This is a genomic window from Xanthomonas sp. fls2-241-TYG-148, assembly GCF_030208815.1.
Taxonomy (GTDB): Bacteria; Pseudomonadota; Gammaproteobacteria; order Xanthomonadales; family Xanthomonadaceae; genus Xanthomonas; species Xanthomonas campestris.
This window is the reverse complement of record NZ_JARVTE010000012.1, coordinates 1-55983: the sequence shown is the minus strand read 5'-3', so window position 1 is coordinate 55983 and position 55983 is coordinate 1. Positions and strand designations below refer to the sequence as shown.

At 66.4% G+C, this 55983-nt stretch carries 55 protein-coding genes and 3 other RNA genes (1 of these 58 only partly in view); 23 read left to right on the top strand and 35 right to left on the bottom strand.

The annotated features are described in order from the left end of the window. The 3 genes from QRM60_RS13005 to QRM60_RS12995 all read left to right on the top strand — a co-directional run. Positions 1-114: the 3' portion of an alpha/beta hydrolase gene (locus QRM60_RS13005; protein WP_042596365.1), read on the top strand. It extends 606 nt beyond the left edge of the window; only the last 114 of its 720 coding nucleotides appear in the window; its start codon lies beyond the left edge, outside the window; its stop codon occupies positions 112-114. 114 nt (positions 115-228) lie between these two features. Then, positions 229-660 carry a nuclear transport factor 2 family protein gene (locus QRM60_RS13000; protein WP_042596364.1) on the top strand — a complete coding sequence of 144 codons (432 nt, stop codon included), beginning with the start codon at positions 229-231 and terminating at the stop codon, positions 658-660. Positions 661-708: 48 nt separating this feature from the next. Further along, positions 709-1803 carry a transporter gene (locus QRM60_RS12995; RefSeq protein WP_080870031.1) on the top strand — a complete coding sequence of 365 codons (1095 nt, stop codon included), beginning with the start codon at positions 709-711 and terminating at the stop codon, positions 1801-1803. A gap of 175 nt (positions 1804-1978) precedes the next feature. Here the strand turns inward: QRM60_RS12995 and QRM60_RS12990 are convergent, their stop codons facing one another. Then, positions 1979-2653 (bottom strand): GntR family transcriptional regulator, encoded by a 675-nt coding sequence (locus QRM60_RS12990; RefSeq protein ID WP_042596361.1) that lies wholly within the window; start codon positions 2651-2653, stop codon positions 1979-1981. A 236-nt stretch (positions 2654-2889) separates the two neighbouring features. Here QRM60_RS12990 and QRM60_RS12985 point away from each other — a divergent pair, with 236 nt between their 5' ends. From QRM60_RS12985 to QRM60_RS12975, 3 genes are all read left to right on the top strand, one after another. Next, positions 2890-3789 (top strand): gallate dioxygenase, encoded by a 900-nt coding sequence (locus QRM60_RS12985; protein WP_011036040.1) that lies wholly within the window; start codon positions 2890-2892, stop codon positions 3787-3789. A gap of 9 nt (positions 3790-3798) precedes the next feature. Beyond that, a complete protein-coding gene (locus QRM60_RS12980) occupies positions 3799-4158 on the top strand; it encodes a protocatechuate 4,5-dioxygenase subunit alpha (protein WP_011036041.1) in 360 nt (119 codons plus the stop codon). Between the two features lie 72 nt (positions 4159-4230). Next, entirely contained in the window at positions 4231-5232 is a 1002-nt protein-coding gene (locus QRM60_RS12975) for a LysR substrate-binding domain-containing protein (RefSeq protein ID WP_285446347.1), read from the top strand. Positions 5233-5543: 311 nt separating this feature from the next. Here the strand turns inward: QRM60_RS12975 and QRM60_RS12970 are convergent, their stop codons facing one another. The 7 genes from QRM60_RS12970 to QRM60_RS12940 all read right to left on the bottom strand — a co-directional run bounded on the left by QRM60_RS12970 (position 5544) and on the right by QRM60_RS12940 (position 12605). After that, a complete protein-coding gene (locus QRM60_RS12970; RefSeq protein ID WP_285446346.1) occupies positions 5544-7022 on the bottom strand; it encodes an AMP-binding protein in 1479 nt (492 codons plus the stop codon). Positions 7023-7236: 214 nt separating this feature from the next. Continuing rightward, positions 7237-8706, bottom strand: a complete 1470-nt coding sequence (locus tag QRM60_RS12965) for an aldehyde dehydrogenase (protein WP_103699467.1) — start codon at positions 8704-8706, stop codon at positions 7237-7239. An 86-nt stretch (positions 8707-8792) separates the two neighbouring features. Then, on the bottom strand, positions 8793-9620 hold the full coding sequence (locus QRM60_RS12960; protein ID WP_076039506.1) for a p-hydroxycinnamoyl CoA hydratase/lyase: 828 nt from the start codon (positions 9618-9620) through the stop codon (positions 8793-8795). Between the two features lie 33 nt (positions 9621-9653). Beyond that, entirely contained in the window at positions 9654-10124 is a 471-nt protein-coding gene (locus QRM60_RS12955; RefSeq protein ID WP_042596357.1) for a MarR family transcriptional regulator, read from the bottom strand. Positions 10125-10268: 144 nt separating this feature from the next. Then, positions 10269-10664, bottom strand: coding sequence for an EF-hand domain-containing protein (locus tag QRM60_RS12950; protein WP_285446345.1), 396 nt, complete (start codon positions 10662-10664; stop codon positions 10269-10271). A gap of 234 nt (positions 10665-10898) precedes the next feature. Continuing rightward, entirely contained in the window at positions 10899-11621 is a 723-nt protein-coding gene (locus QRM60_RS12945) for a hypothetical protein (protein ID WP_040941735.1), read from the bottom strand. 81 nt (positions 11622-11702) lie between these two features. Next, positions 11703-12605: an SMP-30/gluconolactonase/LRE family protein gene (locus QRM60_RS12940; RefSeq protein WP_285446344.1), complete on the bottom strand. Its 903-nt coding sequence runs from the start codon at positions 12603-12605 to the stop codon at positions 11703-11705. A 124-nt stretch (positions 12606-12729) separates the two neighbouring features. Between QRM60_RS12940 and QRM60_RS12935 the strand changes: the two genes are divergently transcribed. Further along, positions 12730-13839 carry a Gfo/Idh/MocA family oxidoreductase gene (locus QRM60_RS12935; protein ID WP_285446343.1) on the top strand — a complete coding sequence of 370 codons (1110 nt, stop codon included), beginning with the start codon at positions 12730-12732 and terminating at the stop codon, positions 13837-13839. Positions 13840-14108: 269 nt separating this feature from the next. Here the strand turns inward: QRM60_RS12935 and rlmM are convergent, their stop codons facing one another. The 7 genes from rlmM to QRM60_RS12900 form a co-directional block, all read right to left on the bottom strand. Next, positions 14109-15152, bottom strand: a complete 1044-nt coding sequence (gene rlmM, locus QRM60_RS12930) for a 23S rRNA (cytidine(2498)-2'-O)-methyltransferase RlmM (protein ID WP_011036052.1) — start codon at positions 15150-15152, stop codon at positions 14109-14111. 21 nt (positions 15153-15173) lie between these two features. Beyond that, positions 15174-15734, bottom strand: a complete 561-nt coding sequence (locus QRM60_RS12925) for a nucleoside deaminase (protein ID WP_011036053.1) — start codon at positions 15732-15734, stop codon at positions 15174-15176. Next, on the bottom strand, positions 15734-16132 hold the full coding sequence (locus tag QRM60_RS12920; RefSeq protein WP_042596354.1) for a hypothetical protein: 399 nt from the start codon (positions 16130-16132) through the stop codon (positions 15734-15736). The genes QRM60_RS12925 and QRM60_RS12920 overlap by 1 nt, the downstream gene beginning before the upstream one ends. A 72-nt stretch (positions 16133-16204) precedes the next feature. Continuing rightward, positions 16205-16567, bottom strand: a complete 363-nt coding sequence (locus QRM60_RS12915) for an STN domain-containing protein (RefSeq protein ID WP_238595354.1) — start codon at positions 16565-16567, stop codon at positions 16205-16207. Positions 16568-16625: 58 nt separating this feature from the next. Next, the gene (locus QRM60_RS12910) at positions 16626-17555 is read right to left on the bottom strand and encodes a DMT family transporter (protein WP_115555460.1); all 930 of its coding nucleotides are present in this window, start codon (positions 17553-17555) and stop codon (positions 16626-16628) included. Between the two features lie 125 nt (positions 17556-17680). After that, a complete protein-coding gene (locus QRM60_RS12905) occupies positions 17681-18421 on the bottom strand; it encodes an AraC family transcriptional regulator (RefSeq protein ID WP_115555461.1) in 741 nt (246 codons plus the stop codon). A gap of 43 nt (positions 18422-18464) precedes the next feature. Next, positions 18465-20204: a glutamine--tRNA ligase/YqeY domain fusion protein gene (locus QRM60_RS12900; protein ID WP_285446342.1), complete on the bottom strand. Its 1740-nt coding sequence runs from the start codon at positions 20202-20204 to the stop codon at positions 18465-18467. 229 nt (positions 20205-20433) lie between these two features. Between QRM60_RS12900 and QRM60_RS12895 the strand changes: the two genes are divergently transcribed. Together QRM60_RS12895 and QRM60_RS12890 are read left to right on the top strand one after the other, a co-directional pair. Continuing rightward, the gene (locus tag QRM60_RS12895) at positions 20434-21075 is read left to right on the top strand and encodes a glutathione S-transferase family protein (protein ID WP_103699476.1); all 642 of its coding nucleotides are present in this window, start codon (positions 20434-20436) and stop codon (positions 21073-21075) included. 2 nt (positions 21076-21077) lie between these two features. Then, entirely contained in the window at positions 21078-21308 is a 231-nt protein-coding gene (locus QRM60_RS12890; RefSeq protein ID WP_012439155.1) for a DUF2007 domain-containing protein, read from the top strand. Positions 21309-21440: 132 nt separating this feature from the next. Here the strand turns inward: QRM60_RS12890 and QRM60_RS12885 are convergent, their stop codons facing one another. From QRM60_RS12885 to QRM60_RS12875, 3 genes are read right to left on the bottom strand one after another with little or no spacing between them, the layout of a single operon-like run. Beyond that, positions 21441-21905: a response regulator gene (locus QRM60_RS12885; protein ID WP_011036060.1), complete on the bottom strand. Its 465-nt coding sequence runs from the start codon at positions 21903-21905 to the stop codon at positions 21441-21443. Then, positions 21902-23812 carry an ATP-binding protein gene (locus QRM60_RS12880; protein ID WP_043921622.1) on the bottom strand — a complete coding sequence of 637 codons (1911 nt, stop codon included), beginning with the start codon at positions 23810-23812 and terminating at the stop codon, positions 21902-21904. The genes QRM60_RS12885 and QRM60_RS12880 overlap by 4 nt, the downstream gene beginning before the upstream one ends. After that, positions 23809-24516, bottom strand: a complete 708-nt coding sequence (locus QRM60_RS12875; RefSeq protein WP_115555462.1) for a response regulator transcription factor — start codon at positions 24514-24516, stop codon at positions 23809-23811. The genes QRM60_RS12880 and QRM60_RS12875 overlap by 4 nt, the downstream gene beginning before the upstream one ends. A gap of 124 nt (positions 24517-24640) precedes the next feature. Here QRM60_RS12875 and QRM60_RS12870 point away from each other — a divergent pair, with 124 nt between their 5' ends. Further along, on the top strand, positions 24641-25165 hold the full coding sequence (locus QRM60_RS12870) for a calcium/calmodulin-dependent protein kinase type II (protein WP_076056430.1): 525 nt from the start codon (positions 24641-24643) through the stop codon (positions 25163-25165). Positions 25166-25248: 83 nt separating this feature from the next. Beyond that, on the top strand, positions 25249-25899 hold the full coding sequence (gene msrA, locus QRM60_RS12865) for a peptide-methionine (S)-S-oxide reductase MsrA (RefSeq protein WP_042596344.1): 651 nt from the start codon (positions 25249-25251) through the stop codon (positions 25897-25899). A 526-nt stretch (positions 25900-26425) separates the two neighbouring features. Here the strand turns inward: msrA and QRM60_RS12860 are convergent. The 6 genes from QRM60_RS12860 to ahpC all read right to left on the bottom strand — a co-directional run bounded on the left by QRM60_RS12860 (position 26426) and on the right by ahpC (position 32337). Beyond that, complete coding sequence (locus QRM60_RS12860; RefSeq protein WP_011036065.1) at positions 26426-26995, bottom strand: type 1 glutamine amidotransferase family protein; 570 nt, start codon at positions 26993-26995, stop codon at positions 26426-26428. Positions 26996-27271: 276 nt separating this feature from the next. Beyond that, entirely contained in the window at positions 27272-28240 is a 969-nt protein-coding gene (locus QRM60_RS12855; protein WP_076056428.1) for a transaldolase, read from the bottom strand. A gap of 62 nt (positions 28241-28302) precedes the next feature. Further along, a complete protein-coding gene (gene rnk, locus QRM60_RS12850) occupies positions 28303-28734 on the bottom strand; it encodes a nucleoside diphosphate kinase regulator (RefSeq protein ID WP_115555463.1) in 432 nt (143 codons plus the stop codon). Positions 28735-28962: 228 nt separating this feature from the next. After that, entirely contained in the window at positions 28963-29904 is a 942-nt protein-coding gene (locus QRM60_RS12845) for a LysR substrate-binding domain-containing protein (protein ID WP_011036068.1), read from the bottom strand. A gap of 90 nt (positions 29905-29994) precedes the next feature. Then, the gene (gene ahpF / locus QRM60_RS12840; RefSeq protein WP_285446341.1) at positions 29995-31584 is read right to left on the bottom strand and encodes an alkyl hydroperoxide reductase subunit F; all 1590 of its coding nucleotides are present in this window, start codon (positions 31582-31584) and stop codon (positions 29995-29997) included. A gap of 189 nt (positions 31585-31773) precedes the next feature. Beyond that, positions 31774-32337 (bottom strand): alkyl hydroperoxide reductase subunit C, encoded by a 564-nt coding sequence (gene ahpC / locus QRM60_RS12835; RefSeq protein ID WP_011036070.1) that lies wholly within the window; start codon positions 32335-32337, stop codon positions 31774-31776. 199 nt (positions 32338-32536) lie between these two features. On the opposite strand from ahpC, the gene prmC reads away from it, so the two are divergent. Further along, positions 32537-33388 carry a peptide chain release factor N(5)-glutamine methyltransferase gene (gene prmC / locus QRM60_RS12830; protein WP_285446340.1) on the top strand — a complete coding sequence of 284 codons (852 nt, stop codon included), beginning with the start codon at positions 32537-32539 and terminating at the stop codon, positions 33386-33388. 174 nt (positions 33389-33562) lie between these two features. Continuing rightward, positions 33563-34504, top strand: a complete 942-nt coding sequence (gene pip, locus QRM60_RS12825; protein ID WP_285446339.1) for a prolyl aminopeptidase — start codon at positions 33563-33565, stop codon at positions 34502-34504. Positions 34505-34747: 243 nt separating this feature from the next. On the opposite strand, the gene QRM60_RS12820 is transcribed toward pip, so the two are convergent. Genes QRM60_RS12820 through QRM60_RS12805 form a run of 4 tightly spaced genes read right to left on the bottom strand, consistent with a single transcriptional unit; the run spans position 34748 to position 37638 of the window. Continuing rightward, positions 34748-35539, bottom strand: a complete 792-nt coding sequence (locus QRM60_RS12820) for an N-formylglutamate amidohydrolase (protein WP_285446338.1) — start codon at positions 35537-35539, stop codon at positions 34748-34750. Beyond that, positions 35520-36071 (bottom strand): NUDIX hydrolase, encoded by a 552-nt coding sequence (locus QRM60_RS12815; RefSeq protein WP_012439149.1) that lies wholly within the window; start codon positions 36069-36071, stop codon positions 35520-35522. The genes QRM60_RS12820 and QRM60_RS12815 overlap by 20 nt, the downstream gene beginning before the upstream one ends. Beyond that, positions 36068-37066 carry a 5'-3' exonuclease H3TH domain-containing protein gene (locus tag QRM60_RS12810; RefSeq protein ID WP_103699488.1) on the bottom strand — a complete coding sequence of 333 codons (999 nt, stop codon included), beginning with the start codon at positions 37064-37066 and terminating at the stop codon, positions 36068-36070. Before QRM60_RS12810 ends, QRM60_RS12815 begins: the two co-directional genes overlap by 4 nt. Beyond that, complete coding sequence (locus QRM60_RS12805; RefSeq protein ID WP_042596330.1) at positions 37063-37638, bottom strand: nitroreductase; 576 nt, start codon at positions 37636-37638, stop codon at positions 37063-37065. The genes QRM60_RS12810 and QRM60_RS12805 overlap by 4 nt, the downstream gene beginning before the upstream one ends. A gap of 130 nt (positions 37639-37768) precedes the next feature. Between QRM60_RS12805 and QRM60_RS12800 the strand changes: the two genes are divergently transcribed. The 4 genes from QRM60_RS12800 to QRM60_RS12785 all read left to right on the top strand — a co-directional run bounded on the left by QRM60_RS12800 (position 37769) and on the right by QRM60_RS12785 (position 42831). Then, positions 37769-39982, top strand: coding sequence for a DUF1631 domain-containing protein (locus tag QRM60_RS12800; protein ID WP_285446337.1), 2214 nt, complete (start codon positions 37769-37771; stop codon positions 39980-39982). Positions 39983-40204: 222 nt separating this feature from the next. Continuing rightward, positions 40205-42553, top strand: coding sequence for a DUF1631 domain-containing protein (locus tag QRM60_RS12795; RefSeq protein ID WP_285446336.1), 2349 nt, complete (start codon positions 40205-40207; stop codon positions 42551-42553). Positions 42554-42614: 61 nt separating this feature from the next. After that, a non-coding RNA gene (locus QRM60_RS12790) (sX9 sRNA) lies at positions 42615-42689 on the top strand. Positions 42690-42756: 67 nt separating this feature from the next. Then, positions 42757-42831, top strand: a non-coding RNA gene (locus QRM60_RS12785) — sX9 sRNA. Positions 42832-42894: 63 nt separating this feature from the next. Here QRM60_RS12785 and QRM60_RS12780 read toward each other — a convergent pair. Then, on the bottom strand, positions 42895-43758 hold the full coding sequence (locus QRM60_RS12780; RefSeq protein WP_115555473.1) for an alpha/beta fold hydrolase: 864 nt from the start codon (positions 43756-43758) through the stop codon (positions 42895-42897). A 141-nt stretch (positions 43759-43899) separates the two neighbouring features. On the opposite strand from QRM60_RS12780, the gene QRM60_RS12775 reads away from it, so the two are divergent. Next, the gene (locus tag QRM60_RS12775) at positions 43900-44559 is read left to right on the top strand and encodes a TetR/AcrR family transcriptional regulator (protein ID WP_285446335.1); all 660 of its coding nucleotides are present in this window, start codon (positions 43900-43902) and stop codon (positions 44557-44559) included. 407 nt (positions 44560-44966) lie between these two features. Here the strand turns inward: QRM60_RS12775 and QRM60_RS12770 are convergent. From QRM60_RS12770 to QRM60_RS12750, 5 genes are all read right to left on the bottom strand, one after another. Further along, positions 44967-45041, bottom strand: a non-coding RNA gene (locus QRM60_RS12770) — sX9 sRNA. A gap of 462 nt (positions 45042-45503) precedes the next feature. After that, entirely contained in the window at positions 45504-45983 is a 480-nt protein-coding gene (locus QRM60_RS12765; protein ID WP_115556027.1) for a DUF3106 domain-containing protein, read from the bottom strand. Between the two features lie 5 nt (positions 45984-45988). Next, complete coding sequence (locus QRM60_RS12760; protein WP_076056415.1) at positions 45989-46342, bottom strand: hypothetical protein; 354 nt, start codon at positions 46340-46342, stop codon at positions 45989-45991. Next, positions 46339-46902: an RNA polymerase sigma factor gene (locus QRM60_RS12755; protein ID WP_161962586.1), complete on the bottom strand. Its 564-nt coding sequence runs from the start codon at positions 46900-46902 to the stop codon at positions 46339-46341. The genes QRM60_RS12760 and QRM60_RS12755 overlap by 4 nt, the downstream gene beginning before the upstream one ends. A gap of 353 nt (positions 46903-47255) precedes the next feature. Continuing rightward, positions 47256-47675: a hypothetical protein gene (locus QRM60_RS12750; protein ID WP_070692021.1), complete on the bottom strand. Its 420-nt coding sequence runs from the start codon at positions 47673-47675 to the stop codon at positions 47256-47258. A 173-nt stretch (positions 47676-47848) separates the two neighbouring features. Here QRM60_RS12750 and sufT point away from each other — a divergent pair, with 173 nt between their 5' ends. The 5 genes from sufT to QRM60_RS12725 all read left to right on the top strand — a co-directional run bounded on the left by sufT (position 47849) and on the right by QRM60_RS12725 (position 55293). Continuing rightward, the gene (gene sufT, locus QRM60_RS12745; protein WP_011036085.1) at positions 47849-48403 is read left to right on the top strand and encodes a putative Fe-S cluster assembly protein SufT; all 555 of its coding nucleotides are present in this window, start codon (positions 47849-47851) and stop codon (positions 48401-48403) included. Positions 48404-48467: 64 nt separating this feature from the next. Next, positions 48468-49553 (top strand): branched-chain amino acid aminotransferase, encoded by a 1086-nt coding sequence (locus tag QRM60_RS12740; RefSeq protein ID WP_116890609.1) that lies wholly within the window; start codon positions 48468-48470, stop codon positions 49551-49553. Positions 49554-49868: 315 nt separating this feature from the next. After that, a complete protein-coding gene (locus QRM60_RS12735) occupies positions 49869-51611 on the top strand; it encodes a S8 family peptidase (RefSeq protein ID WP_076056407.1) in 1743 nt (580 codons plus the stop codon). A 237-nt stretch (positions 51612-51848) separates the two neighbouring features. Beyond that, positions 51849-53258 carry a S8 family peptidase gene (locus QRM60_RS12730; RefSeq protein WP_103699498.1) on the top strand — a complete coding sequence of 470 codons (1410 nt, stop codon included), beginning with the start codon at positions 51849-51851 and terminating at the stop codon, positions 53256-53258. A gap of 337 nt (positions 53259-53595) precedes the next feature. Further along, positions 53596-55293 carry a S8 family peptidase gene (locus QRM60_RS12725; protein ID WP_285446334.1) on the top strand — a complete coding sequence of 566 codons (1698 nt, stop codon included), beginning with the start codon at positions 53596-53598 and terminating at the stop codon, positions 55291-55293. A gap of 125 nt (positions 55294-55418) precedes the next feature. Here the strand turns inward: QRM60_RS12725 and ybaK are convergent, their stop codons facing one another. Beyond that, positions 55419-55892: a Cys-tRNA(Pro) deacylase gene (ybaK, locus tag QRM60_RS12720; protein ID WP_285446333.1), complete on the bottom strand. Its 474-nt coding sequence runs from the start codon at positions 55890-55892 to the stop codon at positions 55419-55421. Between the last annotated feature and the right edge of the window lie 91 nt (positions 55893-55983).

Genomic DNA, 55983 nt, shown 5'->3' with positions numbered 1-55983 from the left:
GCGCGGCAGATCCCGCACGCGCAGTTGGTGGTGTTCGAACACAGCGGGCATATGACGCCGGTAGAAGCGCCTGCTGCGGTCAGCGCCGCGCTGCGCGATTGGCTGGCTGCATGACCACCGTCTTCCCGTTCGACGGCAGACCCATCGGCTCGCCAATGCACGCGCGCTGACGTCAGCGTCGCTCACCGCGTTCTTCATCAGTACCACCATTGCCAGTGAGGCCACCGCGTGTCCCCAGACGCTTCGATCACCGTTGCCTGCGAACAGCTAATCCGCCGCTTCGCCTTGCACAACGATCGCCATGAACATGACGCGCTGGCTGCGTTGTTCACCGCCGATGGCGTGTTTGCACGGCCGAGCGCGCCAGATGCGCCTGTGCATGGGCGTGAGGCGATTCGCGAGGCATTCCGTGCACGTGCGCCGCGCAGTACCTGCCATCTCATGCTCAATACCCTGGTCAGCGTGCACTCGGACGCATTGGCCCATGCGCATAGCTACGTGGTGCTGTACAGCGCACCACAGGCCACCACACCGCCGCCGTGGACCGCACAGGCGCCGGCGTTAATTGGCACGTTCGACGATGTGCTGGTGCGCCAGGACGAGCAGTGGCTGTTCAAGCAACGCCTCGGCGCATTGCTGGTGCGTGTGGAAGCGCACTAGACACCTACCACCGCTGTTCACCGATGCCGCCGACGAACCCAGGCGGCAGTGCACCACCGCTCCTCCCCCCTGTCGCGTTGCCTCAATCGCCCATCCTTATCGGAGAATCGCCTAGTGGAACGCGCATGCTTGTCTGTTGGTCGTCGTCCTTCATCGTCCCGGTCGCGCCGCCAGCATGCGGGCAGGCTGGCCCTCTTGCTCGGCACGCTGGCACCGGCGGTCGCCCTTGCGCAGGCAGCGCCCGACACAGTGGCCATGCCGCAGGGCATCAACCTGGGCGGCACCAGTTTCATGGATGGCTTCGGCTCCACCACGCCTGGCTGGACGGTGCTGGAATACCTGCGCTACTACGATCTGGATGCGATCAAGAATGCGCGCGGGGATAACTCGCCTGCGTTTCGCGACCCGCAGGTCGGGGTCAGCGCGTTGCTGACCCAGTTGATCTACGTGACCCCGTATTCGCTGGGGCGCGGCTCGCTAAGCTTCAACACCATCATCCCGCTGGTGAATTACGACACCTCGTTCGCAGCCGACAGCCCGGTGCGGTTGCGCAGCAATGGGTTTGGCATGGGCGATATTTCGTTCGGTCCGGCGCTGCAGATGCCGCCGGTCATGCGAGATGGGCGTGTGTTCTTCTTTCAGCGCTTTGCGCTGGATCTGTTCGCACCGGTCGGTAAGTTTGATCGCGACATCGCCATCAACCAGGGCACCGGTTTCTGGTCGATCGCACCGCACTGGGCATTCACGGTGCAGCCCACTGATAACTGGGAAATCAGTGCGCGCATCAACTATCTCTACAATTTTCGCACTGACCGTGCCGGTGGCGTGCCGCCAATCCCGGGCTTCCGGTTTCGCAACGGCCAAGCCGGCGATGCCGTCTGGGTCAACTTTGCCAGCTCGGTGAAAGTGAGCGAGCAACTGCGCGTGGGTGTGAACGGCTATTTCCTGCAGCAGCTCAAAGACAATCGGACCAACGGCGAGCGCGTGGCCGACAGCAAGCGCATGCAGCTGTATCTGGGGCCCGGGCTGTCCTGGCGCGTAGACGCAAAGAACCTGTTCAACCTCAATCTGTACATCCCGCTGGACGTGGAGAATTCGGTCGCAGGCAACAGCGTGAACCTGATGTACGTACATTCGTTGTAGCGTGTGCGCAACGGCGTGCATGCGGGCGCAAAGTCGGCATGCACGTGACGCGGAGTGCAGGAGTGGTGCAACCCGCACTGCGCGCTTGCGCAACGAAAGGGTGAAGACGCGCGTGAGTGTTCATGCAGGCGACTTTCGCGGTTTGGCTGCGCTGCAAACGTAGCCAAACCGCAGCTCACATCCCCATGCTGTGGCGTTGCGTGTTGGCATGCTCACGGAACAATAGTTCGGCGCGCGCGCCATCGCGTTGCTCGATGGCGGTGACGATCGCGCCATGCTGGCGGTGGCCGTAGAACAGATCGTCGTAGGCGAGCGTCGGCGAGCGTTGCCCGAACACCACGTTGGTGGGGCTGACAAACGGCACCAGCGTGCAGCGGTCCACGGTCTCGGTCAGGATCGGTTTGTCGGCCGCCATCACGATCATCCGGTGGAACCGCGCGTTCATGTCGCCGTAGGCCAGCTCGTCGCTGGCATCCAGGGTGCGCCTGGCCAGGATGCGGTCACCCTCGTCCAGGCAGCCATGCAGTGCGGCGAGCAGGGTGGCGGAAGCGCCTTGTTCGGCCACTGCGCGTGCGGCCATGCCTTCCATCAGCGCCCGGACCGCCAGCGCGTCCAGGCTCTCCTGCTGGCTGAAGCGGCGCACTGCGTAGCCGCGGTTGCCCGCCTGCACCAGCAGGCCCTCCTGGCAGAGCGCAGGCAGCGCCTGACGGATGGGCGTGCGGGAAATGGCCAGGCGTTCGGCCAGGGCCGCCTCGGTGATGCGCTCGCCTGGCGCAAAGGTGCCGCACAGGATCAGTTCGCGTAGCTGCTGGACCGCTTGCAATCGGTGGTTGTTCGCCATGGGCTCCATTCTCTCGCGCCTAGCCGTGCTGCCTGCCCGCCCGAGTGGCAAAACTCGATGCAGCCCGCACAAAAACCTTGCGGATGAGTTCGCTTGATGGCAATTTGGATCCCAAGGATACCGTTTCGGGGCAAAGCCGTCCCGGTTGATTGAGTTTGGGATCCCAAGCGGCACCGATCCCACCCACATTGACGCGCGCTGTTCCGCATGACGCGGTCCGGCCGCTCGCCTCGCAGGAGTGCAGCATGGCAAGCATCATCGGCGGGATCGGCACCTCGCACGTGCCCACCATCGGCGTGGCCTACGACAAGGGCAAACAGCAGGATCCGCTGTGGAAGCCGTTGTTCGACGGCTATACGCCGGTGGCCAACTGGCTGGCCGAACAGCAGCCGGACGTGCTGGTGTTCTTCTACAACGACCATTGCACGACGTTCTTCTTCGACCTGTATCCGACCTTCGCACTGGGCGTCGGCGAGCGTTTCCCCATCGCCGATGAAGGCGCCGGCTTGCGGGACCTGCCGCCCATCCGGGGCGACGTCAAGCTGCAGGCCCACATCGCCGAATGCCTGGTCAACGACGAATTCGATCTGACCGTGTTCCAGGACAAGCCCATCGACCACGGCTGCGCCGCGCCGCTGCCGCTGCTGTGGCCGCACGTGCCCGACTGGCCCGGCACGGTGGTGCCGATCGCCATCAATGTCCTGCAGTACCCGCTGCCGACTGCGCGCCGTTGCTACCGCCTGGGCCAGGCGCTGCGGCGGGCGATCGAGTCGTATCCGGAAGATCTCAAGGTGGTGGTGGTGGGGACCGGTGGGTTGTCGCACCAGATCCATGGCGAGCGCACCGGCTTCAACAACACCGAGTGGGACATGGAGTTTCTGGACCGCTTCCAGCACGCGCCGGAAACGCTGACCGACCTGACGCATACCGACTACGTCCGCCTGGGCGGCGCGGAAAGCGTGGAGCAGATCATGTGGCTGGCGATGCGCGGCGCGATGGGTGGGCCGATCCGCAAGCTGCACCAGAACTACTACCTGATGACCACCACCGCAATGACCGTGGTGCTGTACGAGCCCGGCGAAGAACGCGCCGATGCCCCGCGCTCTGCCGACTGGCTTGGGCACGCAAACGCGAATGCAGCCTGAGGATCGGACATGAATCCACAAGTGCAAGGCATGGACCAACTCGGCGGCACCTATGTGTTCGATCTGCGCACCAGCAATCGCGCGCTGCGGATCAACCGCTTTTTCTGGCACATGATTCGCGCGCCGTGGCGCGACCGCTTCCTGCAGGATGCCGAGGCGTTGATGCAGGAGGCCGACCTCAGCGAGCAGGAGAAAGAGTTGATCCGCGCACGCGATTGGCTGGGGTTGGTGCAGTACGGCGCAAACTTCTTCGTGATCGAAAAGTTCGCCCGAGTGGTGCGCATGACCAACCTGCAGGTCTACGCCATCATGCGCGGCGAGACCTTTGAAGCCTTCATGCAGACGCGACGCGTACCCGATGCGCGCTGATCCCACCTCACGCACGTCCAGGGCACGCGATTGCGCGGGCCTTTTTGTTTTTCCCTACTGAAGGTCGTCCCCATGACCATGTCCTCCGTGTTCTTCGAACACCGCATCAAGGTCCGGCATCTGCGCGTCATCGAAGCGCTGGACCGGCAAAAGAGCCTGCTGCGCGCATCGCGCGTGCTCAACGTTACCCAGCCCGCGCTGACGCGTGCATTGCAGGAGATCGAAGAAATCGTCGGTGCACCGCTGTTCGAGCGCCACTCGCGCGGGGTGCGTCCCAATGCGATGGGCGAGGTGCTGGTACAGACCGCGCACGTGGTGCTGGGCCAGCTGCGGCGCGCGCAGGATACGTTCGAAGGGCTGCTGCAGGACGACGCGCTCACCATCACCGTCGGCGCGCTGCCCGTGGCCGCCAGCGGGCTGCTGCCTGCCGTGCTGGCGGCGCTGTACCGCGCCGAGCCGACCTTGCGTGTACGCCTGCTGCACGGGCGCACCGACGAACTGCTGCCCAAGCTGGCCGGCAATGAGATCGATCTGGTGGTTGGGCGGCTGTATCCGCTGGCGCGCTACGACGCGTTGGTGCGCAAGGTGCTGTATCAGGACCCGATCGCCCTGGTGGCGCGCAGCGACCACCCGTTGTTCGCCGATGGCCAAGTGCGCATCGCCGAGGCCGCGGCGTATCGCCAGGTGCTGCCGACCCTGAGCCAGCATGTCGAGCGCGATGTGGCGCAGGTGATGCGCGAGCACGGGCTGGCCACGCGCGATCAGCTGCGTTCCAGTTCGGCGAGCTTTACCCGCGAGATCCTGCTCGGCACCGATTGCATCGCGGTAATGCCCAGCATGATGGTCTCCGGCGATATCGCACGTGGCGAGCTACGCGCGTTTCAGCTGCAGCAGCCGTCGCAGGCGCGCGCCGGTGGCGTGATCTACCGCGACAGCGGCGCGATCCTCAAGCCGGGCGTGCGCTTGTTGATGCGTGAGCTGGAGCGTCAGCTGAAGACCATGGCCGAGCAGGGCGCCGTGTGGGTCGATGACCAGGCCGGTGAGTATGACGTGCTGATGAATGCGTCTGCGTAGCTGAGGGTTGCTGTGCGCGCGTGATGCTGCGTGGTTGAACGGGACGGCTGGGCACGCCCGTGTTGGGCACGGGTCTCCGTTCGATCGCGATCGTTTCCGTGTATCTGCTGCAGTGCTGTCCGCAAGTGGTGTCGCACAGTGGTGAGCCAGCGTGCGGCTCGCTGCGCCTGTCGAGCGCAGCTGCGTCTTCTCTTTGGATCTATGCGTCTTGTTTACGTCGCGTACCGTGCATGCGCGGGTAGTGCGGAATCACAAGAACCAAGCGGGCCGCAATACGCGCGCCCGCCTGTTCGATGGCCCGCTGGCCTGTATCAGGCCTCCTTCGCCAGGACATCCTTCAAGCGTGACTTTTGCAGTTTGCCCGTGGCAGTACGTGGCAGCGCCTCGACCACGCGCAGGTGCTTGGGTACCTTGTACTTGGCCAGGCGTTCGCTCAGATAGCTGCGAATCCGCTCCAGGTCCGGGGTTTCAGTGGCTGGCACGATTGCCAGATAGCCCACTTCGCCCCATTGCGCGTCGGCCATGCCGACCACGGCGCACTCGCGGATTTCTGGATGGTCGGCCAGCACGGCTTCGATCTCTGCGGGATACACATTTTCACCCCCGGAAATGAACATGTCTTTCTTGCGGTCGACTACCCAGAAAAACCCATCGGCATCGCGCCGGACGATGTCGCCGGTGCGGAACCAGCCCGCGCCATCGCGCATCTCGGCAGTGGCCTGCGGGTCGCGCCAATAGCCAGGGCTGAGGTTGGGCCCGCGCAAAAGCAATTCGCCCGGCATACCCACCGCACAGTCGTTGCCCTCGTTGTCCACGACCCGCGTCTGCACGGTGGGTGATGAGATTCCCGCCGCACCGAGCTTGCTGCGAATCACCTCGCAATCGACCGACATGCCGAACACGGTGCCGGCTTCGCTCATGCCGAAGCCGCAGACCATCGGGATGCCATCCTCCAGCCAGCCCAGCAGGTCTTCGCTGGCGTGCGGCGCGCCGCCGCTGACCAACGCGGTGAGATGACGGAGCGCTGCAGGATCGAAGCCTGGCTGGCTGCGAAAGGCCTGCATCATCTGTGGCACGCCGACGTAATGGGTGATGCCCAGTGCCGGGTTGCCCAGCCAGCCCAGCGTGCGTTTGGGCTCGAAGCCATTGGAGACCTGGATCGAGCCGCCCATTGCCAGCACCGGGCGCACGTTGGTGGCCAGGCCGATGATGTGAAACATCGGCGCCTCGCACAGAAAACTGCTGTGCGCTTCCACCCGCGTGGTGACGCCGAAGTTGTGCGCGACCTGTTGCAGGTTATGCTCGCTCAACATCACGCCCTTGGGCTGGCCGGAGGTTCCGGAAGTGAACAGAATCAGGCTGACCCGATCGGGCGGAATGTAGGGTGTTTCGGCAGGCGCGAGATCCTTGGCGCTGTCGATTAAGTGTGCGAAGTCTTCCACCTGCGCGCGTCCGGCAGCGACATCGTCGCCCAGCAACAGGCGAGGCTCTGCACGCTGCAACAAGGCATCCAGCTCGGTGCCACTCAGTCGCCAGTTGAGCGGTACGTAGATGGCACCAACCCGCGCACAGGCAAAATGCAGCGCGACCTGCCAGACCGAATTGCGCGCCAGCACCGCAAGCCGTTCGCCGTCGACACAACCGCGTGTCTGCAGCACGGCAGCCAGGCGACCGATCAGGTCGTCCAGTTCGGCGTAGGTCCATTCCTGTTGCAGCAACAGGTCGCGGGCAGCAAGCCGCTGCGGTGTCAGACGGGCATGGAACGAGATCGAGTCGGTCGGCATGGTCATGGCGCTGTCTTCCGGTACGGATGGGGGAGTGACGGGCGTGAGTGCGACGGAGGTGGCAAGAAGGTTCAAGTACATGCGGCTGTATGCAGTGCGCGTTCACCACAGCATTGGCAAGCAACCTGCAGCAGCGAGCGCAACGCGACGCATGGCGCAGCGCGTTGCGCATGTTGGCAACGTGATCGGTGTTGCACGCTGTTGACTGCGTTAAACGGTATTAGCCGAGATAGATGGTTTTGGTTTCGAGAAACCCGTGTAGGCCTTCGATGCCACCTTCGCGTCCGATACCGGAGTGTTTGACGCCACCGAAGGGCATCTCGATATCCACCCACATGCCGTTGATCGAATGGCTGCCGCTCCGCACGCGTCGTGCAATCGCGTAGGCGCGCTCGGGATCGTCACTATAGACGGTGCCATGCAGGCCGTAATCGCTGGCGTTGACCTTGGCGATCAGATCTTCTTCGTTGTGATAGTCGATAAAACTCACGACGGGGCCGAAGATTTCTTCGCGGGCAATGGTCATCTCCGGCGTCACACCTGCAAACACGGTCGGCTCAAGAAAGAAACCGCGTGGCAAGTGCGCTGGCCGCCCACCGCCCATGACCAGCTTTGCGCCTTCGGCGCTGCCCTGGGCGATGTAGCCTTGCACACGTTCCAACTGGCGGCCGAGTGCCAGCGGGCCCATGCCCGTGTCGGCGGCAAACGGGTCGCCGAGTTTGAGCGTGGCCAGTGCCGAGCAATACGCTTGCAGGATGGCCTCGCGCCGATGCGCGGGGACCAGTACGCGGGTGAGCGCGAAACACACCTGGCCGGTGATCGGCATCGAGTAGGGCACCAGACTGGGCAGCACTTTCTCGATGTCGGCATCTTCCAGCACGATCGCCGCCGACTTGCCGCCCAGCTCCAGCCCGACGCGCGCCAGCCGCTCAGCGCAGGCCACACCGATCGATCGCCCTGCCTGGGTGGAGCCGGTGAAGCTCACCTTGTCCACCGAAGGGTGCCGGATCAGCTGTTCACCCACCTCGCGCCCGGCCGGTAGCAGATTGAACACGCCATCCGGCAGCCCGGCGGCGCTGATGCATTCGGCCAGAATATAGGCATCGATCGGCGTTTCCGGAGACGGCTTGGCAACCACCGTGCAGCCGGCCGCCAGCGCGGCGGCGACCTTGTAGCAGAGCAGCACCAACGGCGCATTCCACGGCGTGATGGCGACGACCACGCCGACCGGTTCCTGCACCACATGCACGCGCCCGCCGCTGGAGCGCGTGCGTGGCTCGACGAACGGGTGGGTGGTGATCAGGTCGCCGTAATAGTCGAACAGATCCGGCGCCTGCTTGGAGGCGCGCCGACTGAAACCGATAGTGGCGCCGACCTGCGCAGTCCATGCATCTGCCAGTTCTGGCATGCGCGCCCGCAAATGCTCGGCAATGCGCTTGAGCGCGGCGCCGCGTTCTGGCGGCGGCAGCTGCGGCCAGGGGCCACTATCGAAGGCTCTGCGCGCCGCGGCAACCGCGGCCTCGGTGTCAGCATGCGATGGTTCGGTGTAGCGCAGCAGGCGTTCTTCGGTGTGCGGCGCGATGACATCCAGCGTCTGGCTGCCGGTGCTGGCGCGCCACTGGCCATCGATGAACAGTCCCAACGGTCCACGCGCGGCGATGCCACGCAGGGTCGCGGCTAAGGCTTCCATACTCCCTCCTCGGTGCAGAAAACCACTGGCGGCAGCGATGGGCGGCACGTGCGTTGCACGGGCCGCTCACGCGCCGAAGGCGTTGCTCAGTTGGTGCCGGCGTCCGGCTCGTACGCGCCCAGACCGGGCTTGTAACGCTTTTCGTCGATGAACTGACGGATGCCTTCCTTGCGCGCGTTGTTGTCGAACGAGTTGGCCGCTTCCTGCATGCGCACCAGATAGTCTTCGGCCTCGTCGTAAGTCATGGTGCCGACGCGACGCACGGCGTCCTTGGCATATTTCAGTGCCACCGGGTTTTTCTTGAGCAGCAACTCGGCCACTTCGCGCGTGCGTGCTTCCAGCCGTTCCAGCGGCACGCTTTCGTTGACCAGGCGCCATTCGGCGGCCTTCTTGCCGTCGACCAGTTCGCCGGTGAGCGTCATCCACATTGCATCTCGCATGGAGAGCAATTCCACCGCCACCTTGGTGACGCCGCCGCCGGGCAGGATGCCCCAGTTGATTTCCGACAGGCCGAATTGCGCCTCGTCGGCGGCGATGGCCAGGTCGCAGGCGAACAACGGGCCGAAGCCGCCGCCGAAACACCACCCGTTGACCATGGCGATGGTGGGTTTTTGATACCAGCGCAGCCGGCGGAACCAGCCATAGGATTCGCGTTGCGAACGGCGCACCCCGCGCAGGCCTTGTGCTTCGGTCTCGCGAAAGTATTCCTTCAGGTCCATGCCGGCCGACCACGCGGTGCCTTCGCCGCCGAGCACCAGCACGCCGACGTTGTCGTCGAATTCCAGCTCGTCCAGCACGTCCAGCATGCGGCGATTGAGCGCCGGGCTCATCGCGTTGCGCTTGTCCGGCCGCGCAAACTTTACCCACGCAATGCGGTTTTCCACATGCACCGATACCACGTCATGCTCGTTCAAGCGGCCTCTCCTAGCAGTGAGGGATGTAGCGGGTCAGAGTGATTCGGCCAGCGCGTCTTCGGCGTCTGCCGGTTGCAGGACAGTGCTGGCGTTCAATTTGCACAGCAGGCGCAACAGGGTCTGGCGTTCGCCAGCCTGCAGATCGCTGCAGGTGCGTTCGGTGGCGCGCGCCAGGCAGCCCTGCGCGGTCACAAGCGTCTGTTCGCCCATCGGCGTGAGGTAGAGCCCCTTGCTGCGCCGGTCACGGCCAGCAAGACGTTCGATCAGGCCCTGCTCGGCGAGCGCGTTGGCGATCTTCATGCCGGCGGCGCGATTGACCAGCAGGCGTTGGCCAAGTTCGGTCTGATCGCAACCGGGTTGGTCGCGGATGTGGATCAGTGCAGTGACCCGCGCCGGGGTGAGATGCAGTTCGGCCAGTTCTTGCCGCGCGGCATGTCCGGAAGCCAGGGCAGCCAGTTGCAGTTGATAGCCAAGGTCGGCAGCAAGGGCCAGGCGAGCGGTCATCGGGGCGTCCAGATTGTATCCATTAAATACAATCTAGCCGACCCAAGCGGACCCTGCAATAGGCAAAGACGGCCGCCGCATGAACGACTGTGCGCGTGGCCGTGCGGCGGCGCGCACGGCCCGCTGCGCAAGGAGCGTGGGCAGTTACTGGATCAGCCAGCCGGCCAGCTGTTCGCGGCTGAGGGCGCCGCTGTGGCGCGTATCGAGTGCGTCGAATTCATCGGCCAGTGCCGGGTTGGCCTGCGCCTCGGCGCGGCTGATGCGGCCGTCGCCATCGGTGTCCATCGCCTGGAAATCGATGCGGTAACTGCCCACCACGCTGGTGGGCTGAATGGAGCGCACGATCACGCTGGATTCGCCACGCGGGCGCTCCAGCTGCGCCTGGTGGGTCACTTCGCCGCTGGCCAGCGGCTGGGTACGGATGGCGCTGGGCACATCGATCAACGGCATGCTGCTGGCGGGCGTGGGCGCCTGCTGGCTCCAGGCAGTGCCGCTTGCGAGCAGCAGCAACGAAAAGGTAACGGTACGGAGCGTGGTCATCAGATCCCCCTGATGTGGAACAGCCCGCAAGCCTAGCGCCGATGGCGGGCGGCTGCGAGCCATTCCTGGTGCGGCCAGTCGTCAGGCGCGCTGTATTCCTGTGGTGGACGCGGCATCCGCATGCGTGTTGAGCGTGTGCAGCCATGCGGTGGTGCCTGGTTGTCGCAACGAAGAACCGCCGACCAACGCATCGACGTTACAGGATCGTGCGGACCTGCAACGCTGTACGTGCACTCAACCAGGAATGAAGGGGAAGACAATCTTCAGCAAGCCTTTCAGGCCGCCTTCGGCGGTACTGGCCACGGCCTTGGCTCCCAGGCTGTTGAGCGCGCGCCGCACATCTTCCCAGCGCACCTGCGTGATGTCCTTCTTCAGCAGGTCGGACACTTCTTCGGCGGTAGGCGTGAGCTTTTGCAGTTCGCGCACGGTGGCCTGCGGGTCGGGCTGCAGATAGCCCCAGCGTTCGGCGATCTTCAACAGCGTGTCGAAGCGCACCGCCACCACTTCACGATTGCGCTCGTACACCGGCAGCGCGCCGACATCCAGGATGGCCTGCTCGAACTGCTGCGCATCATCGGGGTGTTCGATGCGCACGGCCAGAAACCCTTCCTTGCGGCTGCGTTCGCTGACATGTTTTGCGCCCGAGCGCAGATTGTCTTCGGTGAGTACGTTGGCCACGATGCGCTGCATGGCCGCGTCGCCTTCTTCGGGCACCAACGCGCGCCAGCGTGCGTAGCCATCGCGACGCAGGGCCTTCACCTTGGCCGAGGTCACCCGCAGCTGCAGTGCGACGGCGGCATTGGAGCTGTTGCGGGAGATCGCGCCGTCGCGTTCCAGCAACACGAAGATCAACAATTCCAGATCGCGCTTGGTGAGCGATTGGAAGCCTTGCAGCAAGGTCAGGCGCAGGAATTCGCTGCCAAAGGCGGCCGCGTCCTTCAGTTCGATCGGTTGCATGAGGAGTCCTCCACAGGTGACTTGCAGCATGCCAGGACGCCGTTGCGTGGCCTGAGAACCGCTGCGACGTGCGCAGCAGTTTCAGCGTCCGGTTTCGCGGCCCGGGCGGTCGGACCTGAACGTTTCAACTGCGCCGCGGTCCTGCAGCGTGACGAACACCTGCTTGCCGTCGGTGCCGCCAAACGCCACGTTGCTGGCCTTGCGGCCCTTGAGCGCGATAGTGCGCATCAGCTTTCCCTGCGGCGACACCACCGCGATCTGCCCGGCGTCGTAGCGGCCGATGTAGAGATTGCCGTCGGCATCGCAGCGCATGCCGTCCAGGCCGAAATCGGGGAATTCGATCAATACGCGCTTGTTGCGCAGGCCGCCGTCCACGCGGTCATAGACCCACACCTTGCGCGCCATGCTCTCGTTGACGTACAGGTGCTTGCCATCCGGGCTCACATCCAGGCCATTGGGCGTGGTCATGCCGTCTTCGAGCAGTTGCACGGCGCCATCGCGGCTGACCTGCCACAGGCGGCCGCTGTTGTCGGTCCAGTTGGGATCGCTGGTGTAGAAGCTGCCATCGGGGGCGAGCGCAAGATCGTTGGGGCCGTTGGAGGCGGGCAGCGCGGCGAACGTGCTCACCGCGCGCGTGCGCAGATCCACGCGCAGGATCTTGCGGCCAAGCGTGTCGGCCACGAACATCGCGCCATCGCGGAAACGGATGCCATTGCCGCGGCTGCCTTCGGGCAAGGTCAGGAAGACCTCGGCCTTGGCACTGCCATCGGCGTGCAGCGTGATGCGGCCGATGGTGCCGTCCTTGTCGAGATTTACTGCATAGATCGCACCGTCCGGCCCGGCGGCCGGGCCCTCTGCATTGCTCGTAAAGGCCCCATCGCCGATCAGGTCGTGTGCAACGAAGGGCGCATCGGCCGCGATGGCGAGCGAACTGGACAAGACAAGCGCAAACGGCAACAAGCGAACACAGGCGGCAGCGATCATGCGACAGGCTCCGAGAGGGTGCGCCGCAGTGTGCCAGAACGTGCGTTGCAACCATGGCGGTGATCGCCGCCGATCAAGTAAGGTGCGCAAGCAGTATTGGCCTAGTCTTGCGAGGGAGGTTTGCATGTCTGTGGAATCCGTAACGCGTCGCCGCTTGCTTGCCGCCTTCGGCGGTGCAGGCATCCTGCTCGGTGCACCTGCCTGGGCATTGCCGAAAAAAGCGCCTGGAAAACCGCTCAATGTCGCGCTTGCCGGGCTGGGCAGTTATGCCAGCGAACAGCTCGCACCGGGCCTGGCCTTGACCAAGCACTGCAGGCTCGCCGGCATCGTGACCGGTACGCCCACGAAGATTCCGCAGTGGCAATCCAAGTACAAGATTCCCGATCGCAACGTCTACAACTACGAGAATTTCGACCAGATCGCCGATAACGGCGACATCGACGTGGTCTACATCGTCACGCCCACCCATCTGCATGCGCCGCTGACATTGCGCGCGGCCGCGGCCGGCAAGCACGTGTGGTGCGAAAAGCCGATGGCGATGAACGCAGGCGAATGCGAGGCGATGATCGCTGCATGCAAACGCAACAAGGTGGCGTTGACCATCGGCTATCGCATGCAGCACGAGCCCAACACACGGCGCCTGATTGCGATGGCCAGCGAGAAGCCGTTTGGAGCCATGCAGCGCGTGCGTGCCGAAGCCGGCTACAACGGCTATCACGATGCGACCAAGGCTGACCGGCCGTGGCGCCTGCGTTCGCAATTCGGTGGCGGCGCGATGTACGACATGGGCGTGTACCCGCTCAATGCCGCGCGCTATACGGTGGGTGCCGAGCCGGTGGCCGTGACCGCCAAGCGCTGGACCGATCGCCCGGAGCTGTTCGACGAAGTCGACGAGCATATGGATTTCACGCTGGAATTCCACAATTCCGTGCGTGCTGCATGCAAGACCAGCTTCGGGGCCAACATGAATGTGCTGCGTGCAGAGTGCGAACGTGGCTGGTACGAGTTGTCGCCGTTTCAGGCCTATCAGGGTGTCACCGGCAAGGCCAGCGATGGCCGCGTGTTCGACGCCAAGGTGCCGCACCAGCAGGCACTGCAGATGGATGAAGATGCCTTGGCCATCCTCAACGGCACGCCGCTACGTGCACCGGGCGAAGAAGGTCTGCGCGACATCCGCATCGTGGATGCGATCTACCGCTCTGCGCGCGAGGGCAGCAAGCGCATCATGCTGTAACCGCAGCCCGCTCTTTTGGTCGACGGAGCGGCCGCTTAAATCAAGCGAGCAGGCTGGCGCAAACCAGCCTGCAGCGATGCATGCAGTGCGAATAAGCATGTGGCAGCACTAGCAGGCGGTGACCGAAAGCGCGACCGCCTGCCAAAAAATATCAACTGCGCGCGAGTGAACCGTCGCGCCTAGTCAGCGAGTGCTCGCCAGCGAGTAGCAATAACGCCACCAATCCCCGCTCTTACGATTCCCCAATCCCGATTCCCCAATCCACGCTCCTAGCCCCGCATCGCCAGCACCGTGATTTCCTCACGATCGTGATAGAGCTGCTTGGCTCGCACCGTCAGTGATTTCTCGGCTTGCTGCTCGAACAGGTCCAGGCACAGCCGGGTCTCGTCCCAGCGCTTTTTCATTGGCAACTTGAGATTGAAGATGGTGTGGCGGCACCAGCCTTCGCGCACCCAGGTGGCCATGCGTTCGGCCACGCGGCGTGGCTGCTCGACCATGTCGCAGACCATCCAGTCCAGCGGTTGCGCGGGCTTCCAGTGAAAGCCATCGGCGCGCAGATGTTCGACCAGGCCGGTGGCCAGCACGTGCTCGCGCAGCGGGCCGTTGTCGACACTGGTGACATGCACGTGCTGGCGGGTGAGCACCCAGGTCCAGCCGCCCGGTGCGGCGCCCAGATCGGCGGCGCGCATGCCGGGTTTGACCAGCTGTTCGCGTTCTTCCGGGGTCAGCAGCGTGAGCAGTGCTTCGTCGAGCTTGAGTGCCGAGCGCGATGGCGCCTCCGGCAGCAATTTCAGGCGCGGAATGCCGAGCGGCCAGGGCGCGCTGTCGCTGCTGTCGGCCACTGCCAGCAGTGCGTGGTCGCCATCCAGGAAACAGATGTGCAGGCGCGGCAGGCGCGCTTGTGGTTTGTCGGTCAGCAGGCCGGCCTTGCGCAGCGCCGGACGCAACGCATTCCCGAAGCTGCGGGCCAGGCCGGCCAGTGGTTTGCCGGCATCCGAATCCGGATGCTCCACCCACAGATCGCCAAAGCGCGGTTGGCCGTCCAGCGCCGCCAGGATCGGGGTGATGCGGTCCTTGGGATCGAGGCCTTTGAGTTCGGCGAGCACCACCAGTTTCTGGCGCGCGAAGATCAGCTCGCGCCACTGCAGCCTGGCGGCCAGCTGCGCGGCCTCGTCGCAGACAAACAGCACATAGCCATCGTTACGCTGCGTGCGCGCATAGCCGGCAATGCCGACAAACGCTGCGCGGGCGCTGAGTTCGGCGGCCAGTTCCGGCTCGAAGCCCTGCCGGCAATAGCACAGCAGCCCGCTCATCGCAGTGCCTGCCGTGGGAGGTCAATAATGATCACCGCCACCCTCTCCATAGCTGCGCAGCACCGCGCAAGCCTGTTCGCGCTGCACATCGCGCACCACCTCGATACCGCGACGGGTCAGTTCGCCCACCCAGTCGGCCGGCAGCGGGCCTTCGTCGAATTCGGTCAACGCCATTACGTCTTCGGCGCGCGCGCCGATCAGCAGGCGGTCGATGCCGGCCCACACGGTGGCGCCGTAGCACTGGCAGCACGGCTGCGCAGAGGTGGCCAGGGTCACCGGCGACAGCACGTCGTTCAACCGCGGCGTCTGCAGGCGCTGCTGGGCCAGCATGTAGGCCATGTTTTCCGCATGTGCCAGCGAAGTGTTCTGTGGCACCACGCGGTTCACCGCCGCGGCGATGATGCGGTCGTCGGGCCCGAACACCACTGCGCCGAAGGGCCCGCCGCTGCGTGCTTCCACGTTCATTCGCGACAGATCGATCGCCAGCGCCACTTTCTCGGCGTCGCCAGGATAGGCGCGGCTGGCGTCCACATGGTCGTGGATCCAGGCGGGCAGGGTGAGGTGAACTTGCGCGTAGAGCATCACTGGACCGGTGCAGGAGAGGAATCGGGGCGGCGCAGTGTATCGGTCTGTGCATCGCTTGCGGCACATTGGCCGGAAACGCACTGGCAGGCACTGATCTCGCGGAAGCCGCACACACTCATCGTGCCGCTGGCCTGACATTGCGCCAGCACGCCCTTGGGGTCGGTGGCGCTATTGACGTTGACGCATGCGGGAAACGCGCCGCAACAGTTGCCCACGTCTTTCACCGTGCAATCGGCATCGGTGCGGCAGGTGGTGTTGACCTGGATGCGCTTGATGGGTGAGGCCGATGCGGGCGGTGTGGCCGCTTCGGTGGGCGCGGGAGCAACACAGCCAATCAGCAAGGCCTGTGCGATCAGCAGCACGGTGCTCAGGAGCCAGGAATGGGGACGGGGCATGCGGGCGTCCTGCAAGGGGCGGAGGACTGCCATGGTAGCCCTCCTGCCCACGCAGCACGCCGCTGTGGCCGGTCAGCGGCTCAGCGTGATCGAATCGGCGGTTTCTTGCTGGACCACGATCCCGGTGCCGGCGATGGCCTGGCGCACTGCCTGGCGGATGCTCACCTGGCCGTGCACCGCATTGACCGGCACTGCATCGAAGGAGCGGTCGGTGGGCGGGGAAAACTGAATCGCGCAGCGGGTGGCGTGGGCCAGCTGCTGCATGGTTTCGTCCATCCGTGCCGGCGGGATGTCGTAGTTCGGCGGCACTGCGACCATATCGCAGGGGCCGCTGGGCGGCGTGCTCGCCTGTGGGCCAGCGGGCTGGGCTGTGCAGGCGCCCAGGCCAAGCATCAGGCAAGCCAACGCGCAGCGTAGAGATGGGGAAATATGCATGGGCATTCCGTGCGGTCAATGCCGCAGGGTAGGCACCTGGTGTGGTGCCGGCGGTGAGTCAGTTCGTTTCGCCATGCAGCGCTGCGCACCACAGCACGCCCACCAGCAGGCAGGCGATGGCGGCCAGCTCCAGCCCGGTGGGCAGGCGCGCTTCCCAGGCAAAGCCGTACAGCAGCGCGAACACCGTTTCGAAGACGATCATCTGGCCGACCAGGGTCAGCGGCAGCAGCCGGCTGGCGCGGTTCCACAGGCCGTTGCCGATCACCGAGGCGAGCACCGCCAGCACCAGTGCAATGGCCCAGAAGCGTGCCCAGTCGAGCGGCGCATGCGCGGTGGTATTGAGCAATGTGAGCGGGGCCAATAGCAGCGCCAGTGCCCCGGTGACCACGCCGGTCAGCAGCGACCAGTCCTGGCTGGACAGGTCGGCGCGGCGTCGCAGCCAGCGAGCATTGCCGATGGAATACACCGACCAGCTGATCAGTGCGCCCACCGCGCACAACAGCCCGGCCACACGGGTGCCCAGATCCGACGCCTGCGCGCTGCCGTCGCGCTGCAAGGTGTCCACGGCCACCAGCGCCACGCCTGCCACGCACAGCGCGCACGGCGCGGCCAGGCGCCGTAATCCCACCGCACCGGCGGCGCGCGTGCCGATCACCGTGACCACCACCGGCAGCAGGCCGATGATCAGCGCGGTGGCCGCACCACCGGCCCATTGCACGGCGCTGCCGAGCAGCACGTAGTAGATCAGGTTGCCCAGCAGGCTCAGGCGCACCAGCGCCCACCACTCGGTGCGGCCCAGCCGGGCGGCGGTGCGCCGCGCGCGCGGCGCCAGCACCAATGCGGCCACTGCGCCATACGCCAGGTAGCGCGACAACGCCAGTTGCAACGGCGAAAACGCCGCCAGCAACTGTGGTGCCAAAAACACCAACCCCCACAACGCGCCGGCGCCCATGCCACTGGCCACGCCTGCCATCAGCCGCTCACGCATCGCACGCCTCCTTCCAGGCGTGCAGCATGCCGCGTGTGTGAAGGGGCGGCTTGACCCGGGCTCTTGTGCAGCGTTCAGCCTGGTAGCCGCTGTATGCGGGGATCACACCGCCCACGGCATGCCGCTCAGCGCGTGCCGGCATGGGGCTGACGTCGATACGCCGCCGGCGTCATGCCCAGGGTGCGGCGCATCGCACGCGTCAGTGCGGTCTGGTCCGACCAGCCATGCGCCAGTGCCAACTGCGCGATCGGCAGATCGGTATGCGCCAGCTGCAGGCAGACGCGCTGCAGGCGCAGCGCGCCCAGCCATTGCTGCGGCGTTTGTTCGAAGGTGTCGCGAAACAGCGCGTGTACGCGGCTTGCGCCCACGCCCAGGTACGCGGCCATGCGCTGCACCGGCCAGGGCTCGGCGTGTGTTGCGGTGATCGTGTCGCACAGCTGCTGCAGGCGCTGCAGTGGTGCAGGGTCGCCGCGCAGGGACTGCAGCAGCGGAGGCAGACAATGGCGACGCAGCAGGGCGGGCACGGCATCGCGCGTGCGGCAGTGCTGGTCGATGAAGTTGGCAATGGCCAGCAGGCGCGGCGTGGTGGCCACAAATGGCCGCTGTTGCAGTTGCTCCACGCGATGGGCGCCCACGTCAGCGACGCTGCATTCCAGGATCAGAAAACGGTTGTCGTCGTGCGCGGTCTGATCGTGATCGGTGTGCGGTGCAATGACCACCGCCTGCCGGTGATCGACGCGCCCGCCGCGTCCACCGACCTCGATCTCCAACGTGCCGCGAATCGGCAGCACCACCTGCACATGGGCGTGGCGGTGGCGATACCCGTCACGCCCGTACCGGCGCAGGTGCAGGGCGCCATCGCTCATTGCAGCAGGGCCGCGCCGTTGCGAGCAGCGGCGCGGCGGAGCCTCACTTGGCCCAGGTGTCGCGCAGGGTCACGCTGCGGTTGAACACCGGCGTGGCGTCACTGTGGTCGCGGCGGTCGGCCACGAAATAGCCGGTGCGTTCGAACTGGAACGCCTGCTCGGGTGCGGCCTGCGCCGCCGACGGCTCCACATAGCCGCGCACGCTGCGCTTGGACTCGGGGTTGAGGTAGTCGCGGTAGGTTTTGCCTTCGGACTCGTCGTCGGGCTTTTCTACCGAGAACAGACGGTCGTACAGGCGGATTTCCGCCTCCACCGCATGGACGGCGCTGACCCAATGGATGGTGCCCTTAACCTTGCGGTTGGAACCGATCATGCCCGGGCGCGATTCCGGATCCAGCCAGCCGTGCAGCTCGACGATCTGCCCGGCGGCGTCCTTGATCACTTCATCCACGCGCGCAATGCCCGCGCCGCGCAGACGGATTTCGCCACCCGGCACCAGCCGCTTCCAGCCCTTGGGCGGCACTTCGGCAAAATCCTCGCGCTCGATCCACAGCTCGCGCGCAAACGGCACCTCACGCGTGCCGAAGCTCTCGTCCTTGGGGTGATTGGAAAACTGCAGTGTCTCGGTGTGGCCCTCGGGCAGGTTGGTCAGCACCAGCTTGAGCGGGTCGATGACTGCCATGCGCCGCGCGGCGGCCGCGTCCAGGTCTTCGCGCAGGCAGCCTTCCAGCACCGAGAAATCGATCACCGAGTTCTGCTTGCTGATGCCCACGCGGTCCACAAACAGGCGCATCGCCGCCGGCGTATAGCCGCGCCGGCGCAGGCCCTGCAGCGTGTACATGCGCGGGTCGTCCCAGCCGTCCACCAGCTGTTCTTCCACCAGCGCGGTGAGCTTGCGCTTGCTCATCACCGTGTAGTTGATGTTCAGGCGCGAGAACTCGATCTGGCGCGGCTTGGCGGCTTCCTTCGGGTAGCCCTTGCCCAGCAGCGGCGCCAGCAGCTCGGGATGGCCGCTCAGGTCCACCTTGTCCACGCACCAGTCGTACAACGGGCGGTGGTCTTCAAATTCCAGCGTGCACAGCGAATGGGTGATGCCTTCCACCGCATCGCCCAGCGAATGCGCGAAGTCGTACATCGGGTAGATCGGCCAGGCGTTGCCGGTGTTCTGGTGTTCGACGTGCTTGATGCGGTACAGCGCCGGGTCGCGCAGGTTGATGTTGCCGCTGGCCATGTCGATCTTGGCGCGCAGCGTGCGCGCGCCATCGGGGAATTCGCCGGCCCGCATGCGCCGGAACAGGTCCAGGTTTTCGTCAACGCTGCGCTCGCGGAATGGCGAGTTGCGGCCCGGCTCGGTCAGCGTGCCGCGGTATTCGCGCACCTGCTCGGCCGAGAGGTCGCAGACGAACGCATGGCCGTCGCGGATCAGCTTTTCCGCCGCCAGGTAGTACACCTCGAAGTAATCGGAGGCATGCCGCAACTGCGCCCACTCAAAGCCCAGCCAGCGCACGTCGTCCTGGATGGCGACCACGAACTCGGGGTCTTCCTTGGCCGGGTTGGTGTCGTCCAGGCGCAGGTTGCACAGCCCGCCGAACTCGGCCGCCAGACCGAAGTCCAGGCAGATCGCCTTGGCATGGCCGATATGCAGGTAGCCATTGGGCTCGGGCGGGAAGCGGGTGCGGATGGCCGTGTGCTTGCCGCTGGCCAGGTCCTCGCGAACGATCTGGCGGATGAAGTCTTTCTTCTCCGCCGGGGCGGTGGCGTCGGTGGCTGGAATCTCGGACATGCGGGGCATCGGTATCGGATAAACCGCAAGTTTAGGCGGTGGCACCGGTTTAGGGGTAGGCGCGGCGCACGTGGCGGCCCGGTGGCACGTGCGGGGCAGTGCCAGAGCGCACTGGAACCTGCGGCGGCCAGGGCCGGCGCGCAACCGGTTCATGGGGCCTGCCATCGGCCGCTGGCCGGCGTCGCGCCCGACGCGTACGCTGCGCGCACTCCTTCGAGCGAGCTGCGCAATGTCACTGCCCCGCCTGGTGATCGGCGACAAGACCCTGTCCTCCTGGTCGTTGCGGCCGTGGCTGTTGCTGCGGCATTTCCAGGTGCCGTTCGAAGAAGTCGCCTTGCCGTTGAACACGCCCGAATTCCAGGCCCGCATTGCCGGCTATTCCCCGACCCGGCTGGTGCCGGTGCTGTGGGATGGCACGCTGCATGTGTGGGATTCGCTGGCGATCTGCGAATACGTCAACGAGCGCTGGCTTGACGGCCGCGGCTGGCCGGCCGACCCGGCAGTGCGCGCGCAGGCCCGCGCCGCCGCCGCCGAAATGCACGGTGGCTTTGCCGCGCTGCGCAGCCAGCTGCCGATGGATCTGGCGCGTGTGCCCGCGCCCGCCCACTGGGATGCCGCCGCCGAGCGCGACATCGCGCGCATCCAGGCGCTGTGGGCCAGCCTGCGTGCCGAACACGGGCAGGGTGGTGCGTTCCTGTGCGGCGACTTCGGCATCGTCGATGCGATGTTCGCGCCGGTGGCACTGCGCTTTGCCAGCTACGGTGTGCCGCTGTTCGAAGCCGCCGGCGACTATCTGGCCGCGCTCGACAGCCTGCCGGCACTGCGCGAGTGGAAGCTGGATGCCGAACGCGAACGGCTGGGGCGCGGCTGAGCATGCAGATCGCCTATCGAGCCAGCCACATCATCGACGCCCATCTGGCCAAGCACGCGCTGGAAGATGCCGGCATCACCGCCTTCGTGTTCGGCGAATCGCTGCTGGGCGGCGCAGGCGAACTGCCGGCCTTCGGCGTGTTGCAGGTCTGCGTGGCAGACATGCATCTGAGCCAGGCGCAGGCGGTGCTGGCCGAGATCGGCCTGTGTGGCGAGGTCACGCGCGCGCTGTAGCGGTGCGCGGCCCCCTGCGTTTGTCTGTGCTGCGCGTAGACATGCACCCGGGCGCGATGAGGTTTCCAGGCAACGCCGGTCGCGCCCAGGTGCGCTTCGACGACGGTCGCGCACGCAAGAATAGGGGCACGATTACTCCGGCTGACGCCAGCCCGGCGGCGCGGCATCGGGCGAAGCCAGTGCCCGCAGGCGTTTGAACAACACCGTGGTTTCAGCCACGTTCCAGACCCGCAAGGCCACCTCGAAGGTGTCCAACGGCTTGGTCAGGAAGTCCTTGGCACCCAACCCGAGCGCGCGATGGCGGGCGCTGCGGCTGGGGTCTGCGGTGAGCACGATCACCGGCAGGAACTGCCCCGGGTCGGACAGGCGCGCCAGCTGCTCCAGCAACGCATAGCCGTCCAGTTCCGGCATCTTCAGATCCAGCAGGATCAGGTCCGGCGCGAATGCCGACACCAGGCCCATGACCCGTTGCGGGTCGGTGGTGGCGACCACCTGCTGGAAGCCTTCGCGTTGCAGCAGGTCTTCGAGCAGCCGCACATTGGCCGGCTCGTCGTCGACGATGAGGATGCGGGAGGCGAGGATGTCGTCGCGTGTCATGCCAGTAGCCTGTCGATCACGGTGAAGAATTCCGCCACATCGAGCGGTTTGGTCAGATAGGCACGCACGCCCTGGTTACCCACGCGCGCCAGCGTGGCAGAGGTCGCGTCGGCGCTGATCACCACCACCGGCACCGCGGCAGTGGCCGGTTGCGCCTGCAGGTCGCGCAGCAGTTCTTCGCCATTGCCATCGCTCAGGTGCAGGTCGAGCAGGATCAGGTCCGGCACCTCGTGCTGCAGCAGCGCACGTGCCTGCGCCAGGCTGGCCGCTTCCAGCAACTGCCACTGCGGCCGCCGCTCGGTGAGCGTGCGGATCAGCGCCTGGTTGGAGGGATTGTCTTCGATGCTCAGCAGGCGGCAGACACCGCTGCCGGCGTTGCTGGGCGGCAGCAGCGTGCGTGCAGGTTCGGCGCTCTGCGGCTCGCCTTGCGGCAGGGAAATCCAGAAACGCGCGCCGTCACGGCTGCTGTCCACGCCGATCTGTCCACCCATGGCCTCGATCAGGCGCTTGCTCAACGCCAGCCCCAGCCCGGTGCCTTCCACGGCCGAGCGTTCCGCGCCCAGCCGCTCGAACGGGGTGAACAGCCGTTCGATCTGCGCCGCCGTGAGCCCTGCGCCCTGGTCGGCGACCACGATGCGCACCTGATCGCCATCCGGCTGCGCGCTCACCTGCACCTGGCCGCCGGTGCGATTGAACTTGACCGCATTCGACAACAGATTGAGCAGCACCTGGCGCAGGCGCTGCGCGTCCGCGCGCACCGTCCAGGGGCCATCGATGGCGGGCGGCTGCAGGCTGATGCCGTGCTTGTCGGCATCCGGCGCGATCAGGCCCAGCGCCTCGTGCACGGCAGCGCGCACCGCGATTGGTTCGGGGCTGAGGTCCAGTTGATCGGCTTCGATGCGGGCGATGTCCAGCAGCTCGGTGATCAGGCCGAGCAGATGCCGGCCGGCGCCCAGGATGTGCTGCAGGTGACGGCGGTGGCCCGGCTCGGGCAAATCCATCTCCAGCACCTGCGCATAGCCCAGGATCGCGTTGAGCGGGGTACGCAGTTCATGGCTGCTGCGCGAGAGGAATTCGGTCTTCGCGCGGTTGGCGGTCTCGGCCTCGCGGCGGGCCAGTTGTGCTTCATTGGCGCGTGCGGCCAGCAGTTCGCTGGCCTGTGCCAGGCGTTGGCCGACCTGCCCGAGTTCATCGCCGGCACGCGGCTGCGCAGCCAGCGGCAGCCCTTCGCCGAGCCGGTCGGCATTGGCCGCCAGCGTGCGCAGGCGCCCGGACAAGGCCGAGGCGAACCACGCCACCGCGAACACCGCGCCCAGGCCGCCGAGCATCGCCGCGCTCAGGGTGATGATGAGATTGCGCTGGCGCAGCCCCTGCGCCTTGGCGGTGCGCACCTGCAATTGCGCGGTTTCGTAATTGCGCAGTTCGCGTAATTCAGCGCGCAGGATGTCGAGCTTGTACTTGCCGTCCCAGAGCTGGCGGATCTCTTCCTCGCGGCTCAGATCCGGCGCAAGCAGACGGCGCCAGCCCTGCATCTTTTCGGCGAACAACGGCTTGATGCGCGCGAAACGCTGCGCCTGCACCGGGTCGGTAATGCGTTGCGACAGCCGCTCGGCCACGCGTTGCAAGCGCGGCTCCGCGTCGCGGTACGGGGTGAGGAATTCATCCCGGCGCACCAGCCGATACCCGCGCACACCGGCGGCGGTTTCGGCCAGCAGCGCGTGCGCTTCGTACAGATCGCTCAGCACTTCCAGGGTCTGCCGCACATCGTTTTCGGCGGCGATGTTCTGCCGCTCCACGCTGTAGATCGCCATCAGGGCCACCGCCAGCAGCAGCAGCGGCAGGGTGACCACCGCCAGGCTCTTGCGGGTGATCGGCCAATCGTTCCATCGCACCGCCAGAGCGTTCATTGCGCAAGTCCTGCGTGGACCGCGTACACCGCGGCCTGGGTGCGATCTTTTACCTCAAGTTTCTGCAGGATTCGCTCGACGTGCACTTTGACCGTGCCGGGAGAAATCCCCAGTTCAGCTGCCAGCGTCGCGTTGGTGAGCCCGCGCGGCAGCAGCGACAGCACCTGTTTTTCGCGCTTGCTCAGGGCACTTAGGCGGTCGTCCTGCACCGCTTTGCGCCGCCGCGTTGCGAGTGGCTTGGCCGGCTCGGCGACCATCGCCGGCAACAGCAGCGCAAATGCCTGCAGGGCCTGCAGGTCGTCGCTGCCCGGCGCCAGGCGGCCGTCGTTCCAGGCCACGCACACCATGCCCAGGGTGGTGCCGAGCAGCTGGATCGGCAGCCTTGCATCACGCGTTTCGGCCGGGCGGGGCGGCATCAGCCAGGCGGCTTCATGGCTGTCACCAGGGGCGCTGGCGCCGGGCGGCAGGGCGCGGCCCCTGCTGGCAAACACCTGCGCGCGTGGCCCGCGCTGCGCCAGCACCGCGCCATCTTCCAGCCCCAGCAGCAACAGCACGCGGCCCAGCACCGCATCGCAAGCCTGTTCGGGCGTACTGGCGCTGCGCAGCGCCGCGCTGGCCTCCTGCAGCGCCTGCCAGCGTGCGCTGTCGGAGGCGTCGCGACGTAATGCCTGGCGCCAATCGCCTGCATTGGTTGGGGTTTCCATGTCCGAGCTCTAGGCCGATCAGCATATTTGAGTATATGCCACTCGGCAGAATTGTTGGGCTCGCTGGATTTCGATACTGGGCTCGCCCACTGAGGCAACCCCCATCACTCAACGGAGATACCCCATGCGTCGCACCCTGTTCTCTCTGGTTCTGGCTCTGGCTGCCACCCCGGCGCTGGCTGGCGGCGTGATGCACTACACCGACAAGGCCGCGCTGCCCGCCGATGGCGAAGCGCGCGAAGTGGCTGCGCTGTTCGACACCTGGAACGCGGCCCTGGCCACCGGCAACCCGCACAAGGTGGCCGACCTGTACGCCCCGGACGGCGTGCTGCTGCCGACGGTCTCCAACGAAGTACGTGCCTCGCGCGAGCAGATCGAAAACTACTTCGAGATGTTCCTGACCAAAAAGCCGAAGGGCGTCATCAACTACCGCACCGTGCGCCTGCTCGATGACGACAGCGCGGTGGACGCGGGTGTGTACACCTTCACGCTCACCGACAAGAGCGGCAAGAAGAGCGATGTGCAGGCCCGCTACACGTTCGTGTACGAAAAGCGCGACGGCAAGTGGCTGATCATCAACCACCACAGCTCGGCCATGCCGGAAGTGGATACCGCCACCGCCACCGCTGCGGTCACCAAGGCGAAGTGAGGTGCAATCGCCGGGAGCGGCTTGAAAGCCGCTCCCACTGGCGCCATCCAGCAGGCAACCCTCAAACACGCGGGAGTTGCACCATGTTGGGAATCGGCGCCTTCAAACAACGCATGCCACGGCCCGGCGAAGCACTACCGGGACGTACCCAGGCGTTGCCCCTGCACAACACGCACCTGATCAACGGCCACCCGTTGCGTGGTGAGTTCACCGGCCTGGCCCAGGTGCAATTCGGGCTCGGCTGCTTCTGGGGCGCGGAACGAAAGTTCTGGAACGTGCCTGGGGTCTACACCACGGCGGTGGGTTACGCCGGCGGCGAAACACCGAACGCGACGTATTCGGAAGTCTGCTCAGGGCAGACCGGCCACACCGAGGCGGTGCTGGTGGTGTACGACGCGCAGGCGGTGTCGTTCGAACAATTGCTGCGCACGTTCTGGGAAAGCCACGATCCAACCCAGGGCATGCAGCAGGGCAACGATGTCGGTACGCAATACCGCTCGGCGATCTACTGCAGCACGCAAGCGCAATACGACGCGGCCATTGCCAGCCGCGATGCCTACCAGCAGCAATTGACCGCAGCCGGTTATGGCGACATCACCACGGAGATCCGTTACCCGGCGCCCACGTTCTATTACGCCGAAGACGATCACCAGCAGTATCTCGCCAAGCACCCCAATGGCTATTGCGGGCTTGGCGGAACGGGAGTGAGCTGCCCGATCGGGCTGGATGCCTGAGCGGAAAGGCGAGGCCGGATCCAAGCGCTGCCATGTGATCGTGGCGTGCCGATGGCCATAGTGACCGGCAGCGTTTTCACGATCAGGCAGCGCATGGGAGTGCATGCCAGGCAACTTGCAATGGCTGCGCCGGAGACGGCGTGGCCATCTTTTTATGTGTCAGTTGCGGTGGCCGACCGCCGGTGCGGACGGCTGGTTGTGTGCTGGTGTATGAGGCCGCCTGCAAGGCGCATGCGTCACGCACCGGCGTCGGGCGCGTGGACGCAGAGGTCGGTAACGCCATTGAGTGGTAGTCGCGGCAGCTTGAGTGCGACGTGCTGGCAAGTCTCCAGCACACGAGCAGCAACTGCGTTTCCACGGCTTTCTGGCATGCCACCACTCGGTGCGCACATTTCGCACACGCGTGGTACGAAACCTCTCCAGCCGTGGGTAAGGCGCAGTGCTCGCTGATTGGCGAGCCGACCCACAAACTCGGTGCCGGCATATCGCAGAAGGGCGTGTCTTGTAACGCCAATAGCCACTACGTCTAGACGAATTCGCCCGAGAACATGCCGCGCAGTTGTGCCAACAGCTCGGTGCGCTCCGGATGCAGGGTGCGCATGCAGGTCACCGCAAACCCCACCGGGCTGGTGCCGGGTGCGGTGATCACGCCGTCGGCGCTGACCACTTTCTCGTGCCGGTAATGCGCAGCGCCGGCGTACGGCACCACGTGCTCCTGCAAGAACGCCAGCGAATTGCTGGTGTGCGGCCGCTCGTCGAGCAGACCCGCATACGCCAGTGCGATGGTGGCTCCGCAGATGGCCGCAATCGGGCGCTGCTGTTGCACGCGTTCGCACAGCACGCCGCTCAGCCCGGGGATCTCGCCGGCTTGCCAGCGTTCGCTGCCTGGCAGGATCCACAGATCGGCGTCCAGCGGTGCCAGATCCGAGAGCGCAAATTCCGGCGTGATGCGCAAGCCGCCGATCGAGTGCACCGGCTGTCCGTCGATGCTGGCGATGGCGACCTGGTCGCCAAACCACTCGCGTGCCGCAGGCAGGACCACGCCGATTTCCCAGTCGGCGACACCGTCGACCATCACCACTGCGATGTTTGCCATTGTCCGTTTCGTCCGTTGAGGAATCCGGATTCTAGGCAGCGGCCCGTCAGATGTTGTGAGCGTGTTGTCGAAACAGCAACGCGCCGGTTGCTGGCTTTCGGCGCCGCCGGGGCGGCACGCGCCTGGAGGCTTACGCGGCAGTGGCAGATCGCGCTGGGCTGCAGCTCATCGGTCGGTGGCGGTCTGTGCGCGCTGCGAATCAATCGCTAATGCCACAAACAAAAACGCCTGCGGGCGATGCCGCAGGCGTTCGAAGTGACGCAACAACGGGAACGATCAACCAGCGAGCTTGTCGGCGATGGTCTTGCGCAGCGCCTCCAGGTCCTTGGCGAAGGTGTCGATGCCGCTGGCCAGCTTCTCGGTGGCCATGTCGTCAGCGGCCAAGTCGGTGGCGAAGCTGTCGCTGTTGATCGGCGTGATGGCCGCGTTGTCCGCATTCAACGGCGACAGCTTGCGCGGCAGTTCGCCGTGGTCGGCGTCGAGCTTCTCCAGCAGGTCCGGCGAGATGGTCAGCCGGTCGCAGCCGGCCAGCGCCTCGATCTGCGCAGTGGAGCGGAACGAGGCGCCCATCACCACAGTGGAGGAACCGCGGCGCTTGAACTCGTCGTAGACACCGCGCACGAACACCACGCCCGGGTCTTCGTCGATGCTGGCCGGGGTCTGGCCCTTGGCGACAAAGAAATCCAAGATGCGGCCGACAAACGGCGAGATCAGGAACACACCGGCCTCGGCACAGGCCAGCGCCTGCGAGCGGTTGAAGATCAGCGTCAGGTTGCAGTCGATGCCTTCCTGCTGCAGTTGGCGCGCGGCTTCGATGCCTTCCCAGGTGGCGGCGATCTTGATCAGGATCTTGTCCTTGGACACGCCACGCTCGGCATACATCGCGATGAACTTGCGTGCCTTGGCGATGGTGGCCTGGGTGTCGTGCGCCAGGTCCGCGTCCACTTCGGTGGACACGCGGCCGGGCACCAGTTCCGACAACATCGTGCCCACGCCGACGGTCAGGCGATCGGCTACTTCGTTGATGGTGCTGTTGCGGTCTTCGCCACCGTGCGCGCGGCCCCAGGCCAGCTCGCGCTCGATCAGGTCGGCATACACCGGCAGATCCAGCGCTTTCTTGACCAGGGTGGGATTGGTGGTGCAATCGACCGGCTTGAGCCGCTTGATCGCGTCGTAGTCGCCCGTATCGGCAACGACAACGGACAGGTCACGCAGTTGGGCAAGCTTGGAGGGGGATGCAGTCATGCGGGTTCTCTCGAATCGTGGAACGGGTCGGGGATAGGACGCAGCGCGTTACGTTAGCGCGCTCAGCGAGGGAAGTCGCCCGCCGCTTCGGGCTGGTCGTGCACGGCGGTCACGCGCAAGCGCAGGTCGCGTCCGCCGGGTGCGCGCCAATCGATGGACTGGCCGACCGACAGGCCGAGCAAGGCGGTGCCCACCGGCGCCAGCACCGAGATGCGGCTGTGTTGGACATCGGCTTCGTGCGGGTACACGAGGGTGAGCGTGTGACGTTCGCCATGCAGCTCGTCTTCGCATTCGATGCGTGAGTGCATGGTGACGACATCGCCGGGAATCTGGTCGGGCGGCACGACGCGTGCGCGGCCCAGTTCGTCGGCCAGCGCAGCGGCGGCCGGATGGTTGTTCAACGCGGAAGACTCGAGCATCGCTTCAAGGCGGGCAAGGTCGTGGCTGGACACCAGAATGGATGGTGGCAAGCCGCTGTGGTGTTGCGAGGTCATGGCAATCTCCTGACAAGGGCAGCGGACGCACGGTGCGCCCTCCAACAACAGGTGAGGGCGGCGCGGCGTGACCACAATGCAGGCGGGCACATCGCACCGGTCACGCGTTGCCAGTAGGCGCCGGCATCAGCGGTAAAGAGTGGACAAGCAAAAGGCGACACCTGCGTGCCGCCTTCGTCCATTGTCGACAAGATTGCGTTGTGAAGCGACCGCGGCAGTGCGCGGCCTTCAGGCGGCGACAGCTTTCGGGCCGCTTGCCGGCTGGTCCAGCGTAAACAGGCTGTCCGGCAATTCCTTGAAGATCTGCGAGAGCTGCTCCAGGAACGCCGTCATTGCCGAGCTGCGCCGCCACGCCATGGCGATGCGCCGGTTGGGCTGCTTATCTTCGCGGAAGCGGATCAGGCGGATGTTTTCCGAGCGTGCCACCGGCGGCTTGACCGCCAGCATCGGCAGCAGGGTGACGCCCACATTGGCCGCCACCATCTGGCGCAGGGTTTCCAGGCTGGTGGCCTGGAATTCGGACTTTTCCAGTGCGCCGGCAAGATGGCACACGTCCAGCGCCTGTTCGCGCAGGCAATGGCCGTCTTCGAGCAGCAACAGGCGCTGCTCGGAGAGATCGTCCAGCGTCATGCTGTCGTGCCGCGACAGCGGGTGGCCTTCCGGCACCGCCAGCACGAACGGTTCTTCGAACAGGAATTCGGCATGCAACTGCTCGTCCTGCAGGGGCAGGGCCAGCAGTGCGGCGTCCATGCGGCCTTCGCGCAACTGATGGATGAGCTGGTCGCTTTTTTCTTCGATCAGCAGCAGCTCCAGACGCGGAAACCGCTCGCGGATGCGTGGCACCACATGCGGCAGCAGATACGGTGCCAGGGTGGGGAAGATGCCCAGGCGCACGGTGCCCGCTTCCGGGTCCTGGCTGCGGCGGGCGGCTTCCTTCATCTGTTCCACTTCGGCCACGATGCTGCGCGCGCGCATGGCGGCTTCGCGGCCTGCCGGGGTGAGCATCACCTTGCGCGGCGCACGTTCGACCAGCGGCACACCGAGCTCGTCTTCCAGCTTCTTGATCTGGGTGGACAAGGTGGGCTGGCTCACGAAACAGGCGGTGGCGGCACGGCCAAAGTGCTTGTGGTCGGCCAGGGCTACCAGGTATTTCAGGTCACGCAGATTCATGTGCAGCAGCCCTCGTGGCTGTGACGTGGAACGGACTGGACCAACCGCAGCTTAGCGCCCGGGCGGACCGGGCACTGGCTGAGCTCACGCTTACGCAGCCTGGGCCACGTCGGCGCTGACCGGTGCGCTGGAGCGGATCAGGTAATCGAACGCGCTCAGTGCAGCTTTGGAACCTTCGCCCATCGCAATCACGATCTGCTTGTACGGCACCGTGGTCGCATCGCCGGCCGCGAACACGCCCGGCACATTGGTCTGGCCGCGGTCGTCGACGATGATCTCGCCGCGCGGGGACAACTCCACCGTGCCACGCAGGAACTCGGTGTTGGGCAGCAGGCCGATCTGCACGAACACACCTTCCAGTTCGATGTGCTGCGTGTCGCCACCGGTGCGGTCCTTGTAGACCAGCCCAGTGACCTTCTGACCATCGCCCAGCACTTCGGTGGTCTGCGCGCTGGTGATGATGCGCACGTTGTGCAGGCTGCGCAGCTTGCGTTGCAGCACTTCGTCGGCGCGCAGCTTGTCGTCGAATTCCACCAGCGTGACATGCGCCACGATGCCGGCCAGGTCGATCGCCGCTTCCACGCCCGAATTGCCGCCGCCGATCACCGCCACGCGCTTGCCCTTGAACAGCGGGCCATCGCAATGCGGGCAGTAGGCCACGCCCTTGTTCTTGTACTGGTCTTCGCCTGGCACATTCATCTGCCGCCAGCGCGCGCCGGTGGACAGGATCACGGTCTTGCTCCTGAGCGATGCGCCATTGGCCAGCTTGATTTCGACCAGGCCATCGGCACCGGCCGGGATCAGCTGCTCGGCACGCTGCAGATTCATGATGTCCACGTCGTACTGGCGCACGTGCTGCTCAAGCGCGGCAGCCATCTTCGGGCCTTCGGTTTCCGGCACCGAGATGAAGTTTTCGATCGACATGGTGTCCAGCACCTGACCACCGAAACGCTCTGCAGCCACGCCGGTGCGGATGCCCTTGCGTGCGGCATACACCGCTGCTGCCGAGCCGGCCGGGCCACCGCCGACCACCAACACGTCGAAGGCCTCCTTGGCTGCGATCTTGGCGGCATCGCGCTTGGCGGCATTGGTGTCGAGCTTGGCGACGATCTGCTCCAGCGTCATGCGGCCCTGGTCGAACAGTTCACCGTTCAAGTACACGGTGGGCACCGACATGATCTGGCGGGTTTCCACCTCGTCCTGGAACAGCGCGCCATCGATGGCCACGTGCTTGATGCGCGGGTTCAGCACCGCGGCCAGGTTCAGCGCCTGCACCACGTCCGGGCAGTTCTGGCACGAAAGCGAGAAATAGGTTTCGAACTGGTAGTCGCCATCCAGATGCTGCACCTGCTCGATCAGCTCGGCAGTGGCCTTGGAAGGGTGGCCGCCAACCTGCAGCAGCGCCAGCACCAGCGAGGTGAATTCGTGCCCCATCGGCAGGCCGGCAAAGCGCACCGAAATGTCCTGGCCCGGCGTGGTCAGCGCGAACGAGGGCTTGCGCTGATTGTCGTCGCGGTGCACGTCCAGGCTGATCTTGTCCGAGAGCAGCACCAGATCCTCGAGCAGCTCGAGCATCTCGCGCGCCTTGGGGGTGTCGTCGATCGAGGCATGGATCTGGATCGGCCGCGTGACCCGTTCCAGGTAGGCGGTCAGCTGGGTCTTGAGATTGGCATCCAACATGGAAAACTCCTGGGAATGGGCAAGGGGAGGGCATGGCGTCGCTGCGCATGCGCAGGCCGCCTGGGGAGGAAGGGGATGAACCGCAGCCGGCGCGAAGGCGGGGTGCGTGCTGGCGGTGGCTGGCGGGCAGCCCGGCACCGGCTCCGGTTCACCCCCGGCCCGGAAACCGGGCCAGGGATGTGAGGCGGCTTAGATCTTGCCGACCAGGTCCAGCGACGGAGCCAAGGTCTTGGCGCCTTCCTTCCACTTGGCCGGGCAGACCTGGCCAGGATTGTTGGCCACGAACTGTGCCGCGGTCAGCTTGCGCAGCGTCTCGGTGACGTCGCGGGCGATGGAGTTGTCGTGGATTTCCAGGGTCTTGATCACGCCTTCCGGGTTGATGATGAAGGTGCCGCGCAGGGCCAGGCCTTCTTCTTCAATGTGCACGCCGAACGCGCGGGTCAGCTTGTGGGCCGGGTCGCCGATCAGCGGGAACTGCGCCTTGCCCACGGCCGGGGAGGTTTCGTGCCACACCTTGTGCGAGAAGTGCGTGTCGGTGGTGACGATGTACACCTCGGCGCCGGCCTTCTGGAACGCGGCGTAGTTGTCAGCGGCGTCTTCCACTTCGGTCGGGCAATTGAAGGTGAAGGCGGCCGGCATGAAGATCAGCACCGACCACTTGCCCTTCAGGCTTGCTTCGGTGACCTCAATGAAGTTGCCGTTGTGGTACGCGTTCGCCTTGAAGGGCTGGACCTGGGTGTTGATGAGAGACATTGAGTTTCCTCTTGCGGTGAAGGGGGTTGGGGGACGGAACAGGCGCCATGGTAGGCAGGATCAATAGATATCTCAAATCGATTGATGAAATTGCATAGATAGGCTGCGACTATCAAAGTGCCAGACTGGCTCTGGCGTGCGCACCTGCTGCCATCCCCGATAATGGTCGGCCGATGTTTCGCACAAGTGAAGTTGTCGCATGTCTGAGGCTCCCGCCGTCATTTCCGCCGAACAGCTGCTGCGTGAGGCCGCCACCCGCATTGCGCGCAGTGACGCCGAGCCCTTGCTGCTGCATGCGCTGGGGCGCGACCGCGCCTGGTTGTTCGCGCATGGGCGCGATCCGGTGCCGGCTGAGCAGGTGCAGCGCTTCGGCGCGCTGGTGGAGCGGCGTCACCAGGGAGAGCCAGTGGCGTACCTGACCGGCTCGCGCGGGTTCTGGACCCTGGACCTGGCGGTCTCCACCGCCACGCTGATCCCGCGCGCCGATACCGAAACGCTGGTGGAGCTGGCGCTGGAACGCCTGGAGCTGACTGTCGGCGTCCGGGTGGCCGATCTGGGCACCGGCAGCGGTGCGATTGCGCTGGCAATTGCCAGCGAGCGGCCGCAGGCGCAGCTGATCGCCACCGATGCCAGTGCCGATGCCCTGGCCATTGCAAAGCACAACGCGCACGCGCATGGGCTGCACAACGTGGAGTGCCGCCTGGGCCACTGGCTGCAACCGCTGGCCGGCGAGCGGTTCGATCTGATCGCCAGCAATCCGCCCTACATCGCCGCTGCGGACCCGCATCTGCAACAAGGCGATCTGCGCTACGAGCCGGCCAGCGCGCTGGCCTCCGGTAGCGACGGCCTGGATGACATCCGTTTGATCGTGGCCGACGCGCCCGCCCATCTGCAGGCAGGCGGCTGGCTGCTGCTCGAGCACGGCTGGGACCAGGGCGAGGCGGTGGCCGCGCTGTTGACCGCGCGTGGGTTTGCAGCGGTGGCGACCCACCAGGATCTGGAGCAGCGCGACCGCGTCACGCTGGGGCAGTGGCCGCACGCTGCGGGGTGATCCCGGCGCACGCGGCAGCGGTTCGGTCTGGACTGTCGAGCAAGCAACTGTCCTGAAGGACGGATTCCACACTTGGCTGTGTGCGTGCGCGCAGCGCCATGTCCCTGCGCACCGCCGCGCGGCGTGCTTCCGGCAGCAGCCGATACAATGCGGCCTTTCCCGCAGGACCTACGCATGCGCACGCTCTATCCCGAGATCACGCCCTTCGACCAGGGCACCCTCCAGGTCGACGACCGCCACACCCTCTACTTCGAGCAATGCGGTAACCCGCAGGGCAAGCCGGTGGTGATGCTGCATGGCGGCCCGGGCGGCGGCTGCAATACCAAGATGCGGCGGTTCCATGACCCGGCCAAGTACCGCATCGTGCTGTTCGACCAGCGTGGCGCCGGCCGCTCTACGCCGCATGCCGATCTCACCGACAACACCACCTGGGATCTGGTGGCCGACATCGAACGGCTGCGTGCGCATCTGGGGATCGACCGCTGGCAGGTGTTCGGCGGCAGCTGGGGCTCGACCCTGGCGCTGGCGTACGCGCAGACCCATCCGCAGCAGGTCACCGAGCTGGTGCTGCGCGGCATCTTCCTGCTGCGCCGCTGGGAGCTGGAGTGGTTCTACCAGGAAGGCGCGAGCCGGCTGTTCCCGGATGCGTGGGAGCACTACATCGCCGCGATTCCCGCAGAGGAACGGCACGACCTGATCTCTGCCTTCCATCGCCGCCTCACCAGCACCGATGAAACCACCCGCCTGGCCGCCGCCAAGGCGTGGAGCGTGTGGGAAGGCGCCACCAGCTTCCTGCATGTGGACGAGGATTTCGTTACCGGGCATGAGGACGCGCATTTCGCGCTGGCCTTCGCACGTATCGAGAACCATTACTTCGTCAACGGCGGCTTCTTCGATGCCGAAGACAAGCTGCTGCGCGACGCGCACCGCATTGCCGATATTCCCGGGGTGATCGTGCAGGGGCGCTACGACGTGGTGTGCCCGATGCAGAGCGCGTGGGAGCTGCACAAGGCGTGGCCGAAGGCCGAGTTGAAAATCAGCCCGGCGGCCGGGCACTCGGCCTTCGAGCCGGAGACCGTCGACGCGTTGGTGCGTGCGACCGACAGCTTCGCCTGAGAAGGCGCGCGGTGAGCGGCCGAAATGTCCCTGCCGCTGGCCAAGTTGCAGCAGTAGCTGCGTTGCCGAATACAGCGCGCCAATGCAATGCGATGCGCCAATGCAACGACCAACTCGCGTAGGAGCGCGCTTGCGCGCGATGGGGATTTACCGATAACGCCCCATCGCGCGCAAGCGCGCTCCTACGTCGCTTTCAGCCCGGCAAACCATCGCGGCGTTTAGCTCACCAAACCAGCGCGGTGCTTAGCCCAGCAAACCCTCCGCCAGCGGCGGCAACAGCCGCGCCAGCCGCTGCGCCCAGGCGGCCTGGCCGGCGGCGTCGCTGATCAGGTCCTGGCGGATTTCCAGCTCCACATGCGGCAGGCCGCGGCCTTCGCCGTACACCGGAATCGCGTAGTCGGTGGCATCGCTCACCGCATACGGCTGGTTGTCGCCCACCACCAGATCAGGTTCCGCGCGTAAAGCCTGCAGCAGCCGATGCGCCAGGCGCGTGTCGCGGTTGTACAGCACACCCGCATGCCAGGGCCGTGCGATCCCGGCCATCACCGGGGTGAAGCTGTGCATCGAGACCAGCAGCGTCGGCTGGGCGCGTGCTGCGCGTGCGTCCAGTTCGGCGGCAATGCGCGCGTGGTACGGCGCAAAGATGGCGTCGATACGTTGCTGGCGCGCGCTGTCGGTCAGCCCGGCATTGCCGGGGATCGGCGTGCTGTCGCTGACCTCCGGCATCAGGCTGGCGGCAGCGTGCGGGCGGTTGCAGTCGATCACCAGCCGCGAATAGGTCTGGCTGATCGCAAACGCGTCCAGCTGCTCGGCCAACCGGCGCGTGACTTCGGCAATGCCGATGTCCCAGCCGATATGCCGGTCGAGTTCGGGCTGCGGCAGGCCGAGATTGTGCAAGCGCGCCGGCACGCGTTGTCCGGCGTGATCGGCGATCAACAACCACGGCGATGCGCCTTGCGCGTTGTGCACCGTGAACGGCGCGGGGTCATCCGGCCCGAGCAGCGCGGCGGCCACCTCAACCACGCGGCGTGCCATCCAGTGCGTGGTCGACCAGGTACAGGCCGGCCCACAACTTGGGGTCCATCTGGTAGCCCTCGGCCATCTTCTGCACCAGCCACGCGCCCACCTGCGCGCGCGGGATTTCATGCACGGTGATGTCTTCGCTGGCATCGCCGCCGCCTGCGCCAACCTTGCGCAAGCCGGTGGCGCGCACGAAGGCGATTTTCTCGCTGCTGGCGCCGGCCGAGGTTGGGCCGATCATCAGTACTTCGGCATGGTCGGCGGTCCAGCCGGTTTCCTCTTCCAGCTCGCGGATCGCAGATAGCTCGATCGATTCGTCGGCATGGATATCGCCCACCAGCCCGGCGGGCATTTCGATGGTGCGCGCCTGCAACGGCACGCGGAATTGTTCAACGAACAGCATTGCATCGTCCGGCGTCACCGCCACGATGATCGCGGCCAGCCCGCCGGCATGCACGCGCTCGGAATATTCCCAGGTGCCGCGCACTACCATGCGCTGGTACTTGCCTTCGTAGACCACGGTGGGCGGAGTGTCGTGTCGATTCATGGAAAGGGACCTTGGGACAGGGAAGCGGGAGGTGGCGGCAACACGGCGCCGCCACTGGCGGCCAGCAGGCGCCGGCGCGTGAGCGGGCCAAAGCGCAGGCTGTCGCACAGGCCGGTCAGCATGTCGGTATCGGCGGGCGCGCGCGTGAAGCCGGACTCGGTGAGTTCCAGCGGCGCATCGAGCGCGATGGTGGTGAGCTGACGCCACAGCAAGGCGTGCTCGCGCTGTTCGCGCAAGCGCAGCGCCATTTGCGCGGCGCCGCGCAAGCGCAGGAACGGTAACTCGTCCAGCCGTTCGAGCAGGGCATCCAGGCTGCCGAAGTGCGCCAGCAGCACCGCTGCGGACTTGGCGCCGATGCCGGTGATGCCGGGGATGTTGTCGATCGCATCGCCGCACAGCGCCAGGTAGTCGGCCATCTGGTGCGCGTGCACGCCATGGCGTGCCTTCACCCCGTCCATGCCCCAGCGCACATTGCGCGCGTAGTCCCATTGTTCGTCGTGTTCGAACAACAGCTGCGACAAGTCCTTGTCGGCCGAAACGATGATGCCGCGCAGGCCCTGCGCACGCGCGCTGTACAGCGCGCTGCCAATCAGGTCGTCGGCTTCGTATTCGCGATGGGCCAGCACGCTCAGCCCCAATGCCGCGCACAGTGCCTTGCAATGCGCGAACTGGCGACGCAGTGCGTCCGGCGCGGGCTCGCGGTTGCCCTTGTAAGCAGGGTAGATCGCATGCCGGAAACAGCTGTCCAGCGCTTCGTCGAACGCGATGGTGATGTGCTGCGGGCGCTCGCGTTCGAGCAGATCCAGCAGGAAGCGGGCAAAGCCATGCACCGCGTTGGTGGGCCAGCCCTGCGCGTCCTGGAACTCGTCCGGGATCGAATGCCAGGCGCGGAACACGTACAGGCTGGCATCAACCAGATACAGCGGTACCGGGCGCGGCGTTTGCAGCGCCGCGGCAAGCGGCGCGGTGGCAAGCGGGGGCGCGGGCGTGGTCACGGTGTCCAGTCGCGCAGCAACGCGCGCGGGTCGGGGCGCTCGCGCTCGGGCACCTGCATGCGCGGTGTGCCGATGTGGATGAAGCCGACCACGCGCTCGTGTTCGCCCAGCCCCAGGTACCCAGCTACCGCCGGGTCGTAGGCCATCCAGGCGGTCAGCCATTGCGCACCGAAGCCATGCGCCTGCGCGGCTTGCAGCAGCGCAAAGCAGACGCAGCCTGCGGTCATCAACTGTTCCTGCTCGGGCACCTTGTGCTCCGGCTGCAGCGTGGCGATAACCGTAATTACCAGTGGCGCCTGGCTGAAGCGTTCGCGGTCCTTTTGCACGGCCGCTGGCGGCGTCAGCGGATCGGCTGCCAGGGTGCGTTCGGCCAGGAACTCGCCCAGCGCCTGCCGTGCATCGCCGGCGATGCGCAGGAAGCGGAACGGCACCAGCTTGCCGTGGTCGGGCACGCGCACCGCTGAGGTGAGCATGCGTAACAAGGTGGCCTCGTCCGGGCCGGGCTCGCCGAGTTGTTTGGAGGGAACCGAGCGGCGGGCGTCCAGCGCCTGGAGCGAATACGGTGCGTGCATAATTCCGGATCACGGCGGGGGTGCTCGATTATAGACGGGCCCTTCCCAACGCCCGTTGCACCATGGCCGGCCGGGCGCTGTCCGCCTGCCATGGCAGATCCTTCTTCATGCGTGCCCTTCGCGTCGTCCGATGACCCAGTTCCTGCCCACCGATGCGCTTCCCAGCCGCAACCCGCAACTGTTGGATCAGGTGCGCGAGGTGGTGCTCGTGCCGCTGGCCGACGCCTTCCTGGACGTGCAGGACGTACTGGCCGAGTCGCTGTTCCGGCTGGCGGCCGATGCCGGCCCGGCGCAGAACGATTTCATGGAAGCGATCAAGGCGTTGCGCCAGCAACGTGAGCCGATCAGCGCGCGCTTCCGTGGGCATCTGGCGCAGGCCTGGCAAGGTCTGGAATCCGGGCGCCCGCTGTCGGCCGACCGCACCCTGGCGCGCGGCGGCGCGGGCCTGAGCCTGCTGCCCGAACAGGACCTGGAGGTGCGCCTGGCGGTGCGCAACCTGGCCGGCGCCCTGCAACACCAGTGGCGCCCGGAGCTGATGCGGCTCAACCGCTACCTGGGCTTCATTGCCGGCGGGCTGCGCATTGACGGCGACACCAATCCGTTTGGCCCCGAGCACCTGGGCGTGGCGCTGTACGAAGCCTTCCAGGGCGTGACCCTGGCGCCGAAGGTGCATCTGGCGGTGATCAAACTGTGCGAGCAGCAGTTGATGGACCGCGTCGGCGCACGCTACGGAGAACTCGAACAGGCGCTGGCACAGGTGGCGCGCCTGCGCGACCTGCCACAGGCACGCAGCCGCCGGCGCGGGATTCCGCGCCAGGGCGAGGCAGTGGGCGAAGACAGCGGCGATGCGCCGGACTGGATCGCGCGCTTCTTCGCCGACTGGTCCGGTGGCCAGAGTGCGCTGGTCGGGGTGGAGGTCATCGACGTGCATCTGCGCACTGGCCGCGACGTGCTGCCGGCCGGGCTGCATCAGTTGCTGCAGCATGCGCGCCGGCAACGCGAGCCTAGCCAGGCAGCTGTCTCCACCGAGCAACGGTTGCTGTCGCCGCGCGAAGTGGTCTCTGCCCTGTCATTGCTGCAGACCATGCCCAAGGCCGGCTTCGAGGCCATCGACGGGCTGCTGCTGGGTCTGGCGCGCGGGCTGCGCCAGCAGGTGATGCGTGCGGCGGCCTCGCTGGGCGTGGACCCGGCCACCGCCCGCCTCAATCCCGACGACGAAGACGCGCTGGACCTGGTGGCGCTGCTGTTCGAAGCGATCCTGGTGCAGAGCCATCTGTCCGACTGGCAGCGCGCCTTGCTGGGCCATCTGCTGGTGCCGATGGCCAAGATAGCCATGCTCGACGGCCGCCTGTTCGTGCGCGATGGCCACCCGGCGCGGCGCCTGCTCAACCTGCTGGTAGAAGCCTGCGACGGCAACGGTGGCGAAACCTCGGCCGAGCAGGCGTTGCTGGCGCAGGTGCAGGCCGCGGTGGACGAGGTGGTGCGCGATTTCGACGAGCACCCGGCAGTGTTTCTGTCGCTGGAGGCCGAGTTCGGCGCCAGCTACGAGCAATACCGGCGCCGGGTGGAAATCGCCGAGCGCCGTGCCAACGAACTGCAGCGCGCCGAAGAACGCCGCGAGCGTGCGCGCGGCGTCGCCGCACAGGCGTTGGCCGAGCGGCTGGCGCGTGGCGCGCTGCCGCCGGTGGTGGAGCATTTTTTCAGCCGCGTTTGGCACCCGGCGGTGCAGCAGGCGGCGTTGCGCGGCGATGGCGCCGGCCCGCTGCTCGAAGAGGCGCTGGCGCTCGGCGACGCGGTGCTGGCGCAGCTGAGCCAGGCCGGCGGCGGCGAAGCGCTGGAGCCGTACCGCGCTGCATTGCTGCAGGGGTTTGCCCAGGCTGGGCTGGCCCAGCGCGAAGCCGAGCAGGCGCTGCAGGAACTGCAGCACGCGTTGGTGGCCGGGCAGAGCGCGGCCGCGCCGATCCTGGCGACCTTGCGGGTTGGCGCCAGCCCCGCCGATGCGGTGGCCGAGCCGCTGACCCCGATGCTGGACGCCTCCGCCGAGGTGGAATTTGACCGCGTCACCGCCGATTACTTCCGCAGGTTGCCGCTGGGAACCTGCCTGGACTTCATCGACCGCGCCGGGCGTGTACAGCCGGGCAAGCTGTCCTGGATCAGCCCGATCTCCGGGCGGCTGATGTTCGTCAACCGCCGTGGCGGGCGCTTGTGCGTGTCCTTGCCCGAAGAACTGGCCGTGATGGTCTGGCTGGACCGGCTGCGCCTGCACCGCGAGGACGATGCCTTCTACAGCGCCATGCAAGGGGTAGTGGACCGCCTGGACGGTTCCGGCGCCGCGCATGCTTAACCTTGGCCGCCGCCCGGCCGATTCTGGCAAGCTCCACTGCAATGCAGGGGGCTACGATGTCCGACTGCCATGCAAACCCAGGGCGGTCACGAGTAAAGTGAGAACTTCGTCACATTTATCGCGCGTACGAACCGCCTACCATGCGAGGGCGGAATTTGGGGCCGCGTCTGTTTTTCCTCGTTCGAGAATTTTCACGCCTGCAAAGGCGGGGAGCCTTTGCGCATGACCTTCCAGCCCAGTCCGTCGGGACACCCGGGCCGTGACCAACGCTTGCTCGATCAGGCGCACGCTGTTTTCGTGCCGCCGATCGCGCAGGTATTTGCAGCTGCAGTGGCACATTTCGATGATGTCCTGTTCGACCGCGCCGAATCCGCGGGCGCGTCACAGTTGCTGTTTCTCGATGGCATGCGCGAACTGCGCCGCAAGCGCGACGAGGTTTCTGCACAATTCCGCCAGCAGCTCGAGGCCGGTTGGCAGGCCTTGCTGCAAGGCACGCCGCTGTCGGCCGAGGTGGTGCTGGCCGGCGACATGGGCACCGGCCCGCTGAGCCTGGTGCCCGAGCACGTGCTGGAATCGCGGTTGGCGGTGCGCAACCTGGCCACCGTGCTGCTGCGGGATTTCAAGCAGGTGCTGGCGCGCATCGATCGTCGCCTGGGCTGGATCGCTGGCGGCCTGGAGCTGGTGGCCGATACCAACCCGGTGGGCCCCGAGCATCTGGGCGTAGCCATCCACGAAGCCTTTGCCACCTGCGACCTGGCGCCGGAAGTGCGCCTGGTGCTGATCAAACTGTGCGAGCGCGACCTGGCCGAGCCGATCGGCAAGCTATACGCCCGCCTGGACGAGACCCTGGCCAAGGCCGGGGTGATGCCCGAGATTTCCCAGCCCAAGCGTGCGCCGCCGCGCATGCAGCCGCGCGATCAGGCGCAGGGCGAACGCAGCGCCGCCGACGGCCAGGGGTTCGATGGCGAGGCCGCTGGCGAAGACCCCAACGAGCAGTACGCACCGGCCTGGGCCAACCGGTTTCTGGATCGCTGGGCGCATAGCCGCGGGCGCATGCAGGCAGCCGCGCAGCGCGGCAGTGCCGATGGCCATGCGGGCGGAGACGGCGACGCCGATCACCCTGGCGGCAGCCAGGGCATGCTGCTCGATGCGCTGCACGAGCTGCTCCAGCAGACCCGCAACGTGCGCGAAAACGCCGCATCCGCCGCATCCGTAGCGGTGGGGCAGCAACGCCCGCTGAGCCAGCGCGAGATGATGTCGGTGCTGTCGCTGCTGCAGGCCACGCCGAGTGCCACGCTGCAGGCAGCGATCGGCGACGACAACGAATCGCTTGCGCAGCGTCTGAAAAACGAAGTGCTCAACAGCGCCACGCGTCTGGGCGTGGACCCGGCCACCGCAAAGCTGGATCCGATGGACGAGGATGCGATCGATCTGGTCGGCATGCTGTTCGACGTGATGCTGGACGAGCGCGACCTGGAAAACCGCTCGCGCGAGATGATCGGCCGGCTGGTGGTGCCCTTCGTCAAGGTGGCGCTGCTGGACCGCAAGATGTTCGTGCAGAAGACCCATCCGGCGCGGCGCCTGCTCAATTCGCTGGCAGAGGCCTGCGAAGGCAACAACGGCGACAGCGCTGCCGAGCGCGTGCTGATGGGCAAGGTCGAAGAAATCGTCGACCGCCTGGTGGCCGAATTCAACGAAAACCTGGCGATCTTCCTCACCCTGGAAGAAGAATTCCGCGACTTCCTGTCGCAGCACCGGCGCCGGGTGGAAATTGCCGAACGCCGCGCTACCGAAACCCAGCGTGGCCAGGAAAAGCTCGAACTGGCGCGCACCCGCGCGCTGTCGGAACTGGAGCAGCGCGTGCAGGCCGGCGCACCATTGCCCAAGGCGGTGGAAGATTTCCTGCGCCAGCCGTGGCTGCATCACCTGACCATGGCGATCCTGCGCGACGGCGACGAAGGTCCGGGAACCGTCGAGGCGCTGGCAATGGCGGACGGCGTGCTGGAGGAACTGGCCGAGGCGCGCCGCCACATCATCGGCAAGCCGTGGCTGCAGGCCTGGCAACCGGCGCTGCACCGCGTGTTTGCCAGCGTGGGATTGCATGGCGATGCCGTGGTGGTGGCGATCACCGCGCTGCACGACACCTTGCAGGCGATTGCCGAGGCGCGGCCGGAGCTGGAAAAGGCCTTGCCGGAGTTGCCGCAGGTGAACCTGCCACCGCCGGCGGCCGAGAGCGTCAGCGTGGTGCTGGGCGCGGAGGCCGTGGCACAGAGCATCGACAGCGCCGATGCGGAGCGGTTCCGCGCGATGGACATCGGCACCTGGCTGGATTTCGTCGACAAGGACGGCAAAGTGCAGGCGGGCAAGCTGTCGTGGGTGAGCCCGATCTCCTCGCGGCTGCTGTTCGTCAACCGGCGTGGCGTGCGCTTCTGCGTCGCTTCTCCGGAAGAACTGGCAGTGATGGTGCGGCTGGGGCGGCTGCGCGAACACATCAACGACGGCGCGTTCGACAGCGCGATGCAGGGCGTGATCGATCGCCTGGACCCGCTCAACAGCGGCACCGTGCACTAAGCGCCGCTGTCAAAACGACTGCGCAGCCGCGAGGCGGGCGCGGCCGGTGCTCGGAATCCTGAGGTACTGGCGGACACTCCGGTTCCTCCGCGCCGTTCGCAACCGCTTGGCGACTGCTCGCTCCGTTGTGTTAAACGCTCTAAGCGCCGCTCTCAGAACGGCTGCGCCGCCTCCAAGTGCGTGGGCCCATGCTCGCTATGCTCATGTGCTCGCGGGCACTGTGGCTCTTCCGCGCTGTCCGCACCCGCCTGACCATTACTCGCCACGTTGTGTTCGCTGCTCTACGCGCATGCCGCACGGTCGCCATGACCGTGCGGCATGCGCGGCGACCCTCGCCAGCCTCAGCGAGACGCCGGGCCGACAAAGTGCAGTGCCTGATCGATCACCGATGCGTGATCGACCATGCGGTTGTGGCCCAGGCCCTCGGTACTGACCAGCTGCGCGTCCGGCCACAGTGCGGCGAAGCGTGCGCCTTCTTCCCACGGCGTTTCGCGGTCGCGGCGGTCGTGGATGATCAGCGCGGGGCGATCGAAGTGCGGCAGACGTTCGCTGGCATCGAAGTCGGCGAAGCGCTTGCCGGTGAGCTCGGACAGCCACTGTTCGAACGGTGCGAACGTGCGTGCGGCGATGCCGGCGGCGGCAAACTGGCGTTCCGCGCTTTTGGCCGGGGTGAGCAGTGGCGCGATCAGCACATAGCGCGCCGGTCGCCAGCTGGCTTCATCGGCGAACACCACCGACGAGGCGCCCATCGAATGGCCGATGAAGGCCGCTGGTTGGCCAAAATGGCGGCCGATGTGGCGCAGCACCTCGACAAAGTGCGGGAAATTGCTGAGACGGCCGCTGCTGGCGCCGTGGCCGGCCTGATCGAAGGCCACCACGGCATACCCCAGCGCCTGCAGGCGCGGCACCCAGGCGGCAAAGCGCAGCCCGAAACTCGACCAGCCATGCGAAAGCAGCACATACGGATTCTCGGCCGGGTCGCCCCAGCAGTAGACAGTCACATCCGTGTCGGAGATGCGCAGGGTGTGGCGGGCCGTGTCCGGCAGGCTGGCGAGCGCGGCAGCGGCATAACGGCGCGTTGCGGGCAACGGCGTCACGAAGCGCTTGGCCAGATAGCGGCCAGTGGGACCGGGTGCGAGCCGGCTGGCGGTGGCCAGCGCGGTGCGGAGCAGGCGAAGACGCAGGGGGGGGCGGGACGGGCGCATGTAAGAAATCCGGAAGGGAGGGCATCCAGCCAGGCGGTGCCGATGAGTCGGTATGGCCGAGTCTGCCTGCCCCATCTTGTCACCGTCAAGATTGGGTGGTTCACTGCCCTGGTCTCATGATGAGAGCCGCGAGAGAAACGCATGCCACATGAGCGCGCCAGACGAGAATTGCCCCATGAGGACCGCACCGTGAGCGCTATCACCACCCCGTCAGATGCGCCCGGCACGTATCACCACGGTGATCTGCCCGCTGCACTGCGTCGGGCCGCGTGGGAGATCGTGGCCGAGTCGGGCGCCCGCGCGCTGACCTTGCGCGCTTGCGCCCGCCGCGCCGGCGTGTCGCATGCCGCGCCGGCGCACCACTTCGGCTCGCTCAATGGCCTGGTGGCGGAAATGGTGGCCGACGGCTACGAGCGGATGGTCGCGCGCATTGCGGCCACCCAGCAGAACGTGAGCGACCCGGTGATGGGCTGCGGGCTGGGCTACATCCGCTTTGCGATCGAATTTCCACAGCATTTCCGGCTGATGCTCAGTCTGGATCTGCGCGCACATCCGTTGCCGCGCCTGGCGCAGGCCAGCGAGGCGGCGCGCGCTTGCCTGCGCAATGCCTTGTCGACCGCCTGGTGTGCGCAGCACGGCAGCCCCCCGCCGGCCGAGCTGCTGCAGCAGCGCACCCTGCTGGCCTGGAGCGCGGCGCATGGGTATGCCGCGTTGGCGATCGACCACCCTGCGCAGTCGGTGCCGCTGTTCCCGCCGGAGCTGATCTTCGCGCCGCTGATCCCGGCGCTGCTGGCGCCCTGACTGCAGGCTGGCTGTTCTTCATGGCGGCGAGTCTGGCGTAGTGACGTACGCAGCAACCGGGCGTCGCCTTGCACCTGGGCGCTGTGCTTGATAGTTGGCGGCAATCGGCAATTAGCGGCTGGGGAGCGCGGGCGGTGATCAGCGGACAGCAGGCAAAAAGTAGCAGGCAGCTGGTAGCAATCAGAAACAGCGATCAGTAAACATCAAGCAGCAAAAATAGGCAGTCGCAGTGAGTCACCACCAGCAGCTAGCGAGAGTGGTATGTCGCAAGCCAGTACCGGATTGGGAGACTGCGTGCGGCGGATGCAATGTTTGGCACAGGGATCGCGCTCGTTGCGTCGTTTGACAACAGCCGACGTCGCTGCGATCGCCAGGCGACCAACGCGAGGATCAACTTGATTTAGAGCGGCTAACAAAACGTATCGAGCAGCCGTCAGGTGGGTGCGGACGGCGCGGAGGAACCGGAGTGTACGTGGGTATATGCCGATTCCGAGCACCGGCCGCGCCCGTCTGGCGGCTGCGCAGTCGTTTTGATAGCTGCTCTTAATGCAATAGGCCGCCGGCACACGCTAAATGCGATACCGCATTGCAGGTGGCGACTGCTCGCTCGCCAGATTTCGATCGTGTTGGCCTAGTGCTCGTGCAGCAAGTTCGCGAAGCGTTTTCTGCGTATGTCTATTGCAGCACGCGTTGCCAACGAACGTACGCGGCAAGCGGCGATGCACACGCGTCGGCAATGACGATTCTCTTGATGCGCGTCTTTGAATCGAGCATCCACAGCGCGTACTTAGGTGCGGTTGCTCTGCCTGCCTGGCGATGCGATGACGCTGCAGCAGGACGGGCCGGACGTCTTCGCGATGGACGGTGCACGTGCAGCGTCTCCGGGTTCCGATACCGCCAGCCCAGCGAATACTTACGCGCACGCGCCAACGCGGCGCATGCGCTCAATCATCGACCGGCGGATGCGCGCGGAGCCAGGCGCTGCGCTCGGCCGGGCTCATTTTCTGCCAGCGCTGCTGCAGTTCGTTGCGCTGTTGCGGGCTGAGCGTGCGCATGCGCTCGAACAGGGCCTTGGCCTCGCGGCGCTGCTCGGGGCTCATGTTGCGGAAGCGGTCCATCCCGGCCTTGGCCTGCTTGCGTTGTTCCGGGGTCATGTCCAGCCAGCGGCGTGCGTGCCGGAACATGCGTGGGCGCTCGTCCGGCGCGTCGTTCCAGCGCTCGCGCAGTGCGTCGATCAAGACCTGGCGTTGCTGCGCGCTCAACGTGTCCCATTCGGGCATCGGCGTCTCGGCGCCGCGCGGGCCAGGCCCATCTTGCGGTGGCGGCCCCGGCGGCGGGCCGGGTGGGCGGTCCTGGGCCCACAGCGCTGCGCAAGGCGAGGCGCACAGCAACAGGGTCAACAGCAGGCGCGTGGTGCGGGTCATCGTGCTCATTCCATGGCCAGGGCGGTATCGGAGCCGAGCCAGACGAACAGGTCCGGGTTCTGGGTCAGCAGGTCATCGGTGTCGGTGCTCGTGGCGGCTGGCGTAGTGGTCGCCACCTGCGTGGTCGTGGTTGCCGGTGCTTGCTCGGTGGGACGCAACTGCACACCGATGCCTACCGCCAGCAGCGCCGAGCACGCGGTGGCCAGCAGCCAGTGCAGGCGCCGCGAACGCTGGGCGGTGGCCGCATGGCGTGCCTGGCGCAGCTTGGCCAGTGTCTCCGGCGGCAAGGTGGTGAGTGCGGTGGCATGCAGCCGGCGCATCTGCGCATCGAACTGGGCCGGGTCGTGGGAGCGGTTCACAGGAAATCCTCGAACTGTTTTTGCAAGGCGTCGCGCGCACGCGACAGATGGGTTTTGACCGAGCCTTCCGAGCAGCCCATCGCTTTGGCGGTGGTGGCCACGTCCAGGTCTTCGAGCACGCGCAGCGTGAAGGCTTCGCGCTGGCGTGCCGGCAATGTGCGCAGCGCTTCGACCAGGTGTTGATACGCCTCTTGCTGCTGCTGTTCGCCGGCCGGGCCAATGCCCGGATCGAGCCAGTCGATGCTGCCTTCATCATCGGCACGTTCGTTCGGGGCCCAGAACTTCAGCCGGAAGCTGCGCCGCCGCTGCAGATCGATAATGCGGCTGCGCAGGATGCTCCAGAACAATGGGGTCCATTCTTCGGCTGGGCGATCGCGATAACCGAGTAGCCGCACCATGGCGTCCTGCACCGCGTCCAGCGCGTCCTCGCGATGGCGCAGACCGGCCTCGGCAAAGCGGAACGCGCGCGGCCCGATCCCGGACAGGAACGCGTCCAGCGAGACAGGCGCCGCCGTTGCCGGTGCAGCAGGTTGCGGATCGAAAGGGGTTCCCACCAGCACAGCGTAGCTTCCGCGAAGACGATATGCCGTCAACGCACGGGCGTGCATCGGGTTGACACGCGATGACACGGGCAAGGCGGGGCACGGGAGGTCGGCAAGAATCGCGGCGGGCGGGGGGGGGGGCTGCCGCCAAGCGCCCGACGCCTGTTATGTGTGTCACCGCGGCGGGACTAGACGCGCCGAAACAAACGCCAGCGATTGGCCGAACTGGAGCCTGATCTGCCTGCTTCGCAAACAAGCCGAAGAGGCGACCACCGGTCCGTTGAAGCAGTAAGCACCAACGCCGGCCGGTCCGGTCGAAGTATCACAGCCCACACTGCCAGCAAACCGCGCGCAGGCACGGGGAACCCCAGCTAGCGGCTAGCCCACCAGCCCAGTCCCAGCGCGGCCACATAGCAGGCCAGGTCGAACCCGGTATTGGCCAATTGCAGCAGGGTCCAGGCCAGCCCGGCGCCCATCTTCAGCGACGAGGTCCACGGATCCAGGCCAAGTGCGCCGCCCAGCTGTGCCGACGCGATGCCCCAGTTGGCCGCAACGATGAGCGCCACGGTCGACACCAGGGTGATGCCTACGCGCAGCGGGCCAGCCGGCAAGGTGCCCAGGCGCAGCATCCACGCCACTTCCAGCGCGACCAGCACCGCCATCCAGCCGGATTGATGGCCCAGGGTCAGCGCGACGAGGATCCAGGCGATGAGGGCGGTGACGCATCCCAGCAGCAGGAGCGGGGGCCAGAGCCAGTGAGCGGTTCTGGCGGGCGCAGAGGTGGGCGGCATTGGAACTCCTGACAGTGCGTACATGATAGAGCGCGTGCCGCCGTTGCGGTGTGCAGCGCTGGCGGATGGAATGCAGCGTCGTCCGTGCTGCACGCCGCAATCGGCAGCCTGTCCGCCGTGGTCGGCTAGAATGGCCGACTTGCGCGCTTCCGACGCGGCCCCATATCCAGCCCATGTATTCCCGTAGCAGCGAACCCGTCCAGTTCGAACGCGATTGCGATGCCGTCATGGTGCCGCAGGGCGATTCGGTGACCCTGCCCGCAGGCAGTTACGGCTATATCACCCAGGCGCTGGGTGGCAGCTATACCGTCTTCGTCGAAGGCAACCTGTTCCGTATTGCCGGCAAGGACGGCGATGCGATCGGCAAGGAGGCCCCACCGGGGCTGGAACTGCCGGAGAACGCCAGCGACGAAGAAGTGGAAGCGCTGGTGTGGCAGCAGCTGCGCACCTGCTTCGACCCGGAGATTCCGTTCAACATCGTGGATCTGGGCCTGGTCTACGAGGCGGTGGTGAGCCATCGCGAGGAAGACAACCAGCGCCGGGTGGACGTCAAGATGACCCTCACCGCGCCCGGTTGCGGCATGGGCGAGATCCTGGTCGACGACGTGCGCAGCAAGGTGGAAATGATCCCGACCATTGCCGAGGCCGACGTCGAGCTGGTCTTCGACCCGCCGTGGGGCCGGCATATGATGTCTGAAGCGGCCCGTCTCGAGACCGGCATGCTCTGACCATCAGGCGCCATGTCTTGCACGTGGCGCCGCGTCTTTCCTTCCGCTCTACAGGAATCTCTCGGTGTCCGTGTCCTTCGCTTCCACCCGCTCCCCGTCGCCGCGCAGCGCCGACGAACTGTCCGTGATCCTGGCTGCGCCGGGGTTCGGCCTGCATTTCACCGACCACATGGTCGCCATTTCCTGGACCAACGAGCTCGGTTGGCACGACGCGCAGGTGCGTGCCTACGGCCCGCTGCAGCTGGATCCGGCCGCCTCGGTCCTGCATTACGGCCAGGAGATCTTCGAAGGCATCAAGGCCTACCGGCATGCCGACGGCTCGATCTGGACCTTCCGCCCGCAGGCCAATGGCGAGCGCCTGCAGCGCTCCGCGCGCCGCCTGGCGCTGCCGGAACTGCCGGTGGACCTGTTTGTCGAATCGCTGCGCCAGCTGGTGGCGGTGGATGCCAACTGGGTGCCGTCGGCGCCGGAAACCAGCCTGTACTTCCGCCCGTTCATGATCGCCGATGAGGCGTTCCTGGGCGTGCGCGCGGCGCACAAGGCCTCGTACTACGTCATCGCCAGCCCGGCCGGCCCGTATTTCGCCAAGGGCGTGGCGCCGGTGTCGATCTGGTTGTCCACCGAGTACGCGCGTGCAGCCAAGGGCGGCACCGGCGCGGCCAAGTGCGGCGGCAACTACGCCGCCTCGCTGCTGCCGCAGCAGAAAGCCTACGCGCAAGGCTGCTCGCAGGTGCTGTTCCTGGACCCGGTGGAAGGCAAGTACATCGAGGAACTGGGCGGCATGAACGTGTTCCTGGTCTACAAGGACGGCACGCTGGTGACGCCGGAATTGTCCGGCAGCATCCTGGAAGGCATCACCCGCGACAGCATCCTGCAGCTGGCTCGCGATCGCGGCATGCAGGTGGTGGAGCGCAAGGTGTCCATCGACGAGTGGAAGGACGGCGTGGCCTCCGGCGAGATCAGCGAGGTGTTCGCCTGCGGCACGGCGGCCGTGGTCACCCCGATCGGCGAGCTGAAGGGCGATGGCTTTGCGGTCGGCGACCTGTCTGCACCGGCGGGCGAGGTGACGATGTCGCTGCGCCAGGAGCTGACCGACATCCAGTACGGGCGCGTGCCGGACCGCCACGGTTGGCTGGTGCGTCTGTCCTAAGCCAACACGTCAAGCCAAATCAGGGCCCCTGCGCGTCAGCGCGGGGGCCTTTTTTTTGCGCGCAGTGCAGCACGTGCGTGTCATTTGGTGTCGCCACATGTCATCGCGAGACTGAACGGTGCCGTACGGTGTCACAAATCTGATATTTAATTTTTTGAAAGTGCGAAGTTCTTATTGTCCAGTTCGGTTGGAGTGCGGTAGGTTCGCTGAACGGATCGATAACAGGGGCGATCCGGGGACCTCGGCGCTGACCTACGGAAGGCGGCGCCGGATAACACCGCTCCGGCGGTTCTCTTTGATATGGAAGGGAATTCGATGTCGACTGCGTCTCTCCGCAAGCGTACTGGCTCGCTCACCATCCTGGGCGCGTCCGCCCTGACCTCGCTGCTGCTCGCGATGCCGGCCTTTGCCGGCGAGGTCTACCTGGATGGCCTGGCCACCGCACAGACCCATCAAAAATTCATCGTGACCTACAAGGACGGCAGCACCGCGCTGGCCAGCCCGTCCGCGTTGACCACCTCGCTGCGCACTGCTGCGCGCGCGGTGCCGGCCAAAGCCGGCAAGGCGCTGGGCCTGAACTCGGTGCGCCGCCTGGCATTGGGGCCGGAACTGGTAAGGGCAGACCGCGCGCTGGACCGCGCCGAGGCCGAAACCCTGATGCGGCAATTGGCCGCTGATCCCAACGTGCAGAGCGTTGAAGTCGACCAGATCCTGCATGCCACGCTCACCCCCAACGACACCCGGTTGTCCGAGCAGTGGGCGTTCGGCACCACCAACGCCGGCCTGAACATCCGCCCGGCCTGGGACAAGGCCACCGGCAGCGGCACGGTCGTGGCGGTGATTGATACCGGCATCACCAGTCATGCCGACCTCAACGCCAACATCCTCGCGGGCTACGACTTCATCAGCGATGCGACCACCGCACGCGATGGCAACGGCCGTGACAGCAACGCCGCCGACGAGGGCGACTGGTACGCCGCCAACGAATGCGGCGCCGGCATTCCCGCCGCCAGCTCCAGCTGGCACGGAACCCATGTGGCCGGCACGGTCGCGGCAGTGACCAACAACACCACCGGCGTGGCCGGCACCGCCTACGGCGCCAAGGTCGTACCGGTGCGCGTGCTCGGCAAGTGCGGTGGCTCGCTGTCGGATATCGCCGACGCCATCGTCTGGGCCTCCGGCGGCACCGTCAGCGGCATTCCGGCCAATGCCAACCCGGCCGAGGTGATCAACATGTCGCTCGGCGGCGGCGGTAGCTGCTCGACCACGATGCAGAACGCCATCAACGGTGCGGTGTCGCGCGGCACCACGGTGGTGGTCGCGGCCGGCAACGATGCATCCAACGTGTCCGGTTCGCTGCCGGCCAACTGCGCGAATGTGATTGCGGTGGCCGCCACCACCTCGGCGGGCGCGAAGGCCAGCTATTCCAACTTCGGCACCGGTATCGATGTGTCGGCGCCCGGCTCGGCGATCCTGTCCACGCTCAACAGCGGCACCACCACGCCGGGTAGCGCCAGCTATGCGTCCTACAACGGCACCTCGATGGCGTCGCCGCATGTGGCCGGCGTGGTCGCGCTGGTGCAGTCGGTCGCCCCGACCGCGCTGACGCCAGCAGCGGTGGAAACCTTGTTGAAGAACACCGCGCGTGCTTTACCGGGCGCCTGCTCGGGCGGCTGCGGTGCCGGCATCGTCAACGCCGATGCCGCGGTCACTGCGGCCATCAATGGCGGGAGCGGCGGCGGTGGCGGTGGTGGAAACACCTTGACCAACGGCACTCCGGTGACCGGCCTGGGCGCGGCAACCGGCGCGGAATTGAACTACACCATCACCGTGCCGGCCGGCAGCGGCACCTTGACGGTGACCACCAGCGGCGGCAGCGGCGATGCCGACCTGTACGTGCGCGCCGGCAGTGCACCGACCGACTCGGCCTACACCTGCCGCCCATACCGCAGCGGCAATGCCGAGACCTGCACCATCACCGCACCGTCCGGAACGTATTACGTGCGGCTGAAGGCCTACAGCACGTTCTCCGGCGTCACCTTGCGCGCCAGCTACTAATCGCGCGTCACGCGCGCCCCGGCACTGCGCCAGGGCGCGCTCCTCATCTGCAATCCACTCCCACGCCTGCCGATTCGGCAGGTGCTGGGGATGTGTTGCCGCGTGGCCGGGACGGACACCGGTCAGTCGTTTCGACAGGCACCTGCCTGTGCACTTCCAGACCTGCCATCGCAGCCCGCGATGGGGTCCGGCCATCACGCCGCATCTGCGGCACCTCATCACTGAAAGGAACGATCGATGTCCAATGTGTCGCAACGTCGTGCGCCTACGCGCGCGCTGGTAGTCCTGGGTGTGTCCGCGCTGACCTCGCTGCTGGCGGTGCCGGCCTTCGCCGGGCAGGTGAATCTGTCCGGGCTGGATTCGCAGCCGACGCTGGATCGCTTCATCGTCAAATACCGCGACGGCAGCAGTGCGTCGGTGAGCCCGACCTCGATGCGCGCCTCGCTCAATTCGGTGGCCACTGCGGTGCCGGCACGCGCCGGCCGCGCGCTGGGTCTGAACCACGTGCGTCGCACCGCGCTGGGCTCCGAAGTGCTCAAGACCGACCGCAGTCTTGACCGCGCCGAAGCCGAGACGCTGATGCGCCGCATCGCCGCCGACCCGAGCGTGGAATATGTGGAAATCGACCAGATCATGTACCCGACGTTGACCCCGAACGACACGCGTCTGTCCGAGCAGTGGGGCTTCGGCACCACCGCATCGGGCATCAACGTGCGCCCGGCCTGGGACACCGCCACCGGCACCGGCGTGGTGGTCGCGGTGATCGACACCGGCATCACCAGCCATCCGGACCTCAACGCCAACGTGCTGCCCGGCTACGACTTCATCAGCGATGCGGCGCGTGCGCGCGACAACAACGGCCGTGACAGCAACGCGGCCGACCAGGGCGACTGGCGCGCGGCCAACCAGTGCGGTACCGGCGTGGCAGCGGCCAACTCCAGCTGGCATGGCACGCATGTGGCCGGCACGATTGCCGCGGTCACCAACAACAGCACCGGCGTGGCCGGCACCGCGTTCAATGCGCGCATCGTGCCGATCCGCGCGCTGGGCCTGTGCGGCGGCACCACCTCGGACATCGCCGATGCGATCGTCTGGGCCTCCGGCGGCACCGTCAGCGGCGTGCCGGCCAATGCCAACCCGGCCGAAGTGATCAATATGTCGCTCGGCGGCAACGGCGCCTGCTCGAGCACCTACCAGAACGCCATCAACGGCGCGGTGTCGCGCGGCACCACGGTGGTGGTGGCAGCGGGCAACAGCAATGCCAACGTGGCCAACTTCACCCCGGCCAGCTGCGCCAATGTGATCTCGGTGGCCTCGATCACCTCGGCCGGCGCGCGTTCGAGCTTCTCCAACTTCGGCACCACCATCGATATCTCCGGCCCAGGCTCGGCGATCCTGTCCACGCTCAACAGCGGCACCACCACCCCTGGCAGCGCCAGCTACGCGTCCTACAACGGCACCTCGATGGCGGCGCCGCACGTGGCCGGCGTGGTCGCGCTGGTGCAGTCGGCAGCGTCGCGTCCGTTGACCCCGGCGGCGGTGGAAACGCTGTTGAAGAACACTGCACGGCCGTTGCCGGGCGCCTGCTCGGGCGGTTGCGGCGCCGGTATCGTCAACGCAGCCGGCGCGGTCAGCCAGACGCCGTAACGCGACGCCGTAACGCGTATTTCCCTAGCGGACGCCGGCCACAAGTGCCGGCGTCTGTCAGAGCGCTCCCGACGCTGCTGTCAGTGCCTGTCTCTCTCTCTTGTGCCCCGCCCAGGCGGGGCTTTTTTGTGGGCGCACTGCATGGGGCCGTGACGTGCGCCAGGGGCGGCTGAACGAACGCAAGTGGGCGGATGCTGCCTGGCTTCAGCGCCATTCGGGTTCGCCGATAGCCTCGTCACGTGGGGGCTGCGTCATGCACTGCCCGCGCATCCGACGCGGCATTGCAGTCCCTGCGCTGCGCGTCATCCGAGTACCGATGTCCTGGGGAGGGCGATTCATGAGGCAGTCAACGGTTGGCGCAGTGCGCTACGCGGCGTGTGTGTGTGCGATGGCGTGTGTGTTTCAGGTATCGGCCGGCGAGGTCAACCTGCAGGGGCTGGCATCGGGCTCGAGCCACCAGCGTTTCATCGTCAGCTACAAGGACCGCGTAGGCAGCACCCGCGCGACCGGGCTGTCGGCTCCGTGGGGCGAGATCGCCCGCGCCGTCCCCAAGCGGCAAGGGCGCGCGCTGGGCTTGTCGGCCACGCGGCGGCTCAGTGCCGGCCCGATGCTGCTGGTGGCCGATCGGCGCCTGGACCGGGTCGACGCGGAAAGCCTGATGCGCCGGCTTGCCGCCGACCCGACCGTCAAGCGGGTGGAAGTGGACGTGCTGATGCGGCCGCTGCTGGTGCCCAATGACCCCGGCCTGCCACAGCAATGGGCGATGGGAACCACCACCGCCAGCCTCAATGTCCGCCCGGCCTGGGACCGCACCACCGGCAAGGGCATCGTGGTGGCGGTGATCGATACCGGCATCACCGCGCATCCGGACCTGGCCGCCAACGTGTTGCCCGGCTACGACTTCATCACCGACCCCACCGTCGCAGGCGACGGCAACGGGCGTGACAACAACGCAGCCGATCAGGGCGATTGGTCTGCGGCCAACGCTTGCGGTGCGGGCGCGTCGGCGTCCAATTCCAGCTGGCATGGCACCCACGTCGCCGGCATCGTTGCCGCGGTTGGCAACAACGCGGCCGGTGTGGTCGGCACCGCCTTCAACGCCAAATTGTTGCCGTTGCGCGTGCTCGGCAAGTGCGGTGGCTATATGTCCGATATCGCCGATGCCATCGTGTGGGCGTCTGGCGGCAAGGTGACCGGCGTACCGGCCAATCCGAATCCCGCCACAGTGATCAACCTGTCGCTCGGCGGCTACGGCAGCTGCTCGACGATCATCGGCAATGCCATCACCGGCGCGGTCACGCGCGGCACCGCCGTGGTAGTGGCAGCCGGCAACAGCAATATGGATGTGGCCACCAGCATGCCGGCCAATTGCGCGAACGTGATTGCGGTGGCGGCAACCACTTCGGCCGGCGCCAAGGCCAGCTTCTCCAACTTCGGCAAGGGCGTGGACATTGCGGCGCCCGGCCAGGCGATCATCTCCACGCTCAATAGCGGCACCACGGTTCCAGCCAATCCGGCCTACGCGGTGTATAGCGGCACCTCGATGGCGGCGCCGCACGTGGCCGGCGTGGTGGCGTTGATGCAGTCGGTGGCACTCAACCCGCTGACGCCGGCAACGGTGGAGGCGCTGCTGAAGAGCAGTGCACGCCCGTTGCCGGTGGCGTGCGCTCCCGGCTGCGGTGCGGGCCTGGTCAATGCCGATGGCGCGGTGGCGGCGGTGATCAATGCCACGCTGCTGACTAGTAATGCAGTACGCACTGGCCTGAGCGCGGCGATCGGCGATTCGCTGTATTACCAAGTCAAGGTGCCGGCAGGTACGCGCTCGCTCAAGGTCACGCTCAGCGGCGGCAGCGGCAATGCCGACCTGTCACTGCGCGCCAATGCACTGCCCACCGATGCCGCCTTTGGCTGCCGCAGCATGCTGGTCGGCAACACCGAAACCTGCACACTGACCGCACCTGCGGCAGGCACGTATTACGTGCGACTGAAAGGCACGCTGGCGTTCTCCGCTGTCACCCTGGTGGCGACGTACTGATAGTCAGGGCAGCCGCTGGCCGTGCGAGGCGGTGACGCGCTGGCGCCTGAGGCAAGGTGCCAGCGCGTTTCTATGTATGGCGTACGCAAGGCTGGCTTACCTGCGTTATTGCGGGCGTGGCGGGCTCACTCGCAGAGTGGGTAAGCGCGCGCGCCGAGGACGTGCACAATCTCGGCGCCGGCCAGTTCAAGCAGCAGGCCACGCTGGCCGGCGTTGATCCACAGCGCAGGTGCGTCGAGCACGCTGGATTCGATCAGCACCGGCGCGGGCCGCTGCTGCCCGAGCGGGCTGATGCCACCCACCTTGTAGCCGGTGCGGCGTTCGGCATCGGCCACCTCCATCATGCGCGCGGACTTGCCGCCGCAGGCGCTGGCAAGGGCCTTCAACGACAAGCGGCGGTCGCACGGGATCACCACGCAGATCGCGTGCTCGTCCACCCAGGTCATCAGGGTCTTGAGCACCTGGTGCGGCGGCAGTTGCAGCGCCTGCGCGGCTTGCAGGCCCTTGGCGTCGGCATCGGCCTGGTACGGATAAGGATGCAGCACATAGGCCACGCCGGCCGCATCCAGTGCACAGGTTGCGCGGGTGGCCTTGCTCATCGCTTAGAACCTGTTCACGATCTTCTGAGTAATAGTGCCAAGAAGGCCAAATGGATGAACTGCAGGCTGGTGTTGAGTTTGCGCTCGCAGT

Coding starts and splice junctions, on each gene's coding strand:
- QRM60_RS12805 (WP_042596330.1), bottom strand. CDS start 37,638: ATGCACGCACCGTATTCGCTCCAGGCGCTGGACGCCCGCCGCTCGGTT.
- ybaK (WP_285446333.1), bottom strand. CDS start 55,892: ATGAGCAAGGCCACCCGCGCAACCTGTGCACTGGATGCGGCCGGCGTG.
- QRM60_RS12970 (WP_285446346.1), bottom strand. CDS start 7,022: ATGACCATGCCGACCGACTCGATCTCGTTCCATGCCCGTCTGACACCG.
- prmC (WP_285446340.1), top strand. CDS start 32,537: ATGTCTGAGGCTCCCGCCGTCATTTCCGCCGAACAGCTGCTGCGTGAG.
- QRM60_RS12990 (WP_042596361.1), bottom strand. CDS start 2,653: ATGGAGCCCATGGCGAACAACCACCGATTGCAAGCGGTCCAGCAGCTA.
- QRM60_RS12735 (WP_076056407.1), top strand. CDS start 49,869: ATGTCGACTGCGTCTCTCCGCAAGCGTACTGGCTCGCTCACCATCCTG.
- QRM60_RS12940 (WP_285446344.1), bottom strand. CDS start 12,605: ATGATCGCTGCCGCCTGTGTTCGCTTGTTGCCGTTTGCGCTTGTCTTG.
- QRM60_RS12890 (WP_012439155.1), top strand. CDS start 21,078: ATGCAGATCGCCTATCGAGCCAGCCACATCATCGACGCCCATCTGGCC.
- rlmM (WP_011036052.1), bottom strand. CDS start 15,152: ATGAGCGGGCTGCTGTGCTATTGCCGGCAGGGCTTCGAGCCGGAACTG.
- QRM60_RS12855 (WP_076056428.1), bottom strand. CDS start 28,240: ATGACTGCATCCCCCTCCAAGCTTGCCCAACTGCGTGACCTGTCCGTT.
- QRM60_RS12795 (WP_285446336.1), top strand. CDS start 40,205: ATGACCTTCCAGCCCAGTCCGTCGGGACACCCGGGCCGTGACCAACGC.
- pip (WP_285446339.1), top strand. CDS start 33,563: ATGCGCACGCTCTATCCCGAGATCACGCCCTTCGACCAGGGCACCCTC.
- msrA (WP_042596344.1), top strand. CDS start 25,249: ATGTTGGGAATCGGCGCCTTCAAACAACGCATGCCACGGCCCGGCGAA.
- rnk (WP_115555463.1), bottom strand. CDS start 28,734: ATGACCTCGCAACACCACAGCGGCTTGCCACCATCCATTCTGGTGTCC.
- sufT (WP_011036085.1), top strand. CDS start 47,849: ATGTATTCCCGTAGCAGCGAACCCGTCCAGTTCGAACGCGATTGCGAT.
- QRM60_RS12860 (WP_011036065.1), bottom strand. CDS start 26,995: ATGGCAAACATCGCAGTGGTGATGGTCGACGGTGTCGCCGACTGGGAA.
- QRM60_RS12820 (WP_285446338.1), bottom strand. CDS start 35,539: ATGGCACGCCGCGTGGTTGAGGTGGCCGCCGCGCTGCTCGGGCCGGAT.
- QRM60_RS12910 (WP_115555460.1), bottom strand. CDS start 17,555: ATGCGTGAGCGGCTGATGGCAGGCGTGGCCAGTGGCATGGGCGCCGGC.
- ahpF (WP_285446341.1), bottom strand. CDS start 31,584: ATGTTGGATGCCAATCTCAAGACCCAGCTGACCGCCTACCTGGAACGG.
- QRM60_RS12905 (WP_115555461.1), bottom strand. CDS start 18,421: ATGAGCGATGGCGCCCTGCACCTGCGCCGGTACGGGCGTGACGGGTAT.
- QRM60_RS12880 (WP_043921622.1), bottom strand. CDS start 23,812: ATGAACGCTCTGGCGGTGCGATGGAACGATTGGCCGATCACCCGCAAG.
- QRM60_RS12975 (WP_285446347.1), top strand. CDS start 4,231: ATGACCATGTCCTCCGTGTTCTTCGAACACCGCATCAAGGTCCGGCAT.
- QRM60_RS12845 (WP_011036068.1), bottom strand. CDS start 29,904: ATGAATCTGCGTGACCTGAAATACCTGGTAGCCCTGGCCGACCACAAG.
- QRM60_RS12980 (WP_011036041.1), top strand. CDS start 3,799: ATGAATCCACAAGTGCAAGGCATGGACCAACTCGGCGGCACCTATGTG.
- QRM60_RS12725 (WP_285446334.1), top strand. CDS start 53,596: ATGAGGCAGTCAACGGTTGGCGCAGTGCGCTACGCGGCGTGTGTGTGT.
- QRM60_RS12920 (WP_042596354.1), bottom strand. CDS start 16,132: ATGCCCCGTCCCCATTCCTGGCTCCTGAGCACCGTGCTGCTGATCGCA.
- QRM60_RS12815 (WP_012439149.1), bottom strand. CDS start 36,071: ATGAATCGACACGACACTCCGCCCACCGTGGTCTACGAAGGCAAGTAC.
- QRM60_RS12765 (WP_115556027.1), bottom strand. CDS start 45,983: ATGACCCGCACCACGCGCCTGCTGTTGACCCTGTTGCTGTGCGCCTCG.
- QRM60_RS12780 (WP_115555473.1), bottom strand. CDS start 43,758: ATGCGCCCGTCCCGCCCCCCCCTGCGTCTTCGCCTGCTCCGCACCGCG.
- QRM60_RS12775 (WP_285446335.1), top strand. CDS start 43,900: ATGCCACATGAGCGCGCCAGACGAGAATTGCCCCATGAGGACCGCACC.
- QRM60_RS12950 (WP_285446345.1), bottom strand. CDS start 10,664: ATGACCACGCTCCGTACCGTTACCTTTTCGTTGCTGCTGCTCGCAAGC.
- QRM60_RS12895 (WP_103699476.1), top strand. CDS start 20,434: ATGTCACTGCCCCGCCTGGTGATCGGCGACAAGACCCTGTCCTCCTGG.
- QRM60_RS12800 (WP_285446337.1), top strand. CDS start 37,769: ATGACCCAGTTCCTGCCCACCGATGCGCTTCCCAGCCGCAACCCGCAA.
- QRM60_RS12985 (WP_011036040.1), top strand. CDS start 2,890: ATGGCAAGCATCATCGGCGGGATCGGCACCTCGCACGTGCCCACCATC.
- QRM60_RS12915 (WP_238595354.1), bottom strand. CDS start 16,567: ATGCATATTTCCCCATCTCTACGCTGCGCGTTGGCTTGCCTGATGCTT.
- QRM60_RS12875 (WP_115555462.1), bottom strand. CDS start 24,516: ATGGAAACCCCAACCAATGCAGGCGATTGGCGCCAGGCATTACGTCGC.
- QRM60_RS12925 (WP_011036053.1), bottom strand. CDS start 15,734: ATGCTCTACGCGCAAGTTCACCTCACCCTGCCCGCCTGGATCCACGAC.
- QRM60_RS12965 (WP_103699467.1), bottom strand. CDS start 8,706: ATGGAAGCCTTAGCCGCGACCCTGCGTGGCATCGCCGCGCGTGGACCG.
- QRM60_RS12885 (WP_011036060.1), bottom strand. CDS start 21,905: ATGACACGCGACGACATCCTCGCCTCCCGCATCCTCATCGTCGACGAC.
- QRM60_RS12750 (WP_070692021.1), bottom strand. CDS start 47,675: ATGCCGCCCACCTCTGCGCCCGCCAGAACCGCTCACTGGCTCTGGCCC.
- QRM60_RS12935 (WP_285446343.1), top strand. CDS start 12,730: ATGTCTGTGGAATCCGTAACGCGTCGCCGCTTGCTTGCCGCCTTCGGC.
- QRM60_RS12955 (WP_042596357.1), bottom strand. CDS start 10,124: ATGACCGCTCGCCTGGCCCTTGCTGCCGACCTTGGCTATCAACTGCAA.
- QRM60_RS12870 (WP_076056430.1), top strand. CDS start 24,641: ATGCGTCGCACCCTGTTCTCTCTGGTTCTGGCTCTGGCTGCCACCCCG.
- QRM60_RS12730 (WP_103699498.1), top strand. CDS start 51,849: ATGTCCAATGTGTCGCAACGTCGTGCGCCTACGCGCGCGCTGGTAGTC.
- QRM60_RS12900 (WP_285446342.1), bottom strand. CDS start 20,204: ATGTCCGAGATTCCAGCCACCGACGCCACCGCCCCGGCGGAGAAGAAA.
- QRM60_RS12945 (WP_040941735.1), bottom strand. CDS start 11,621: ATGCAACCGATCGAACTGAAGGACGCGGCCGCCTTTGGCAGCGAATTC.
- ahpC (WP_011036070.1), bottom strand. CDS start 32,337: ATGTCTCTCATCAACACCCAGGTCCAGCCCTTCAAGGCGAACGCGTAC.